Source organism: Peribacillus sp. P4_B1, assembly GCF_056402395.1.
In genome coordinates this window covers 115343-160735 of record NZ_JBFUHM010000004.1, presented here as the reverse complement: position 1 = coordinate 160735, position 45393 = coordinate 115343, and the positions used below count along the sequence as shown (strand labels likewise).

Below are 45393 nucleotides of genomic sequence, written 5' to 3'. Positions count from 1 at the left end.
TCAAAGGATTAGGCGTCCCATTTGGAAAAGCATATGAATGGGGAAATAGCAGAAAGGGTTATTGGCGCATAGCGCATAGTCCTATTCTAGACAAAACCCTTAATAATGTTTATTGGCTCCATCATGGGTTAGTAAATCTATATGAACGATATACAAAACTACGTCAGACTTAAACTGAACCGCCGTATACCGAACGGTACGTACGGTGGTGTGAGAGGTCGGAGGCTAGGCGCCTCCTCCTACTCGATTTCTTCAACTATCGGGGCAGGATAGTTCATTAAGGAACATAAAAATATTCAATCTTTTTTATAAAAGAATAATCCAATTAAATAGTATAAGGGCTTGTTTTGATTAATCTTTTTCAAAACAGGCCCTTTCTATTTATTCATTTATCAAAGTTGCTTGTATTAAAAAATACCCTCGTGTCGTTTTGAAATAAAGTTGCGACGTTTTAAAAAATAAAGAAAAGACACCCTAAGTTGCTTTTTTTTTCTCTAGAAGACTCAACTCGAAAATAACGAACCGACAACCAAAGACAGCGTTTGCTTGTAAACGGCATGTGCGGACTGCACATCACTAAAATGTCCGCACATGTAAAGGTGGATAACACCGTGGAGCGACGCCCAGAAGATACGGACGACGGTTTCCGTGTCATACGGACCGGTAATCAGTCCCTGCTCTTGCGCATCACCAATTACTGTCAATAACTGCTGCATAGCTGTTACTGTACCGTGTATGCTCTCCTCGTCTGGTTTGAAATCCGCGAAGGCTCCTCCGAACATCAGCTTGTAATAACCGGAGTAACGCTGTCCGAATTGCCAGAAGGTTTCGCCTAAATTAAACAGCTGCTGCATCGGATCGTCAGCGCGCGGCGTTCCCTCGAATTCGTTGGCGAGAATCTTGCAGCCATCGAGATAAAGCTGCTGAGCCAGTCCATCTTTATTGACAAACAGGTTGTATATGATTTTGGTAGAGCAATTCATCTTCTGCGCAACTTTACGCACCGTCACAGCTTCAGGACCCTCATCGTACAAAATCGTTGCCGCAGCATCGACGACGAGCTTTCGAAGATTTTCGATATTTTTCAAGCGAGCCTCCTGATACGTTTCCAACTTTTTCGTATTTGCAGCGAAGGAATTATTTTGTTCTGTCATCGCTATCACCCTCAATTAATACATTTTTGATAAGAAACAATGTTTCCAGCTCTTAACAGGAATTTTAATATAATTGTCGGACTGTTGTCAATGTTGCGAGGGATGCTAAAAACCAACGATTCAAAAAACGATGTTGACTTTCTTAAAAAGCTTAGTTACAATGATTTCAATCGGAAACACTGTTACCGGAACGTATCATAATTCTTGACTCTTATGAGAGTCAGGAATTATTTTTAAGGACTAAGTAACACTGTTTCCTAATTATAAAAAAGTAGATAGGAGAGTTGCACAATGAACATAAAAGGAAAGTGGGCGCTTGTCACGGGAGCTTCATCCGGCATCGGAGAGCAATTCGCCCGACAATTGGCCAAAGAGGGTGGCCACCTTGTACTCGTAGCCCGATCGAAAAACAAGCTGGAGAATCTGGCATCGGAGCTTAGAAAGAAGCACGGCGTCAAGGTCGAGGTGATTCCTACCGATCTTGGCAAAGAGGGCGCGCCAGGCGAGTTATATCGGCAATGTCAACTTCTGAATTTAGAGATCGAAATGCTGGTCAACAACGCAGGCTTTGCCACGCATGGTTTGTTTGAACAAATGTCAGGCGTGCGCCAGCATGAGGAAGTCATGCTCAATGTTGCCGCTGTTGTAGATATGACGCACTTGTTTTTGCCGGATATGTTGTGTAGAAACTCCGGGGCCGTTATCAATGTCGCATCGACCGCCGGATTTCAGCCCCTTCCCTATATGGCCGTATACGGAGCAACGAAAGCCTTCGTCTTGTCGTTTACCCAAGCCTTGTGGTGGGAGAACCGCAACAGTGGCGTCCAATTTTTCACGCTTTGTCCCGGAGCGACGGACACCGGCTTCTTCAACGTCGTAGGCGCGGAAGAAGCCGCCGTCGGTAAGAAAGACACACCGGAGCGAGTCGTGGAAGTTGCGCTTCGGGCATTGAAGGACGGGAAGCTGTATGTCGTTCCGGGAACACAGAATTATATAGGCACGCAGATCGGACGATTCATGACGAGGAAACAGGGACTCCGTCTCGTTGGCGGCATGCTTCGTCCACGCGACGGCTCCGCCAACAATAAGAAGCCGGCCGGTCCGTCCGATCTTGCAGAATGGATGATCCAGTAGGCGCACTGATGGCTAATTCGGCAAATATTTCAGCTAATGCTTCTGTCCATAACCCATCCGGGACCGAACACACGCCGGTGAAGCACAGGCTTGTTTCAGAGATCAGCCCGGCCGGGAAAGTCATGGAAAGCTGGCACATTCAATTCGAGAAGGCAGAATAAACTTTAGATACACTGAAATTGATTAAAAATTTTTATAAAAATCAAACTGAAATATTCTGGATAGGAATCTATTTTGATCAAACTTTTTTCAAAATAGATTCTTTTTATTTATCGTAAAATGTGGGTTTGCGAGATATTTTTGATTAAACTTTATTTAAAAGCTACACCTCGAAAGAATGTGGAGCTTGATTGAATTACTAGTAGGATAAAGAGGTGGAAGTATATGGAGTAACCAATTGTACTAACGGGGCAGGTTAGTCGAATTATATGTTATGATGGAAAAAAATAGATTTTCGGGGGGTAAAATGGTTACATGCTATTTGAAATATGTTATTGACCCTTATAAATTAAATGAGTTCGAGGAATACGGTAAGATGTGGATTCGATTAGTTAATAAATTAGGCGGTACACATCAGGGTTATTTCCTTCCACATGAGGGTGCTAATAATATTGCTTATGCATTATTCACTTTCCCAAGTTTAGCAGCATATGAAGAGTACCGAGTAAAAATGGCATTGGATGCAGAATGTCAAGAAGCATATAAATTTGCAGAAGAGACTAAATGTATTTTAAGTTATGAGAGAAGCTTTATGCGTCCTTTATTCGAATGAACATATATTAAAGTTGAAAAGTAATCTATACATATCTTGTTAAGCTAACAGGTGCTTTACTTCAATAAGGAAGGTTGCTTCGGCAGCCTTTTTCTTATGGCATTGACGGTGCAGGATTGTTGAACAAGAAGATTTACGTAATTATAGACTTTGGAAGGGGATTACTGGGATGTAATGTTAAACTTTTTAAAAAGATATTGAAAGGACTGGACTCAGAATTACAATATAAATATCCAGATGAAGACGGTGTAAATAAAATTTCATTTAAAGAGTCGCAACAAAACTGAATGAAAATAGCATTACTCTTATGTCTCATAGGTGTAATCTCATATTTTCTATAAGTAATACGTTGTTCTTCAACTAAAATGTCACTGAAGATCGGAACTGTCTTTAAGGCAACTTTTTCTTTATACAACTAAAGGGATAGGATAGTTGCATAAGATTTTTTTTACTTTATAATTAGTACCAGGTAATAATATCAAGTGGTGAAATTGATATAATTCATACAACGAGGTGGTTACTCTGTGATTAAATCTAAAGCACGTATTACTGCGATAGGTTCTTATGTTCCAGAAAAAAGGTTAACAAATAAAGACTTAGAAAAATTGATTGAAACCAATGATGAATGGATTGTTAAACGTACTGGAATTAAAGAACGAAGAATATCACATGAAGAAGAGTTTACTAGTGATATAAGTTATAAAGCTGTAAAGGATTTAATGGAACGGTATGATAAATCGGTCGAAGATGTTGATATGATTATTGTCTGTACCTTTTCACCTGATTTCAACACACCAAGTGTAGCTTCTTTAGTCCAAGCAAAGCTAGGTATTAAGAATACTGGAGCTATTGATTTAAACGCTGCTTGTGCAGGATTTACTTATGGGTTGCATGTAGCTAATGGATTAGTAACATCTGGTTTAAACAAGAAAGTCCTTGTTATTGGAGCTGATACTCTATCTAAAATTATGGACTATGAAGACCGAGCCACTTGTATTTTATTTGGAGATGGTGGAGGAGCAGTTCTTGTAGAATATGATGAACAACAACCAAGTTTTATTTCTTCACATTTATATTCGGAAGGAGCAGGCGGAAAACATTTATATAGTACAAACCTATCGACACGTATAAATGGTGAAGACTTAAATAATAGTGGTAACCTTGTACAAAATGGACGTGAGGTTTATAAATGGGCTGTTACTACTGTTCCAAAAGGAATGCAAACTGTGATGAAAAATACTGAATTCCATTTGAATGATGTTGATTGGTTTGTTCCGCATAGTGCAAATTTAAGAATGATTGAGTCAATATGTGATAGAAGTGGTTTTCCAATTGAGCGTACATTATATAGCTTAGTCGAGTATGGAAATACTTCCTCAGCATCAATACCATTAGCTTTAGATAAAGGAGTAAGTGAAGGAAAGCTCAGTAATGGTGAGAAGATTTTATTATATGGTTTCGGTGGTGGATTAGCACAAGCAGGATTGCTTATCAATTGGACCCTATAACGCCTTTTTCTTAAACCAACAGGTGCCTTAGCTAGATCGGAGCTGTCTTAGGAACTAAGGGGGCAGATTTCAGAAAGAATTTTAGATATTATTCCAATTCAATAATTGTAAAAGATCCATATGTTATAAATCCCCTCAGAATAACTTCTGAAGGGATTTTTCGGTTTTCCATTGTTATAGTTGTTTCAATTTGGCATTATTATAATTTGGTGATTTACTAGATTGTGATAATATCCGGTCTAATACTTTTTCAGTAAGTGGCATAAAGTAATTAAGTATTAGCCCCCCTAAACAAACGGTTAATAAGGTTCCAACGCCAATTGGTCCATTTAAAATCATTGCCATTATCAAGAATACGAGGTAAATGAATGTTCTCGAAAAAAGCTGATTTCAAAACAAACAACTTTGCTGTACCATAGTTCAGGTCTTATCAAATTGTGCAATAAAAAAAGCCACATATCAATACCTATACCCGTTATAAATGCTGTTAACAACCCCAAAACTTCTGGTCTTTGTCTTTTTAAAAATGAATTACAACCTATCAATATTAAAGCTATTATTATTTCCCAGCTTCCSACAGTAAGCCCCACATTTATCGACAGTCCTACTAAAAGTGCATCAAAAGGTGAAGTTCCAAGGTCTGATTGTATAGTGAAAGAAATACCAAGGGTTAATATTAAAATTCCTAATACATAAAAAACATATTTCACTYTACTCGACCCCTTTATCATTATTTTTTGTTGCAAATGCAACGAATTTAAGTTAAATTTAATAYATATCSWTTTTATTGCATTTGCAACKAAAATACGTACTAAGGAGTTAATTATGAAGGAAATTCTTCGTGAAATTGGAATGATAGCAAGGGCATTAGATTCTATAAGTAATATAGAATTTAAAGAATATGACCTTACAAAAGGGCAGTATTTGTACMTTGTACGGATATGTGAAAATCCAGGARTCATTCAAGAAAAGTTAGCTGAGATGATAAAAGTAGATCGAACAACAGCATCTCGTKCAATAAAAAAACTTGAAATTAATGGATTTATTGAAAAGAAAGAAGATATACATAACAAAAAAATTAAAAAACTCTTTCCAACAAAGAAAGGGGAAAATGTCTATCCTTTTATAAAAAGAGAAAATGATTATTCCAATATCATTGCATTAGATGGATTTTCCGAAAGAGAAGTAGAAACCATCTTCAATCTTCTTCAAAGGGTAAGAAAAAATGTAGAAAAAGACTGGGGATTTGTAAAAAAGGGAAACAAGAGAAATTACTAATTATATAAAGGAGCGATATATTTAAATGACTATTAATACAAAAAAGTGTACCCTTGAAGATTCACGCAAACTTCAAGAAATTAGTTATGAAACGTTTAATGAGACATTTAAGCATCAGAACACACCCGAAAATATGAATGCCTATTTGGAAAAGTCATTTAACCTAAAACAATTAGAAGAAGAATTATCCAATATTTCTTCGCAATTCTTTTTTGTTTATTTTGATAATGAAGTCGCTGGATATTTAAAGATCAATACCAATGACGCTCAGTCTGAAGATATGGGTGCTGAATCACTTGAAATCGAGAGGATTTATATAAAGAACAGTTTTCAAAAACATGGGCTTGGTAAATATCTGCTAAATAAAGCTATGGAAATTGCGATGGAACATAACAAAAAGAAAGTCTGGCTTGGTGTATGGGAAAAAAATGAAAATGCTATTGCTTTTTACAAGAAACTGGGGTTTGTTCAAACTGGAGCCCACTCTTTTTATATGGGTGATGAAGAACAAATTGACTTTATAATGACCAAAACACTACTATAACTTTTTTTGAAAGGTCATAATTACGGGGTATTTTTTTTAATGAAGTAGAGTGAGGATGGATAATTATAGATGAGGTTCTCGAGGATAGACATTTAGTAAAAGTTGCTATGATTGTGTTTAATAATTTTTACGAATCAATTGTCTTTTTAAAAGTTTATATCAGGTGGAAAGGAGATTTTTTATGTATATCCCTAAGCAATTTGAAATAAAAGAATTAGCAGTAGCCTACGATGTAATACAGGAGAATGGTTTTGCGACATTGTGTTCAATGCATGAAGGCTTGCCTTTTGCTACACATTTACCACTGCTGTTGAATAAGGAGAAAAACTATTTGTATGGTCATTTTGCTCGTCCGAACCATCAATGGAAAGATATTAAAAATCAAACAGTCTTAGCAGTTTTTCATGGTCCTCACTGTTATATCTCCTCCTCTTGGTATGAGACCAATCAAGCAGTACCAACATGGAATTATGTGACTGTTCATGTATACGGCGAAGCCGAACTTATTGAGGATGAACAGGAGTTAACGGATTCCTTGCAGGACATGGTATTGAAGTATGAAGCCCCTGATAGTTCATACAGATTGCAAGATTTAGACGCTGACTTTCTCGCTGGGATGAACAAAGGAATTCAAGGCTTTAAAATAAAAATCAACAAGATAGAGGGGAAAGCGAAATTAAGTCAAAACCATTCCTTACATCGACAAGAGCTGATTATTAATCAGCTGGAAGAAATCCAAAATACAGATGAGCAAAAAATTTCCTCTTTAATGAAGGCAAACCTAAAAAAATAACGTTGAATGTTGCTGCACTAACGGGAGTGTTGATCCAAAAAGGATTAACACTCCTTTTGTTGGACTTCTTTAACAACGGAGCAGATTTCAATACTAACTGTAATTAGCAGCTGCATTTTTTTACTATCGGGTTAATGGAAGATAAATTGGATCCTTTTTTAAATAATCTAGTCAAAATCTTAACAGATTTCTAAATGTTAAGCAGTATGAATATTTTTAAAAGGATATGCATGTGCTGGGTTAATTTAATAATTATTATCTAAAATATAACAAAAAATCACGGTCCCTTTATACGGATATAAAATTCCAGAGTTATTCTTAATTTACATCTAGAGGGAGGGATCGGAAGTTGTCAAAATTTCAGGCCATAACTTCTTTGTTCATCTTGGTATTTATCATCATTCTCGTAACTTATAAAATCACAGCATTATCATCCAAACATTCCACAACGAATCATTCCACATCCAACCGCCACATTCAAGTTCAATTGTTAGGCGTTAATGATTTTCACGGCCAACTAAACAAATATCAAATGGTTTCAGGAACCATGGCAGGGGGTGCTGAATACCTGGCTGCGTATTTAAAAAAATATATAAAAGAAAACCCAAATACACTACTTGTTCATTCTGGTGATATGGTAGGAGGAAGTCCTCCAATCTCTTCTCGATTTAAAGACGAACCCACGATTGAATTTTTAAATCTCCTGCACTTTGATGTCGGGACACCTGGAAATCATGAATTAGACCAAGGCGTAAATGAAATGAAACGTCTTATTTATGGAGGATTCAATAAAAAAACAGGTTATTTTCAAGGTGCCAATACTTCTTACAGTTCTGCAAATATCATCGATACAAAATCGGGTACTCCCTTGTTACCACCGTATGTTATTAAACAAATTGACGGAATAAATATTGGCTTTATCGGTGTCGTCACAAAAGAGACTAACCTGTATGTGGCGCCTGAAAATCGAAAGGAAGTAGAAATTACGGATGAAGTTACAGCTATTAACCGAACTGTTAAGCTTTTAAAGGAAAAAGGGATCAAAGTAATTGTTGTACTGGCACATGATTCAGCTAAATCAGATCAGTCAGGAGCAAATTCCAGTGGAGCTATAGTGGAGATGGCTCCCAAAATCGATGATGAGGTCGATGTCATTTTTACCGGTCACAGCCATGAATATGCCAATACCGTTGTAGCCGGTAAACTGATCGTTCAAGCTTATTCTAATGGGAAAGCCTTTTCTCAAGTAAATCTTGAAATGGACCCACATACTAAAAATATTGTTAAGAAACAAGCAAAGATTATTATCACTTCACATCATAAAATTAACCCAGATAAAGAAACGGTTGCTCTTCTAAATAAATATAGAAAAAGATTGGGGAGCTATTTTAATCAGATAATAGGAGAAATGCCTGAAGAAATCTCACGAAATAAAGATGAAAACGGTGAATCCCCATTAGCAAAAATGATTGCAGAATCTGAGCGGGAAGCCATGGGGGTAGATATAGCTTTTGTCCATCAAGGAGAAATGCGGAAAAATTTTAAAAAAGGGGATATCACTGTAGAAGACCTTTATACAAACCTGCCTATGGATCATAATGTCAGTAAGTTAATCTTAACAGGAGACCAAATAAAACTTGCTTTAGAACAGCAGTGGGCGAAAGAATATGAAAATAGGTTACAAACGGTTGGTTTAACGTTTAATTGGGACCCCAATGCTCCAATTGGTAACCGCATTATTGAGCTGAAAGACATGAAGGGTCAAGAGATTCAGCCAAACAACGAATATGAAGTAGCGGTTAGTAATTATTTAGCTTCAGGCGGTGATAACTTCACTGCATTTGAACAAGGTAGACTCGTTGAATCCGGTCCACAAGTTGTCACTGCACTTATACACTATATCCAACAGAAGTATCCACATGAAATTTCTCTCCATTCATTGAAAAAATGAAGGGGAACCACAAGGACCTGCATAAGTGGCTTTTGAGGAAGATGAAGCTGGAGGATTTTATGAATTTGATGAAATAGGTTTGGAATAGCACGAGATATTGAATATCAATGGTTTTTGGTAAATACTTACTTATTAAAAAAGTTGTAGAACTTAGACCGCTAAAAAGTGAAGTCCTCAAGATTGGTTTATAGAGTGGGTAGAGCAATTAAACGAGAAATAAAAGGTAACTACTTATTCAGATAACAAGTGCTTTACTTCAAATAAGGGAGCTGCCTTGGCAGCTCGTTTTCTTATGGATAAACGGGCAGTTTAGTTGCATAAGAATAGACTCCAGAATATTAGAGCCGATCTTCCTCTTTTCACTGTTTCAGATAAAAAAGTTACTATTTGAAAGCACGCAACCAAATTTATAGTAATAATATTTAATAAATTAGAAAAAAATAGAGGAAAGGAGGGATTGCGAATGTCTATGAAAAAGTGGGTAACAGGATTGGGCGTTGTGCTTGCAATGGTTGTAGTTGTGGCAACACTAGGCTCACTCGGCGTATTTGCCGAATCCGGTGTTATAAATCAGCCTATGGAGACGGGGAAATCGATTGAGGTCGAGTTGAACGATGATTTCTTTAATCCGAAAGTCATCACTATTCCGAATGGAACAGCCACAACGTTGATATTAAAGAACAAAGGCAGTAAAGAGCACACCTTCACACTGGAAAAGCTCGGAATTGACGTTGAGCTCCAGCCAGGTGAAGAAAAAAACATTACCGTGAATCCGAAACAGCCCGGTACATATGAACTGATATGTCGGTACCATTTCGAGAAAGGAATGGTTGGGAAAGTAATAGTCGAATAAAATGCAGGGCCAATAAGGCCTTGTTTTTTTATAGGCAAGGCTTGTATTATCGATTAAGTTTTAGAGAGATTTTTATTAAGCTTGTTTTTCAATACAGAGGATATTGATGCTTGAATAATAATTGTCCACCTCTAATAAATGGTTCATTAGTAAGCTTTGGCGATCAGCTCTTTTCTTATGGAGCTAACAGGAGCAGTATAGTTTGAACAAGATATAAAATAGTTTTCATTTCAAAATAGATTCATATCCGTTTCGGATCTATTCATTGATTCATATCCTATTAATATTAGGGAGGGGATGAATAGATGGCATCTAATGATGAATTAATTTGTCAAAAGTTTGCTAGAATTATCGGTGGACAAGAAGGTTTTGCGGGTGGAAAATGTGTAACAACCATAAACCGAAATGATATAAAAGCAAAAATTTTAGGAAAACGTTTTAGAGTAACCTCTTCTTTCTCATTTGAATCAAGAGATAATCAGACTGGACGAGCATTGTGCCTAGGTAGGGTTGCACTCTTGCAAAAAGAAGTCAAGAATTTTGTTGCTTTGATTCTTAAACAAGGAATAATAGTTTCATCCATACACAATGAGTGGCTATTTGATAATCCGAATTTGATTTACGTTAATATCGAAGCTGTTGATGATCCATTAGTTTTTGCAAAGAAAGTTAGAAAAGCGCTAAGGAACTAACGGACGGCGAATACGACCATTGGCAATGTCAGAAATACTTGCAATGTGATAGTTGGGATGGAACCGACAGGGCATTATTGGTTGAACCTAGCTCATATGTTAAAAGAAAATGAAAAGTTTGGCTGTAAACCCTTTGCACGTCAAGAAAAGCAAGGAGCTTGATGATAATTCTCCTATTAAAAATGATGTGAAAGATGCTAAAGTCATTGCACAGTTGGTCAAAGACGGAAGGTACGCCGAACCTACGATACCACAAGGAGTTTATGCCGAACTACGGGTGGCGAAGAAAATTCGTGATCTTTTAACAGAGGATTTTCAGACGGTCCAAGGCCAGGTCCATAACTGGATTGATCGGTACTTTCCAGAATTTCTAACGGTATTTAAGAAGTGGGAGGGAAAAGCAGCATTACAATTCCTAAAGCCCTATGCTTTACCACATGAAATAGTAAATTTAACTGAACACGAACTGTTAGCCCACTTAAGAAAAACCGTGACCCGAAGTGTAGGTCTAAGCAAAATTCGTAAGTTAAAGCAAGCAGCCAGTTAGTCCATCGGACTTCGACAAGGCTCCGAAATGGCAAAACTGGAGCTGAAAACGCTTCTGGCTAAATATGAATTAATCCACTTAAAATTCGAAGAATTGGATACAAAAATAGATTGTTTACTTGATGAAATACCAGGTGTGCCACAAATGTTAGCGATAAAAGGTGTTGGTAGATACACTATTGCCGGCTTCTTTGCAGAAGTTGGTGACCTTAAGGAATATACTCATCCCCGACAAATTATTAAGCTGGCCGGCTTAAGCTTAAAAGAAAATATCTCTGGTAAGCATAAGGGGAAAACAACCATCACTAAGAGGGGACGGAAAAAGCTGCGAGCCATGTTGTTCAGGTTTTGTATGATTCTGGTCGCCAGAAATTCAGCATTTAAGGCATTACATGCCTACTATACTCAACATCCAGATAATCCATTAAAGAAGATGCAGTCCCTTATTGCTTTATGTAATAAACTGATCCGTATTTTCTTTAGCATGGGTAAAAAGCAATTTGAATTTAATGAAGAAAAGATGTTAAAGGATATTCCTCATATGCGAGTATCAAAGAAGGTGGAACTAGCAGCTTGATTCAGTTTTAGATTAGATAAAATAGTAGAGGCGAGTTTTCTTGGTTATGTATATTTGGGTATCATTTGAAGCACGGATTAGTCGGCAAAGCAACTAAATTACGGGCAAGGACCCTGTGGGGCAGCATGGCTGACATCCACCTCAAGGAAAGGTTGGACGAAGGAATTTGAGAGCGAAGACTCTGGGAGGCATGGGAGGGTTGACCTCCATGAGAAATGTGGACATCCACCAGTGTGATCATAATTTAACTCATTCACCAATTTTGTAAGTTGTTGGTTAGTGGGCTATAATTCTTTTTTTAAAAGGTCTAATTTTATCCATTCAAGTGATTTTCACCCAACATTAAGTAGTTACCGGCAGGTAAACTACTATGAAAATCTAAGAAAAACAGAGATATCGAGAGGTTTTGCTTTCTTTATTGAGGGAGTTTAGTTGAATAGTTAAAAGAGGACAAGATGATACCTGAAGGCGTCAAAATCAGTCAAATACGGTATATTAACATATAGTTGAACTTTGAACTAGATCATCGTTTCATTAAGAAGCGTGTGCGTTAATGTTAGGATTCAAGTCGTATGGAACACCCACTTCTATATTGAGTGGTATTAAAGCGATGCATACGATGAAAAAAGGACAACTTCACCAGCATGTGAAATCTGTCAAAAAAGATGTAAAATTCATACATAAGATGTTTGAAATTGCTTCATAATCAGTTTTTGCACCAGAATCCTTAATCGGATAGACGCTGTAGTGATGAAAATAAGCTTGGTTTAGAGATAATTAATCAGAAAAAATCTATCATAAGGGAGTACCTGTATGGTTAAATTGTTAATTGCTGATCGCGATCAAAATGAACGAACAGGGATTGGCTGGCTAGTTTCTTCGTTTTCGATTCCATTTGATCACATTCTATTAGCAGGCTCAGTATCTGAGGTATTTCATCTAATAGAGACCGAAGTACCAGATGTTGTTTGCATTGAACTCGATATGATTCCAAAGGATACGTGGGACAGCTTTAAGGAGCTGACAAAACGGTACATACAAAAAGTCATCGTCATGACGGCTGAAGCCACATTTGAACGTGCGCTTCAAGGCATCGAGCTTCATGCCTATGACCTATGGGTAAAACCTCAGTCGCCTGACCATATCAAACGAGTATTAACCCAGTGCTGCAAGGCCGTTTCAAAAACTGAGGAGAAACAAGAGCCATCGGCTCAAATTGAGGTTCCTTCCGTATCTTACAGTTCTCTATTCGTGCATCAAGAAACGTTAGGCGCCAATTTCCGATTAATGCTGATGCAGTTGGAAAATTCGAAGAAACAACCTATACTGCTATCTTTTTTACAAGAATATCCATTTAAAAATCGACCGGTTGTATTGCCGCTAAGCGACATGATCGTTTCTGTTTTTTCATTCGATAACCAGCAGCCGCAGCCACTCAAACAATTAAAGCACATAGGCAATCGGATTCTAACCGAATGGGAAGAGCAGTTTTCGGAGCCCATGTCACTAGTTTTATATGATACTAATGACCCGTTGCTTTCGTTAAATGAAAAATATCTTCATGCGAAGCAAGCGCTAGAAATTCGTTTTTTCAAAGGATATCGACAGCTTTCGGTCATTGAGGATAAGGTGAACTGGGTTATGATCGATCCGTTTTTAACCCCGTCTGAACAGCGCGAATGGATTGACATGCTGAACGAAGGTGACAGGGACAAAATTAAGCAGTGGATGTATAAAGAATTTTTGAATAAGGCAGATCCCTATCCCGAGCCAGGTTTATTGCGAACCCGGTTAACAAGCTTATTAGCCCAAGTCCGACGCTTCATGAAGTCATTTTATCTTGACGAAGGGATGCTTGAGAGACGTTATCATCAAGTATTTGAATCCATCCTATACAATCCGATTCTATATCGGATCGTCCAGGAGTTATTGCTGTTCTTATATGAAGTTCTTGATCGGGCAAATAACAATCAAGAAAACGCTCGTACAAATGTGATTGAGCAGGCCATCCGGTACATTGAGGAGAATTTTACTAACCCTACGCTAAGGCTTGAGGACGTTGCGAACCAAGTAAACAGAAGCCCAGCGTATTTTAGCTCGCTCTTAACAAAAAAACAAGGAAGCTCGTTCCGACAGCTATTAACAAAGACACGGATAAACGAAGCGCAGCGTCTATTGATAGATACAAAACTCTCGATTCAAGATGTAGCAGATAAAACAGGATTTATAAATGCAAATTACTTTAGCAAAATTTTCAAGGAAAAAACCGGTACAACCCCTCGTTCATTTAGAAATCGTAAAAAAGTATAGAAATCTAAAATAATTATAGTTTTCAAATGTAAGCGTTTTACATTACACTTTAAATTCGAAAAAAATTAGAAAAATTCAAAAAATAGACGTCTGTTTTCAATCGCTTTCCTTCTCTAAACTAGAGAAGTAGGAAGTGTCCCAAAAATCAAATATTGAAAAGGGGAAAGACGCTTATGACCGAACAAAAATTTAAGATGGATGACGCTCCACTTAACAAGTTCCATATGAAAATTACAGCGCTTACTTTTGGCTCTAATTTCTCTGATGGGTATGCTCTTGGGATTATTGGAGTGGCTCTTACTCTCCTTAGCCCCCAAATGGAACTCAATTCGATGTGGGTAGGACTAATTGGAAGTTCTGCTTTGGTCGGGCTCTTTTTCGGTAGTCTAGTACTTGGAGGGTTATCTGACCGCATAGGCAGACAGAAAATATACCTGCTTAACTTCTTATTGGTCACTATAGCTTCGTTGCTGCAACTATTTGTGGATGGGCCCGTAGAGTTGTTAATTTTGCGTTTACTGATAGGTTTTGCTCTCGGAGGCGATTATGCAGTCGGATCGACTTTACTTGCCGAGTTCGCGCCTAGAAAGTATAGGGGATTCTTACTGGCTTCTCTAAATGTGCTCTGGACGGTAGGTTACGTCTCTGCAACCATTGTCGGATATTATTTAGGTCAAGCTGGTCCGGAATCATGGCGTTGGATGCTTGCTAGTGCTGCAATCCCTGCATTCATTGTGCTGATACTGCGAATAGGAACACCTGAATCCCCACAATGGCTCATCAGCATGGGACGTATTGATGAAGCACGCCATATCGTAAAGAAGTATATCGGGCCTAATGCGGAAATCGACGAAACTGTTATTGAGACTCAAAATAAAAATGGCTTTCGTGCTCTTTTTAACAAAAAATTCCGGAAGCGAACAGCTTTTGGAAGTCTATTTTATGTCTGTATTGTCATTCCGTACTTTGCCATCTACACATTCCTACCGTCTATCTTAAATAGTATGGGTTTAGCAGAAAACTTCACTGTAGACTTGTGGTTAAACATATTCCTAATCTTGGGTTCGATTGCTGGTCTTTGGCTTATGGAGAAATTTTCTCGCAGAGGTTTCACGATTAGTACGTTTGCAATCCTGACAGTCTGCTTGCTTATGCTTAGCATTTTTCACGAACCTAAACTTTTAGTAATCCCGATTTTTCTGGCTTTTACTTTTATATTATCAGCAAATTCAAACCTTACGCTAACATATCCGGCCGAACTTTTCCCAACCGAAATTCGCGCATCTGGGGTTGGTTTTGTGACAGCGTTCAGCCGAATTGGTTCTGCTATCGGGACATTCCTCCTGCCCCTTAGTATGAACACTATAGGGTTGGATGCCTCGATGATTGGAATGACGGCTATTCTGTTAATTGGTACTATCATTTCGATTGCCTGGGCACCGGAGACAAAGTCACTCTCTTTAAGCGAGGCAAGTAATCCTTTTAATGAAGCAAGTAATTCAAACTTAAACCCCTTGAACCATAAGAAGATTAATTGACATGAAAAAAGGAATACCTCTCCAATTCTCGAAAGAGAGGTCTCGTTGCGAAATTTTACTAATCCAAAGGCTTAAACATTATAAAAGCTAATGTTTTGTCAAGCTGCACAATATAGGAGATGAGCTTATTATGAAAACACAAGAAAAAGTAATGATAACTGAAGATGATTTTAGTATCGGGGATTTGATTTCAGTAGCAAGGCATCATGCACCTTTGGAGCTGTCTATGAGTGTAAAGAAAAGGATTAGCCAAGGAAGGGATATAGTCGAGCGTTTTGTCGAGGAAGAGCGAGTCATATACGGAATTACGACCGGAGTAGGAGAGAATTCAAAAATAAAAATTTCAGCCTCTGATTCGAGAGAATTGCAAAAAAATATAATTATGAGTCATGCTTGCGGTATGGGGGATCCGTTGGAGAAGGAAATAGTAAGGGCAATTATGGTGATGATGATCAAAAATTTATCCCTTGGTTATTCTGGAATAAGACTTGAAACGGTAGAGAGATTAGCAGAGATGGTGAATAAAGATGTCATACCATTCGTCCCTCGAGAAGGTTCCTTAGGATACTTAAATCATCAAGCACAAATCAGTTTGGTACTTTTGGGGATGGGTGAGGCCTATTATCAGGGCGTACTAACAGATGGCGAGACAGCTTTGAAGAAGGCAGGAATCACCCCAATCGAACTGCACGAAAAGGAAGGGCTTTCTTTGATTAATGGCACGGTAGATATGACTGCAATTGGCGCTCTGGCCGTTTATGATGCCATTAATGTTCTTAAGGCTGCAGACATTGTTTCGATAATCAGTTTTGAGGCGCTGAAAGGAACATACTATGCCTTTGATCCCAAAATTAGTAAAGTAAAACGTCATCCTGGACAAAAAAAGACAACTGATAATATTCATAAGCTGATAAAAAACAGTGAGATCACGGAAAAATTTAAAGATTACCGCACACAAGATGCTCTTAGTATTAGGTCAATTCCACAAGTGCATGGAGCTTGTAAAGACGCTGTTGATTACGTTCGGACGATTGTGGAGAGAGAAATGAATTCAGCCTCAGATAATCCGTTGGTGTTTGATGATCCAGAGGGTGCAAGAGCGATATCCTCTTCCAATTGTCATGGAGAAGCGATAGCCTTAGCCATGGACTTTCTGGCAATCTCTCTATCTGAATTGGCCAATATTTCTGAACGAAGGATTTTTAGACTCGTGTCGCCTCAGTATAGCGAGCTGCCCCCGTATTTGATCGAGCAAAGTGGGCTTAACTCGGGCTATATGATTCCGCAATATGTCGCGGCGTCATTGGTTTCTAACAATAAGGTTTATTCACATCCGTCGTCTGTGGATTCCATTCCGACAACAGGGGGACAGGAAGATCATGTAAGCATGGGGACATCTGCAGCTTTAAAGGCACTGAAAGTAATCGCCAATACTGAAAAAGTGATTGGGATCGAATGGATGTGCAGCTGCCAGGGGATCGAATTCCTTCAGCCGTTACAGCCTGGAACAGGAACGACTGCAGCCTGCGATTTGTTTAGAAAATATGTGCCTCGCCTTGAGCAGGACAGAATTTTATACAAAGACATGCGTACAGCTGCGGAACTGGTTCATACAGCAGAAATTGTAAAGCATGTAGAAGCAAAAATCGGTCCTTTGCAATTTTAAAGATATGATTCATAGCTAAAGTTGCAGTTTGAATCAATAAAAGAATATGAAGGACAGATATTCGTTTGGAAATAAAAAAATTTAACAATATATGATGACCACGAGACTCGTAAAGTAAAAAAAATATGGCCACTCGGTTTAGCTTGATCAAACGGCAATCCTAGAAAGAGAAACAGTAAAAATAAATAAGGAATTCAATTTAGAAAATAAAACATACTAGATTAAAAGGGTAGAGTTTTCACCATTAGAAACAAGAATTGTTGTTACTGGATCTGACACGAAACTCCTAACAAATGAGAGTGGGATGAAATACAAAGTATTAAGCAAACTGGAACATAAACTCCTTAATGCAAGGAAACATGATAAAGAGCATGGTTATAGTGTTGAGTATGAAAAATCTGGTGTATTTTTAAAATCAGCTGGTGAAAAAGTTGAACCCATTTTTAGTAAGGCTGAAGGAGCAGGTGAAGATGACGAATATGTAATGATTTTTGCTCTGGTTAAAGACCGTCAAGACTGCTTGCTTGAAGTTGGTAATGATATAAAGATTAATTTAACAAAGTAAGTTATATTTACTTAATACTTATATATATATATATATATATTAATCTTTAGTAATAGGGCGCGATTCTTTAATAAGAATCGCTTTTCGAACTAACGGGTGCTTTACTTCAATTAGAAAGGTTGCTGAGGCAGCCTTTTTCTTATGGCACTATTGGGGCAGGATAGTTGAATAAGGAAATACAAAATGAAATATAATGAATGATTAATTAATGTTGAAAATTGTAAATTAAGATTCTGAAGAAAAATTCTTTCTTATAAAATGTAGTAATGAATATAGCCGTATATTGTTATTTGTATTGAAATAATTAAAGGATTTTTTATACAACGGAAGTTAGGGAGACAATTAGCGCCAGGCGAACAATATTTTTTGAGGAGAATTTAGATTGAAAAAATACAGTATAGCAATTCTTTATCTAGCAGGAAGAGACTATTTTTAGCAATTGGTTATATCTTTCTGATTGTTGGCATTATTCATTTCTTAATTAACAGCTTTAAAAGGAAATAGCTAGTTAACTTTCTGATATTACAAGCACATAATTAAACGAAAAGGGTGCATTACTTCTATTTGGGGCTGGAAACAGCTCCTTTTCTTATAGAACTAAAGGGGAAGGTTCGTTCAACAAGATTAGTGTATTCGTATTGTGCGATAATGGTCTGGAGATGACTCAGCAGTCTTTTTTACATGAAAACTGACTGTTTTATATGCCCATTTATATGGTTTAGTGCCATACTAAGTACAAAAGGGGAACTTTTAACAAATGGTTGGAGTTAAGGAATTGTTTTACAATTCTTATAGTTTTGATTAATATTCAAGTATACAATAAAACACTTGAATAGATAGATGGTGATTTTACATGTTTGATGATCGATATTTAAAAGATTTATTGTATCAAGAGTTCGCAAGAATAGGTAAAAGTCTTTCTAGTCCAAAACGGTTGGAAATTCTTGATATTTTATCTCATGGTCCAAAGTCGGTGGAGGCATTATCTAAAGCTAACTAATATGTCTGTGGCGAATGTAGCTCAACATTTACAAACACTTGCTAATTCTAGATTGGTTAAGTTTCAGAAGAAAGGGAACTACGTCATTTACGAACTAGCAGATGCAGCCATATCGGATTTTTTAACTTCCTTGCATACATTAGGAGAAAAATAGTTTGTACAGGTTCAACAAATTAAGCAAGAGTTCTTAAATGTCAATCCTGGCACGGATGGGGTTTCACTTTCAGAACTTAAAGATCGGATGGATAAAGGTGAAGCTATTTTGTTGGATGTAAGACCTTTGGAGGAGTATGAAGAAGCTCATATTCCTGGTGCAGTTTCTATGCCAATTGAAGAGTTAAGCGAGAAACTCTCAACTTTACCAACCAATTGTGATGTGATTGCTTATTGCCGTGGTTGTTACTGTTTAATGTCAGTGGAAGCTGTTGAACTTTTAAGATCCAAAGGTTTTAATGCATTTCGTCTAGAGGAAGGTGTACATGATTGGAAATTACAGAATGATAAATGAGGTATTAACAAATGTCTAATAAAGCATATCAATTGAACCAGAGTTATGTAGATTCTCAAGAAAAACAAAAAATGTTATACAAACGCACATTAATTATTATAAGTATTTCACAAATTTTTGGTGGTGCTGGGTTAGCGGCTGGAATTACGGTGGGGGCACTTCTTGCACAACAAATGCTTGGCACTGATGCATTTGCTGGACTTCCTTCGGGTTTATTTACTCTAGGGTCTGCAGGGGCTGCTTTAATCGTAGGGAGACTTTCTCAACGTTACGGTCGTCGTACAGGTCTAACAGCAGGTTTTATGATAGGTGGACTTGGAGCAATAGGAGTCATAACTGCAGCTATAATAAATAGTATTTTCCTTTTATTTGCTTCCCTGCTTATTTATGGTGCAGGAACAGCGACAAATTTACAAGCTCGTTACGCTGGTACGGACTTAGCGAACAATAAACAACGAGCTACTGCTATTAGTATTACAATGGTGTTTACAACATTTGGTGCAGTTGCAGGTCCGAATTTAGTGAATGTAATGGGGGATTTTGCTACATCTATTGGCATTCCATCACTTGCTGGTCCTTTCATTTTATCAGCAGCAGCATTTATCCTGGCAGGTCTTGTACTTTTCGTCATGCTTCGCCCAGACCCATTAGTTATCGCAAGAACGATAGAAGCTTCCAACCAAGATAGTGATCGAATAGAACATTCGGCTGATACTGAACAAATAGCAAACAAAAGAGGTATTATTGTTGGTGCGACAATTATGGTTCTTACTCAAATCGTAATGGTGGCTATTATGACAATGACACCAGTTCATATGAGACATCATGGACATAACTTGGGTGAAATAGGTCTTGTTATTGGTTTTCATATAGGGGCAATGTATCTCCCTTCACTGGTTACAGGTGTCCTTGTTGATAAGTTTGGTCGTACTGCTATGGCTATTGCCTCTGGAGCTACGTTGCTTCTGGCAGGTTTAATATCAGCGATTGCACCAGGTGATTCTATGATTCTCCTAGTAATTGCTCTTTCTTTACTTGGATTAGGATGGAATTTTGGTTTAATAAGTGGGACTGCTCTTATTGTTGATTCAACTGAAACTTCAACTCGGGCTAAAACTCAAGGTACAGTGGATGTTTTAATTGCATTATCAGGAGCTTCTGGTGGAGCCTTATCTGGAATGATTGTGGCTGGTTCAAGTTATACAACATTATCATTTATTGGAGGGTTATTATCTATATTATTGATTCCAGTGGTTATCTGGTCTCGAGGAAGTAAAAAATAAAAAAAACCAATTTCACTACGAAATCAGTTTTTTTTCTTGAAACTAACAGGTGCGCTAGCTTAAAATCGGAGCTGTCTTTATGGCAGCTTTTTGTGCGACAGGCAGTCGTATGGGGGTGCTGACACAGTCAGTGTCCCTCATTTACTTTATTCGACAGAGACGTCATTTCGATGAAACGACGGGCAAAAAAATGAAGCAATTGAATCCCAGATGGTGAAATTCCATTCCCAAGGTTAAGCTGCTTTCTTTTGTTTTTGGTCTAAGCGATAACTTAGGAAAGTGAGAAGACTTGCACAGATAGCAACCAGCCCACCGACCAATGACACACTCATCAAATTTCCCTGATGGTAAACAATTCCGCCTAATGCGGAACCAAAGGCGATACCGACATTGCTTGCCACTGGCATCAGTGAAGCAGCCAGTCCTGTAGCTTTTGGTTGATAAATACCGGCAAGGTCTATCAAATAAAGCTGAGTAGATGTTGTTAAAAGGATGGCCATTAATGACATCAAGCCAATGTTAAACAATCCAAAGATAAAATTGTTTGTCGTCCAATATAAACTGATCAGAACAATTGCTTGCACGAGGAAAACAAACCGGAGGCGCCCGATAGCATTGTAGCTGGCAATTTTACCAGCGAGTATGTTGCTGAAAATGGAAATGAATCCATAGCAAAACAAAATCAAACTGATTGAACTACTTGGTGCTTCCATTACTTTCAGGATCGGAACAAGATACGTATAAACGGCATACGTAGCCCCAAATCCAAGAGATGGAATGAAAAAAGCCATTAAGATTCGTGGGTGTGTTAACAAAGAAAATTGCTCGCGCATCGAACTGCGAAATGGGCTGTGCATAGTAGGCAAAATGAAGAAAGATGCCAAAAATGCAATTCCACCGAGAAAAGTCGTTAACAGGAAGGTTGCATTCCAGTCGTACATTTCGGCGATGACCGTGCCTATTGGTACTCCAATCACGTTTGCAAGAGTAAAACCACCGAAAACGAATGATATAGCAAGTCCACGTTTTGCGATCGGCATGGCTTCACTTGCAACAATCATGGCAAGAGAAATTAAAACTCCTGTTACAATCGCAGTCATCATCCGAAGTGCAAGGAGCATGATGTAGCTTGTCGAAATCACGCACAAAGCATTCAGGATGATGAACGAACCTATCAAAAACAACATCCATTTACGCTTTGGAAAATGACTTGTTGCCGACATTACGAGTGGTGTGGCAATGGCAAACGTAATCGCAAACGCAGAAACGAGCGTGCCTGCTTTTGCATTTGTAATATGGAGACTCGAGGAAATATCGGTTAAGATCCCGATGATAACAAATTCGCTTGTCCCGAGAACAAATGTTAATAAAGTAAGTGTTAAGATGAGTAACCAATGTCGCTTGGATAATTCTGTGTCGTGCATAAATACCTCTTTTCTTAGATGAATGTAAATGTGTCACAGGGTAGATAAACAATCTAATTATCATACCATAAAACATTTTCGCGAGGAAAACCCTTGCTTAGTTATCGTTGACTATTTCTTTAAAAATTAAATAACGTTATGAGATAAATTACGGAGAGCCGTACCAAAAGTAAATGAGGTTTTGGATATTTTAGAGATTCAGTTTATAAGTAAGCATGTGTACAGTATAATACAGGGAGAGTTGGTGTTTTTAGGAAGGTCTGGTTTTTGAAAGAACAGAAAGCCTTTATCTTAAGTGGTGTATCTGAACGGTCATTGTGTGGAGAATTAAGAAGCATTTTACAATAGAAATAAGTAAAAAAAACTAGTTTTCTGCCTATCATGTTAAAGATATTCAGGCTTCTTGGGAGCACCTTTTTCTGTCTGGGGGAGTTCAACAAGGATATCGATGCTTAGACGTATAATAAGAAGTAAGAGTTATTTGTGGATTTTGAACCAATAGATTTAAAAAGCATCGGAATTATGTGATTCCTTTTCGAACAGATTCTTTCATAATTAGTTTTGGCAGAAAAAGACTTCGGAAACGGAAATGAATATCTTGGTTGGCTTGAAAAAACAAATTGATTTATTCCCTGAAGAATTTGTACTAGTGATGGAACACAGAACACCCATTGGTCAACTTGAACTTACTAAGCGTGATAAGTAAAAAAATTGGATATGTAAATTTTTTTTACTTAATACAAAAAAACGTGGAGAGGGTCTAGGAAAAAATTGCACGAATATGCCTTTTGATTTCTTAAGAAACAATGGAGTTGATGATCATCACCTTCGAGTGTCACAAGCAAGAAATTGCCTTGAAAATTTCAAAAATATTAGTACTCATTGGGTAAAATATCGCGTAAGTAAATTTTAACTTGGAGAGAATACAATGAAAAAAAGTTATTTAGTTTTCTTTATACCGCTATTAGTAATTTTGTTAGGTATTTATTGGTATAACTCCACTGGATCTATTTCTGGGAAATCGGATAACGATATGTGGAAAGTGAGTTATAAAGAAAATAGAGATCCAAGTGAACCAACTGGCTGGGATGCCTCGATTAAACAACTTAATGATGACAAAGTTGTTGTCAAAGAAATCGCGCTATTAGAGAATGATAAAACTCTAACAACTCTTACAAGTTTTAAAGAAGGAAGAGCGGAAGATGGAACAGAGACTAAATTACACCCTTTTTTTTATGAGTCATTTTATTTAGGGGATGCACCAAAAAAAGAAAATACCTATAAAGCTTCTGTTACTTGGGAAAAAGATAAAAAAGTACACACAGATAGATTTGTTATAGAATAATAGCTTAAGAAGAGAGCAAGAAGAATTTGAGCTTGCTCTATTTCTTATTAATATAATTGGTAGAGTTTCATCTTCTTTATAAACCGTGTTCCTAAATCGCTTCCCTTATTTCGCTAACAGGTGCATTACAACAGGGGGGGGGCAGCGCCAGTCTTTTTCTAATTGAACTAATCAGCTAATTCAATGAATCGAAAATTAAGTTCATTTGAAAACCTTATCTAAACAATGGCTACAAGGCAATTGACGATGCGTTAGGGAATTCGAATTAGTAAGGTTTCCCGATGGTTACTTAAAAGGTAGCGGTCTTTGGAAGTAATGCCTCATGCTCCATTCTCAAAAGTCAAATTTGTTACAACCTGGGAAGGACTTTTCTCGCGCCTAGGAAAAGCCAGGTACTAAGAACGAAAGGCATTGTCAGGGCTGGGAGTCCATATGGTAAAAGCCAGGTAGCAACACTTGCCGATAAGGGTACTGTCACACAAGCTGCTATAATCCCTGATAAAGGCGCAAATCGATTATGGTCCTCTTTAAAAACTATAGATACGGCAATGCAGGTTAAAATCGCATTGTAGCCATAAAGCCCCATGATAATTAGCGAGTGTTCCCCTCCAAGTACGAATGATATGAGTAATGCGAAAGCATTACCTAAAATGGAAAAAAGACCATATTTCCATCCGGCCCAAAATACGCCAATAAATAACAGAATGCCAGCTAAGGTACTATCTAGAAAAAAAATTTGCCCTATCCCATTAAAACTCCCTTCCAGCCAATTAACCTTTCCAGAGATGTTTAAGGTCCAGTGTGATAAGTCTTGAGGAACTAGTCCCGGACTTAACTGGAAAGCCTTTAACTTGTAAGATACAAGCAACATAAACCAGGTCAGAATGATAAAAGGGAATGTAAGGATGGGAATCCCTGTGTTTCTCATGAAATGTACCATTGCTGCGGAAAAGATTGCGGCTAAAGCAGCTCCAACTAAAGCGATAAACCACTGAGAGGGCCCAGTTAAAAACAATGTTAGTGCAATGCCTGTTAGCACGGAGTTATATCCGTATAAACCTGAATTCACACTGTTTTCATTAGCTCCTCCCAGTTTTCCGATTAGCGTTCCTATGATAGCGGAAGATAGAGTAATAATCCCTAAATGATAAGAGTAAATCGTGATCGCCATTAGAATAATGAAACCAGTAACAGCATTCTCAATCAATATGACTTGAGAGATTCCTTTCAGTGATGACTTCATTAAAGAAAGAAACATTCCATCGGTCAATGAAGTACGTTTGTCTTTTTGCATAATACTAACCCCTCAATTAAGATATTAAAAAAATAGATTCAGATACAATCATTTCATTTTCTACAGTTTTAAAAAATATCCTCTGACACATAACTTGCTAATCATGCATCATGAGTTTAAGTTCAGCAGAAGGGCAATGTAATAACCGAAACGAAAAATGTAAGATAATCATTTTTCCAAGTTTACTTTTTTTATAGGGGATTTTTGCAAGTCCTATGTTTCCGGAAAGAGTTCTCCCTCCTTTAATAGCTTTTCTTAAATTTCCTCCTTACAAAGTCCATTCACTTAACTATTAAATACATAAAATCATATATAATTTGATATATATGTATATTATGATATATTAATATTTCAGGGGAATCAATCCTTCATTTTATTGAAAAATCTGAATTTTTTATCAATGAAATAAAAAATAAGGTTAATACCTACATCGTTGTTTTTCTAAAATAGTGATGTACCGCATGGGGGTTAATGGTATTTTTTATCATTTGATTTCAGATAATTCAGGTAACGTTTTTGATGAATATTTGATTCTCCATTAGTAAAAAAGCAGGCCATATTAAAGAGGGATTTTCCGTTTATCTCAGATAACAGGGTGTAATGTCTACCTTATATCTTTGAGGAGTCAGGCGAGCATTTGAAGGGGGATAAAAAGTTCATACATCCCAATTGGTTTGGAAGAAAGGTCTCGAAAATTGATGGAATTTTCGCTATACTTAGTCATTTTTAAAAATGGGGAGGCTTTACGATGCAATTATTACCGCGTGAGATAGATAAGCTCATGATTGTAGTGGCAGCTGATCTTGCTAAGCGACGAAAAGAAAGAGGATTAAAATTAAATCATCCAGAAGCCGTAGCACTTATCACCTATGAAGTGTTAGAAGGGGCAAGGGATGGAAGAACAGTTGCACAATTGATGGAATATGGTGCAATGATTTTATCGCGCGAAGATGTTATGGAAGGTATTCCAGAGATGATCCACGATATTCAAGTAGAAGCTACTTTTCCTGATGGAACGAAACTAGTAACGGTTCATAATCCAATCAGATAAGAATCGACAAGGAGGCATGCTAAATGATACCAGGGCAACTATTTTTAAAAGAAGAAGAAATTATTTGTAATGCTGGGAAAATAGTCACAAAGCTGTCCGTAATTAATACAGGAGATCGGCCTGTTCAAATTGGCTCCCATTTCCATTTTTATGAAGTCAATGAAGCTCTTCAATTCAATCGCGAAGAAGCGTTTGGGAAACGGTTAAACGTTCCTGCGGGTGCTGCCGTTCGTTTTGAGCCTGGAGATGAAAAAGAAATAGAATTGATTGATTTTGGTGGAGAACGTCGTGTGTATGGATTAAATAATAAAACAGATGGATCCGTGGAAAGAGGGGGAAATCAATGAGTTTCAAAATGTCACGAAAGCAATATGCCGAGATGTATGGTCCAACGACAGGAGATTCCATTCGTTTAGCGGATACAGATTTAGTGATCCAAATTGAGAAAGATTATACTACATATGGTGAAGAAGTCATTTTTGGCGGCGGAAAAGTAATCCGTGACGGGATGGGGCAACATCCTCTTGCAACTCGCGAAGATGGAGTTCCGGATGTAGTCATTACAAATGCTGTTATTCTAGACTATACCGGAATTTATAAAGCGGATATTGCAATCCGTGACGGAAAAATTGCTGGAATCGGAAAAGCCGGAAATCCTTTAGTAATGGATAATGTGGATATTGTAATTGGGGCTTCTACAGAAATTATTGCTGGGGAAGGGATGATCGTCACAGCTGGTGGAATCGACTCCCATGTACATTTTATTAATCCAGCACAGGTTGAGACTGCATTAGCTTCCGGTCTTACAACTTTAATTGGAGGAGGCACGGGTCCTGCTGCAGGATCAAAAGCCACAACTGTTACGCCAGGTGAATGGAATATTCATAGAATGCTGCAAGCAGCGGAAGGATTTCCAATTAACGTAGGCTTCACTGGAAAAGGACAAGCTGCGAACGATGAGGCGTTAGCTGAGCAAGTCCGTGCAGGCGCAATTGGATTAAAAGTGCATGAAGACTGGGGAGCTACAGCCTCTGCTATCGACCACGCTCTCCGAGTAGCGGACCAATATGACGTACAAGTTGCCCTTCATGCAGACACGTTGAATGAAGGCGGATTTTTGGAAAACACGCTAGCGGCGATTAAAGACCGAGTTATTCATATGTACCATACGGAAGGGGCAGGGGGCGGACATGCTCCTGATTTAATTAAATCAGCGAGCTTTATGAATGTTCTTCCATCATCTACAAACCCGACATTGCCATATACAATTAATACGATTGACGAGCATTTGGATATGTTAATGGTGTGTCACCATTTAAACCCATCTATTCCTGAAGATCTTGCCTTTGCTGATTCAAGGATTAGACGCGAAACGATTGCGGCTGAAGATATTCTTCAAGACATGGGTGTATTCAGTATGGTTAGCTCAGATGCACAAGCAATGGGACGAATTGGCGAGGTTATTTTACGTACATGGCAAACAGCAGATAAAATGAAAAAACAGCGAGGAGCGTTGGAAGGTGACAGCGAGCTTTCTGATAATAATCGCGCAAAGCGTTATGTAGCTAAATATACGATTAACCCTGCTATCACTCATGGTATTTCTGAATATGTCGGTTCGATTGAAGTGGGAAAAATGGCGGACCTTGTCATTTGGTCACCGGCATTTTTCGGCGTGAAGCCTGAAATGATTCTTAAAAATGGCTTTATCGTAGAAAGCTTAATGGGTGATGCCAATGCGTCCATTCCGACACCACAGCCAGTTATTTATCGGCCAATGTATGGATCTTATGGAAAAGCCTTGTCTAAGAGCTCAATTACCTTTGTTTCTCAAGTCGCTTTTGATGATAAAGTGCATGAAAAATTAGGCTTGGAAAAAACGGTTCTTCCAGTTCATGGTATTCGAAACTTAACGAAAAAGGATATGAAGCTTAATTCCGAAACGCCTGAGATTACGGTTGATCCACAAACGTATGAGGTAAAAGTAAACGGGGAACTCATTACTTGTGAACCTGTGGATATAGTACCGATGGGACAACGCTATTTCTTATTTTAAGTCTTATTTTGAGGTGAAAATATTGATCATTGAAAAAATTGTTACAAATATCGACGCAATGGACAGAGAAGAAATTGCGAAACGCCATATGGAAAAGGTGTACCTGGAAAGTGCTAATTTAGTGAAACGGATTCAAAGAGTGACCACCGACCACGGCCACGAAATTGGCATTCGCTTAAAAGAACTGCGTGACCTTAAGGCGGGCGATGTTTTATATATGGATGATAAAAATATGATTGTCGTAGATGTCCTTTCCGATGATCTATTAGTCATTAGCCCGCGAAGTTTAAATGAAATGGGAACGATTGCCCACCAATTGGGGAATCGTCACCTTCCAGCTCAATTTGAAGAGAATAATATGCTCGTTCAGTATGATTATCTTGTTGAAGAATTGCTTCAAGAGCTTCAAATTCCTTTTACACGTGAAGATCGGAAAGTAAAACAGGCTTTTCGCCATATTGGACATAGCCATGAATCCTAATATTCTTTCTTTATTCCAACTATGTGATTCGAATTTTCCAACTGGTGCTTTTAGTCATTCATATGGTCTAGAGACGTATATTCAAGAAGATCAAGTGTATGATCAAGCATCGTTTTCCAAGTGGCTTCACGTATATTTAAATGAACAGCTTGTCTATTCAGATGGGTTGGCAACCCGTCTTGTCTATGATGCTTTGGAAAATGAGGATGTACAAACGGTGTGGAAGGTCGATCGAATGCTGACGGTTCAAAATTTGCCGCGTGAAACGAGAGAAGGCACCAAACGAATGGGAGAACGCATGGTAAACCTTGTGGGATCTTTATATGAGTTTCCTGTTCACTCGCAATATCAAAAACGGATTAAGGAGAAGCACTCCTTTGGACATCCAGCTATTGCTTTTACGATGATAGGGCACCATCTTGGTGTTCCGAAATCAACTACCACCCTCTATTATTTGTATTCTACTATTTCAAGTCTTGTTCAAAATGCCGTTCGTGCGATTCCGTTAGGACAAACCGCGGGACAGAAGACGATTCATGAGTTTCAAAGTGCTTTAATAGAGGCGACAGAAAAAATTCAAACTTTGGATAAAGAGGATTTTGGAATCATTTCACCAGGTTTAGAGTTATCTCAAATGAAACATGAGCGTGTGAACATTCGTATTTTCATGTCTTAATATAGAAGGAGTGTTTTTATATGGAACCGATTAAAATTGGAGTAGGCGGACCTGTTGGAGCCGGAAAAACGATGTTGGTTGAAAGGCTAACCCGTCATTTAGAAGGTGAAATCAGCATGGCCGTTGTGACGAATGATATTTATACAAAAGAAGATGCCAAATTTTTAATGCAAAATGGAGTCCTACCGGCGGACCGTATTATTGGGGTTGAAACAGGCGGATGTCCACATACAGCTATTCGTGAAGACGCCTCCATGAATTTTGCGGCTATAGATGAATTAAAAGAGAAGCATCCGGACGTAGAGCTCATTTTTGTGGAAAGTGGAGGCGATAATCTTGCGGCGACATTCAGCCCAGAGCTTGTGGATTTCTCCATCTATATTATTGATGTAGCTCAAGGCGAAAAAATTCCGCGTAAAGGTGGCCAAGGGATGATTAAATCAGATTTATTCATCATTAATAAAACGGATTTAGCTCCTTTCGTTGGCGCAAGCCTCGAAGTGATGGAGTCTGATACGAAGGTTTTTCGCGGAAATAAACCGTTTGTTTTCACCAATTTAAAAGATAACACGGGGCTTGATCAGGTCATTAACTGGCTTATGAAGAATGCATTATTAAAAGGATTGGAATAATGGAAGACTGGACTGGAGTTTTATGTCTAGATGTCGAAGATAGGAATGGAAAGACTGTAGCGAAAAATGTATATTTTCAGGGCGCATTGAAAGTGATGCGTCCGGTTTATCATGACGACTCTGGACAAGCTTGTTATTATATATTGAACCCCGGTGGAGGCTATTTAGACGGAGATCGCTATAAAATACAAATTACGCTAGAGAAGCAAGCGAGACTAACCTTAACGACACAATCCGCAACAAAGGTTTATAAGACACCTAACACTCATGCCTACCAGGAAACAGAGATCATTCTACAGTCTGGATGTTATCTCGAATATATTCCGGATCCGCTTATTATGTATCAGGACGCGCGCTATAAACAAAAAAATGTCATTCGGATGGAGAAAGGGGCGACTTTCCTTTATTCCGACATTTTAACCCCAGGGTGGTCTCCGGATGGAGATCGTTTCAGTTATAATCGGCTTCAATTCATCAATGAAATTTATATGGACGAAGAGCTTGTGGCCTATGATCATATTCAATTGAATCCTGCTGCCCAAAATATAGAGAAGATTGGATTCATGGAAGGGTTTTCGCATTTAGGTTCCATGATTGTGGTTGGCGAACAAACAAGCCCTGACCTCCTTGATCGGCTATATCAGGCTATTAATGGGAATACAGATCGATATAAAGTTGGACTATCTTTATTATCTGTACCAGGATTTACGGTTCGTGTATTAGCTAACTCGACACAAGAAATAGAGAAAATCTTTACTGAGTGTCACCGAATTATTAGTCAAGAGTGGTTTAATGCAAAACCGTGTTTTCTAAGAAAGTATTAATACTTAGAACCCGGCAATCAAAAGGTTGCCGGGCTTTTATCCGGGTTAATCAGGCTGTAAAAAACCGCCACTTATGGAAGTTTCACTTTATAAGGGACAAAAAGTTTGAAGGAGAAATATTTATGGATGTTACATTGTTTTCAGTTTTAACGATAGGTTTTGTTTTGGGGATCAGGCATGCAATTGAGCCTGATCATGTGATTGCAGTATCAACAATTGCAAGTCAAAGTAAAAAGTTATGGCACGCTTCTCTAGCAGGGGTATTTTGGGGGATAGGTCATACGATAACATTATTTATAGTTGGTATTATTCTAATTCTTATGAAGGGTGAAATACCAGGGAAATGGTCTATGTCCCTAGAATTTTTAGTAGGAATCATGCTTGTTTATCTTGGTGTTACAACGATTCTTTCTTTCAAAAGTATCCATGTACATACGCATGGACATGATGGAGATGAACATACACATGTCCATACCCATGAACATGGTGGTAAACATGAGCATAAACACAAACATAAACATGTTTCATATTTGAAATCGATGTCTATTGGTCTAGTCCATGGTCTTGCAGGAAGTGGCACTATGGTTATATTGACGATGAGTACAGTAAAGAGTGTTTGGGAAGCGGCTATTTATATCCTTTTATTTGGAGTAGGAACGGTCATTGGTATGCTTTTTTTCACTACGATTATTGGTATCCCTTTTGTGTTAAGTATGAAACGTGTTAAAATTAGTAGAACACTTGTATTCACAATGGGCACAATTAGCATGATTTTTGGAATATATTATATGTATAATTTAGGGGTTAATGAAGGATTATTTAACCTTTGGTTTTAAGTCAGTAAGGAATGTTGAATCGAAGCGTGCTAACATACACACTATTATTGAATGCTATATATGGATGAAGGGGGATTAGATGAATACTCTTGGATATGCGATACTTAGTTCGCTTGGTAGAAATCCATGTTCCGGCTATCAATTAGTTGGATATTTAGAGGTATTATGGCCTGCGAAGCATAGTCAAATATATCCTCTGTTAACTAAAATGGAGAAGAATGGGCTTTTGGAATTTGAACATATTGAACAAACGGGTAAACCTGATAAGAAGATATATTCACTCACAGAGAAGGGAAGAGAAACTCTGGGAAAATGGGTCACTGAATCGCCTTCTGATCCGATCATTCGAGATGAATTTCTTATTAAGATGTATTCGATTTGGTTATCGAATGAAGAAAATGCGAAAAAATTAATTCAGGACCGAATTGCTAAATTAGAACAAACCGTGGCTTTGCGAGATGAAAATATAGCCAGAATTGAACAAACACATGGGAAGAATGGGTTAGAAATGACATCTAAACATTTTGGTGGTTATATTCTTTTTAATAGAAGGAGTATGTTAGCTGAAGAAGAAATTTCATGGTGTAAGTGGGTTCTGAATTTGATTGAGAAAGTAAGATTAAACAATTTATTGTTAGGAATCATTGTAGGAAAACTTAATATAATCATTCAAGACAAGATATTGATTTAATGACTATAATCAAAAATTCCAGCTTTGTTTCGGTGCATGTGCATCCCAATCATCCCAAAAGCTTAATTATTGAATCTGATACCAAAAAAAGGAGGGCTGTTTAAAAGCACAGTCCTCCTTTTGATGTTGTTGGGAAATTTCCCTACAATCAAAGCGAAAGGTTCCCTCTAATAAGAGGAGAGTTATTCGTTGAAGATATTAAGTATATATTTGAAGATGCACCTCAAAATTTGGAGTCTTTAATCACCGCTGACAAAACAGCCTCTTTTAATCGTAGGCAGGTAAATCGGAAATCTAGTAAAGCTTCAATTGGGCAAACATCAGAAAAAAGAAACCTATGCAGTCAAAACTTGCATAGGTTTCTTCCCTATTTACTGGGCACCATAACTAATCAGGTTCGTCATGATTCGATAACCGCCTGGAACCTGACCTTGAATTTGCCTGTATAGGACAAGGTTCGTGTAAAGGTAGGTGCCTTTACCGTATTTCGCCATAAGGATTCCGCCATCAAATGGTGCTTCATTCGGATCAGCCATGGAAATGAACGTTTCAAATCGATCATCCCATTTCATTGGGAAGTACAATCCTCTTTCTTGAACCCAATTATTCCAGTCGTCCGATGTTATTTTATTTGGATAGTTAAAAAGCGCTGATTCTGGTTTCAACACGTTTACCGCGGCATTTTCATCTGTTACCCTCCAGCGAATGGAAGGATTCCCGAGGGTAAGTGGATATGGGGCAGTCTTCAGGGCATCCCATCCATCACCGGGTTTATGGTATTGAACGACGAGATGACCGCCATTTTCCACATATTCAAGTAAGCGAGCGTTATTTGCCTTCAAATCTTCCCTGGATAGATAGGCACGTATGCCTGTAACGATCGTGTCGTATTGGCTCAAATCACCTTCTGCTAAATCAGCTGCGGTTAACTTTGTAATGTTAAGGCCTGCATTGCTTAAGTAATCTGCTACTTTATCAAATCCACTTTCAATGTAACCCACTTTTAATGAAGCTGGCATTAAAAGCTCAAATGCAACGGTGTTGATGGCTGCTGGGTATTGGTAATAGAATGTTCCGATATGGTCATAGGAAATTTCCTGGATGGTTGAATCAAAGGTTTTTCCATTGACAGTGGCAACTGCCTTAACCTGATATTCCCCATTTTGTATTGCCTTCGGTGGTGTGAGGGTGAACTTCACTTGTTTTTCTTCTGATTTTTCATTAAATGATACGGTGGCTTTTTTAGGGCTAATTCCCCAATTTTCAGGGATTTTCAAAGCGAACTTTGCTGATGTCTTTCCCTCTGTATAATTTTTCAAGGTTACGGTCACTGGTATTTCTTCTTTTACATCTACTGTATTTACCACGATATCTTCAGGAGATAGGGTAAGGCCAACGTCAGGAAGGACAGCTATCGTTCCATCCAATTCTTCCTTTATGGCAGTTTTGGTGCTGCCGTATTTATAAGAAATATTGGTTGTAATTGTTGATTCATCATAAGCATGGTAATAAGCTGCATCTTCTGGGACTTTAACCTGGTAGGTTATTTTTGCTGATTCATTTGGTTTTAGATTGATTTCTTTAGATTTTGTTTTAGCCGTCCATCCTTTAGGCACGTTCAATGCAGCTGCGACTTTTTTCAATGCTTGTTTCCCGTTATTCTTCAAGGTTACGGTTACGTTCGTATTTTGGCCTTTCGTAAGAATCCTTGAAGCAGCTTTAGCTTGAACATCCAGTCCTGAGGAGACATAACTGACGTTTTGCAATTGCTCATCTTTTAATGAGAGCTTATGAATCAAGTCGTTCTTCGTGGCAGGGCTTAGCTTAGCTTTTTTGATTTGCGCAATAATTGAACGAACATTGGAGAGCGCTGTTTGGGATGTTGAAAAAACACGTTTATCATTTGGATAAGCCGTAATAACGGCATCCAAATTTCGTTGTAAGTATTTAAATTCACCCTTTAATTTTGAAGCTGAGTGAGGGAGTTTTTCAGCCCATTCCGTAAAATTATAAGGTACACCTGCAAAAAGGTCCGACTGTTTTTTTGTATCAACGGCACTTTGTTTCAAATCCAGATGGATCTGTCGAGGTGCTGCAGGAATATCAGAACCCATGCCTTGGCTTTTATGAAGATAGCGGGATTGTTCCCCAAGCTGCGGGTAAGTCATACCATATATTGGATCAAGTTTTCCGATTTCAATCGAAGTGGTTGCTTGATCTGCGGAGGGAACAGGTAAATATAACTTTTTCACTTGCCATACAGATAGACCCTGTTTCAATTGTTGTGGAAAAACAGTTGGATCAGCGGCATCCTTAAAGGCACGTTCACTTAAGATTGTCATTGTTCGATGATGTCCATGCTGGGTATCATCATTTTGGAAGGAAGGCATCAATATATCAGGCTGATATGTTCGAATAAAGCGGATAAGCCGTTCATACGTGAGTTCCTCACCCCACTTTTCTAATGTTTCTCCTGGTGTTTTAGAGAAGCCGAAATCATAAATGGGATCAGAGGTTGTTTCACTTAGATGATACGCCTTCACCCCAGTGATTTTTGCAGCTTCTATCATTTCTCTTGAACGGATGATTCCAAGAGCATTGTCCAGTTCATCCCCAATTTCATTTTGTCCCCCTTCACCCCGATTTGCAATCAGGCTGGATGTCTTCACACCTAATCCTCTCGATAGATAAGCGAGAAAGTCACTTCGCTCATCATCTGGATGGGCTCCGCTGTTTAAGAATGTCACGGTCGTCTCGAGTGGCTTGACTGCATTCCATAACTCAACGTTGGCTTTCTCCGTTTTTGCAGCGCTGCCCCCGAGCGGCAATGATGCAAGAACGAACCAAAGAGAAAGCAAAGATACCAGAGCTTTTTTCATTTTTCATTTAACCTCCTTCAACTAAAATACCTAAACTTTTGTGAAGAAATTAATGTAGGTTAGTAATATTTTCTAACCAACCAGGCGGAAAAAACATATCTAATAAATATCATTGATGGTTATAAATGTAAATAATGCGAAGTAACTATTAAAATAAGAATATTTAAAATAATCAAAAATAACTTGTGTGCTAAATTCCTTTGAGTTATATTTTTACTTAATTAGGAAGAATTACTAACTAAATGATGTAAGGCCGTGATGTGATGAGTTTTAAAAAAACACCCAGTCATCAAAAATATGCAAATAAAAAAAGGATCATTCAATGCATTCAACAATGTTCACCCATTTCAAGAGCGGAAATCGCCGTTAAGCTTCAGTTGAGTAAACCGACTGTTTCTCTGGCTGTGGATGAACTTATACAGGAGAAATGGGTATTTGAGAAAGGGATTGGGGAGTCCTCTTCTCAAGGTGGGAGAAGGCCTATCCAGCTCTTTTTCAATGAGAAGGCTGCCTATATCATTGGGACTGATATTGGCGGGACGAAAGTGAAAATCGTTTTATGTGATTTAAGTGGAAAAATCCTTGCTGAAACTAGTTTTTCAACAAAAAATTATTTGCAATCAGGTCTTCTTAAACAAATGGCGATTGAAACGGAACGGTTAATTGCAAAGAATCAGATTGTGAAAAACAGGATATTAGGGATGGGGGTTGGGATTCCTGGTATAACGCAAACGGCAAGCGGATTAGTCATAGAGGCACCGAGTTTAGGATGGATTCAATATCCGTTTATAGCGGAAGCGAAACGGTATTTTGATTTCCCTATTTTTCTCGACAATGATGTAAACGCGGCGGCACTCGGTGAACAGTGGCTGGGTAATGCACAAAATAAGCGGAATTTGTTGTTCATTGCGGTTGGAACCGGTATAGGAAGCGGCATTATCTTGAATAACCAGTTATACAGAGGGGCTTCCAGTGCAGCTGGGGAGATGGGTTATATGGTGACGGACAAAGAGGATATGAAGCGTGAATTCAAGCCGATTTTCCATAGGTACGGTTATTTGGAAAGTGTCGCAGGAGGAAAATCGATTGGCGGTCATTTTACCAGAGCTGTTCTCAAAGATCCTCAGCATTCTTTATTTGAACGGGCCAAGTCTTCCGAACTGACAGGGGAAGATGCCTTTTTGTCCGCGAAAAAAGGGGACACGACAGCCATGGCCGTCATTAATGAAGCAATCGAACATTTAGCCTGCGGAATTGTCAATGCGGCTAGTTTGCTAAATCCAGATGTGATCATATTAGGAGGTGGTGTATTAAATTCATCTGAATACATTTTACCTAGAATTCGTGAGATCGTTGATCGATATCTTCCAAGTTTAGTAGAAATGAAAATTTCACAACTGGGAGAAAACGCAGGAGTATTAGGAGCGGTTTCCCTATTCTTAAGGGAACATGATAGCATTTTGAATTTTCATGATGAGGGGGATTAATAATGAAAAAGAGGAAAAAGTCGCTTGTTTCAGTACTGACTTTATCGGCAGCAATATTGATTTCAGGATGTAACGGTACTGATACGAAAACGAATTCGGATGCTGGCGGTGCCAAGGGAGAAAAAGGTGAGTTGGAAGATAAAATCGTCGTTTATTCACCGCATGGCAAAGATATTTTATCAACATTCGAAAAGCAGTTCGAAGGTAAATATGGCATTGATGTTGAGTGGCTTGACATGGGGTCTCAGGAAGTCCTTGACCGTGTTCGCTCAGAAAAAAATAATCCGCAGGCAGACGTTTGGTGGGGAGCACCTTCCACTAACTTCAATCAAGCAAAAGATGAGGGGCTGCTAGCTGCTTATAAGCCTACCTATTCCGATAGTCTTGATGCAGGATTCCGCGATCCGGAATGGTATTGGACGGGAACGAGCCAGACACCGGAAGTCATCATGTACAACAGCAAAGAACTATCCAAAGCCGAAGTGCCGAAAGATTGGGATGAGCTGCTTGATCCGAAGTGGAAAGATGAAATCATCCTCCGCTATCCGCTAGCCTCCGGGACGATGAGRACAATTTTTTCTGCGATGATCTATCGTACGTATAAGAAAACAAATGATCCACAAGAAGGATATGACTGGTTAAAGAAGCTCGACCAAAATACAAAGGAATATTCAGCCAACCCGGAAATGATGTATAACAAGGTGGCAAAAGGAGAGGGCTCGCTTTCCGTTTGGGCAATGCCGGATGTTGTCATGCTGAAAGAAAATAAAAATTATCCGTTTGAGTTCGTCATTCCTGAAAGCGGAACGCCAGTATTGACAGAAGGAATTGCCATCGTTGAAGGTGCCAAACATCCCAAAGCGGCTGAAGCGTTTTATGAGTTTGTGAATTCACCAGAAGCCGCGAAGATTTTGGCGGAAGACTTTTACAGGATTCCGACCAGAAGTGATGTGAAGGATTTACCTGAATGGATCACGGATACAGAAATTAAAGCGATGGATATTGATTGGAATGCATTCCAAGAAAAAGGTGACGAGTGGATGAAATATTGGGACGAAAATATAAAAAGTGGGGATAAAGAAATTAAAGAATAAGGAAGTGTCGTTGGATGGCGTCAATAAAAATAGAGAATGTCCAAAAAGCCTTCGGGAAAACGATAGCTGTTGATCATTTAAATCTGGAAATCAAAGAAGGCGAGTTTTTTACCTTTCTTGGCCCAAGTGGCTGCGGTAAAACGACAACGCTTCGGATGATTGCCGGTTTTTATTATCCTACACAAGGCGTCGTCCGATTCGGCAACAAAGATATGACGCGTGTACCTCCGGAGAAAAGGAATACAGGCATGGTATTTCAAAACTATGCCCTCTTTCCCCACATGACTGTATTTGAAAATGTTGCATTTGGTTTGCGCGTGAGAAAAGTTTCTTCAAGCGATTTAAAGGGGAAAGTGCTGGATGCACTTCGCAAAGTCAGACTGGAGAGCTACTCGAGTCGTCAAGTGAGCCAGTTAAGCGGAGGACAGCAGCAGCGTGTTGCCCTTGCCAGGGCCCTGGTTATTGAACCAGAAATATTGCTGCTGGATGAACCATTAAGTAATCTGGATGCCAAGCTTCGTGATGAAATGAGGGTAGAAATCTTAAGGCTGCAGCGTGATTATAAGATTACCACCATTTATGTCACACATGATCAAGCTGAGGCATTGTCCATGAGTGATCGGATTGCTGTGTTCAATTTTGGTGTATGCCACCAGGTCGGGACGCCGGCAGAAATTTATAATCGGCCGGCCAATGATTTCGTGGCGAGTTTCATAGGTGAGATTAATCTATTGCCCGTTCAAGTCGAAAAAGTTCAACAAGATAATATAGTGGTAACCCTAAAAAACAGTGAACAACCGATTAAATTCAATGTACAAAATCAAGTTAGTGAAGGAATTTCTATTCTGCAGACTGATTATGACCTTGCTGTTTCGATTCGTCCTGAAGCAATCAGGATTCTGGATGTGGCCGAAGAGGGAATGAATATCTTTAAAGGCAAAATCAATTCCGTCCAATTCTTTGGATCTGTAGTAAATGTCATGGTGGATGTTCAAAACGTGTTATTAAGGGTGGATGTATTTAATACTCATGAATTTGGATACTTTTATCAAGGGAAGGAAGTATATGTCCAACTTCCTGGGAAACAGCTCCGCCTTATCCCTGTCATAAGCGGTGAAGTTCCATGATTAAAAATCGTGATACTAGACTAACGATTTGGCTCCTAATACCAGTTGTATTAGTGCTCGTGGCTTATGTTCTCTACCCATCGTCGAGAACATTTATAGAAAGTTTGCAAAAAGACGGATCGATATCCCTGGGGAATTATCAGGACTTCTTCGTACAGGAATCAAAAACGAACCTAGAGGCTCTATGGAATTCCGTTTATATATCCATATTGAGTGTATTGGTCAGTGCCTTGATTGGCATTCCACTCGCATTCATTTTTAACCGTTACGATTTTCCAGGCAGAAGCTTCTTTTCATCAGCAGCGATTTTGCCGATTGTTCTTCCATCATTGGTGGGGGTTATGGCCTTTATGTTTTTATATGGAGAATCGGGATTAATTCCAAATGCTATCAAGGATATGTTCGGTCTCGATAAAGTTCCATTTAAAATTGGCGGGGTATCAGGAATCCTGATCGTTCATGCCTATACGATGTATGTCTATTTTTATATGACCGTATCCGCTGCAATCAATAAAATTGATCCGTCCCTGGAAGAAGCTGCATATAACTTAGGCGCAAATAAATTCAAGGTTTTTTGGAAGGTGACATTTCCGTTATTGACACCTGCCATCGTTGCCGCTTCTTTACTTGTTTTCATGATATCAATGGCTTCTTTCAGTGCCCCGTTTCTATTGGCTGGCGGGTACAGGGTGTTGAGCCTGCAAATTTATTTTTCGAAAATCAATGGTGATATGGAAATTGCTGCCACTCAATCCGTCATTCTATCCATTGTTTCAATTTCATTTCTATTATTCATGCGTTGGTATCAGAATAGGAAAGATTACCGCATGGCTTCGAAAGGGATTGGGGCACACAGGAGTGAAGTGAAAAATCCATTTATGAAGTGGATGATGGTCGTAACGGGTATCATCGGCGTACTTATTCTGCTTTTACCGCACTTTACGATTCTATTGCTTTCGCTTGTGCCGGATGGAACCTGGACGTTTCAAACGTACCCGACAGTATTTAATGCGGAAAATTACCGACTTTTGTTTGAAGACCCCAATATCTTTAAACCGTTACGAAATAGTTTACTGATGGCTGTTATTGCCACACTGGCAAATTTGGTGTTTGGGGTCATCGCGTCCTATGTTCTTGTTAAACGGAAATTCGTCGGGAAAAGCTTTATTGATATCCTAGTCATGATTCCGTGGGCCTTGCCTGCAACGGTTATTGGGATGAACTTGATATTCGCATTTAATGAACCTAGCGTTTTTTCTTTCGGTCAAATATTAGTAGGAACATTTTGGATTTTGCCCCTTGCCTATTTCATCAGACATATTCCCCTTGTAGTTCGCTCAACTAACGCCGTTCTGGAACAGCTTGATGACTCAATTGAGGAAGCGGCAAGAAACTTGGGGGCAAAGTGGTTTTATACCTTCAGAAAGGTCATATTACCGATTATTTTGCCTGGTGTTTTATCAGGGACATTATTAGCCTTTATAGAGTCTGTAGGAGAATTCCCAACCTCGGTCCTGTTGTACACGATTTCAAACAGACCCATATCCATTGAAATCATGAATCAGCTTCGGATGTTCAATATGGGGCAGGCAGCTGCCTATGGGATGATTCAAATCACGCTGATAGTTATCGTTCTTTTTATTTCGAACAAGTTTTTTGGAATAAAAGCGGAAAAAGCTTTATAAATCGGAGGTTCAAAGATGAGTAAGCTTGAAGAATTTATCAAAAATGAAGGCAGTGTTTTTCCCGGAAAAACATATGCGGAAGAGCTTCTAATGCCTGTTTTTAATGATCAAAGAGATTACTTATTTCATGTTATGTTCGATATTCATCGGGCACATGTCATCATGCTTTCGGAACAAAAGATCATTAAAGAAGAAGAAGCGAAAACCATGCTGGAGGGGATTCGGAAAGTGGCTCAAACAGATCTCACTCTCCTGACCTATCAACCTCAATTCGAAGACTTATTTTTCATGATGGAGGCAAAGATTGGCGAGGAAATCGGTCACGAGCTCGCAGGAAAGATTCATATCGGCCGCAGCCGTAATGATATGGGAGTTGCGATGTATCGGCTTGTTATAAGAGGTCATCTTTTGCAATTGATCGGCTATGCAAACCAATTGAGCGAGGCATTCTTGGTGCAGGCAGAAAAACATATAGAAACCTATATTACTGGTTACACGCATACCCAACCGGCTCAGCCGACTACATTAGGCCATTACTTTTTAGCCATTTATGACGTTCTTCAAAGGGATATTGGACGGTTATGGGCAGCCTTTGAAACGGTGAACCAATCCCCCCTGGGCGCGGCTGCGTTAACAACTACTGGTTTTCCAATCAGCCGTAACCGTACCGCTGAACTGCTTGGGTTTGAGGCGGTTGTTGAAAATTCCTATGACTCGATAGGCGGGGCAGATTATTTATTGGAAACCGCAACTGCCATCATGACGTGCATGGTCAATACTGGGAGGTGGATCCAAGATTTCCTGCAGCATGTGACAAGGGAGTTTGGTACATTTCATGTGGCAGATCCTTATGTTCAAGTTAGCAGCATCATGCCGCAAAAAAGAAACCCAGTATCAATTGAACATTCCCGTTCGATTGCAAGCAGTGCGTATGGTGATGCACTTGCTGCAATGAATATGATCCACAACACACCATTTGGAGATATCGTCGATACGGAAGATGATTTACAGCCGCATTTATATCGGGCTTTTTCGAATGCAGGCCGTGTCATGAAACTAATGTATGCAGTCATATCAACATTGAAAGTAAATGAAGAACATACAAAAAAATTGGCCGCAAAATCCAGTATAACAATTACTGAATTAGCTGATACCCTATCAAGAGATTACGAGATATCATTTAGAAAAGCCCATTCCATAGCAAGTACAATTGCAAAACGGTCGATAAGTGAAGGGAAAGAGCTATATGATTGGGACACACAAGAAATCAACAAGATCATCAATGAATTCGTTGCAGTGAATTTAACTGAAGACGAATGGAAAAAAATCATCTCTCCTGAATACTTTGTGGAAATTAGAAGCATTCAAGGCGGGCCCAGCCCGAAAGAGGTTTCGAGGATGATTGTAAATAGAAAACAAAAACTGGAACAAGCGTTGCAGGAGTATAAGGAAATGGTTAAAACATTGAATGATGGAAGGAAGGCTTTAGTGGATTACTAAGTTATGAGTTTTAACGGGCATTAAATTCACGAGTATTTGCTCCAAACTCACGAGTAAAAGCATGAAACTCACGAGTATTTGCTCCAAATTCACGAGTATTTGCACCAAAATCACGAGTAAAAGCGTGAAATTCACGAGTATTTGCTCCAATCGCGAGTAAAAGCAATGCGGGATGTATTTTAAAGTTCATATTTCATAATATATAGTCATTCTTTATTAGGGTGGCTATTTATTTTGATTTTTATTGCAACTGAGATTTCCCTAATGATAGTAAATGAAGATTATTTCCAAAACGATGCTATTATTTGTAAAATACATAATATAAGGCGGAACGTTAATGTCAAATAGATCTCAGTTCGGTTTATCCTGATTTTAATAGCTTTTGTAATATCGATTACTTTTTGCTTTAATCCGGAAGCCTTATTAAAAGGTGGATATGATTTAGCTATGGATGGTCTGGTAGTAGCCAGAACCTTGATGAATTTATTAGTTAAAATAGGGGATTTGATGATAAACAAAAAAGATTGGTAGTTTATTATGAGACATTGTTTTTTGACGGCTATTTAACTTTCTATAATCACTCTTAAGAAAAAGGACATTATTACTGTATTATTCGAAGGAAGGCTCAGTCTTTTGACTGAGCCTTCCGATGTTCATTCACAGGATTTCCAAAATAATCAGCATCAATGAGTGCTTCAAATATCGTTAACGGATTTTGGTTCCAACTGAACCGCATGATTCCTGAGGGCAAGACTTACCGTTATCATCACAATGAAATTGAATGCCAAGGCGATGATTCCCACATTCAAATCTTTCGCTGCTTGTGGCAAGGATGGAAACAGGGTCCCTATTGTTGAATGACTGAGTGTAATGCAGATCACGATGGCCAATCCGGTGATGATGCCGGCGATTGCGCCATATTTATTGATTGGATTCTTTTTCTTCTTCAGACTAAATAGAAGGGACGGGAATAGCTGTGTGATGAGACTGTATCCCATGAGAATTAATGCTGACATCGTTTCGCCGCCGTTTAAGGTGAAGTAGACGGCTATAAGAGCAATGATTGGTACAAGGATTTTTGCCAATCTTACAACGTGGCGATCTGATACTGCAGGTGCAAATTCCTTATAGACGTTTTTAGCGAGCAGTGTAGCGACGCTCATCAAAAGCATGGATCCCGGCACCAATGCGGTCAGCAACCCAGCCCCGCCGATTATACCTATAAACCATGGGTCAAAGGTCTGAATCGAAAGGCGCAGCAATGAGAGGTCTGCATCTGCCCCTACGAGTCCAGGCACTTTCAATATAGCTGTAAACCCTACAAAAAATACGAATAACAGCATGAGCGTATATAAAGGGCTGATGATGGCATTTTTTCGAAATACCTTCCCGCTGCGAGCTGAATAAACCGCGCTGAAAACTTGGGGCCACATATAGAAACCAAATACAAGCAATATTACCGTGGAGATGAACCATGATATGCTAAGTCCCTGCTCGGGGAACTTTAGAAAACCAGGCTTGGCCGCATCAATTGCTTCGAACATCGGCTGAAATCCACCAAAGTAATGAATGGGCAGATAAATTCCTAAGAATCCTATAATGGCGATCATCATGATATCTTTAATGACTGCTGTCCAGACTGAGCCGTGTATACCGGAAATCATTACATAAATGGTAAGGCCGATTGCCCCCATCCATACCGCCGCAGACATTGAGATTGCACCATAAGATGCCTCTGAGACAATGATCCCCAATCCTTTCAGCTGCACGACGATCACTGGAATCATCGAGACCACACCGACAAGCGCAGCCAAAATTCCTAAACTGGGACTCTTATATTTGCTTACAAAAAAATCGGATTGGGACATCAGCTTATTTTCTTTGGCATATTTCCATATTTCAGGAAGGAGCCAATAGGATAATACGTAAGACAAAGTAATGTAAATAAGAACATATAGAGCGGGTGCGCCCTTGCCATAGGCCCAGCCGCTGCCGCCAAGGAAGGAGAAGGTCGTATAGATTTCCCCAGCCATCAGCAGGAAGACGAATATTGCACCAAAACCGCGTCCGCCCACCGTCCATTGTTCCAAGTTCATATCTTTTCCTTTTGAAGAACGAATGCCTAAAAATATCGATAGTAGTAAAAAAGCTAAAATGATTATGAGGGCAATATTCATTCCTGGTCACCTTCCCGATTCCGGGGATCCAGCTTATACATGATGCCCAAGATGGCAGAGGTAAGGACCACCCACATAGCCATCCAGAACATATTGAAAGGCATCCCTAATACATAAGGTTTTATTCTATTAACAAAAGGCAGAAATCCTAGTATGCCTATAAAAGGAACTAGAGTAAGGATATATAGAATCTTCATTAAACAAACCCCTCCGTTTTAAATAAAGTGAAACGTCCAACAATGGGGGTTTTACTTCAGTGCCACTGATGGATGGGTGAACCAAACTGGATGGAAAATTCATACATGACGGATATTCCTTCTTTGATAAGGAACCGATGATAAATATAAGCTTACACTATTTTGATATGAAATTTAATGCAGTTGCTTGATATATTTTTTAGCAACAGAGCCGCTGATAAAAGATAAAGCCTTGAATTCTTATAGAGTTCAAGGCTTTATCCTTTTACTATCTTTTTTTCTGATAGTTATATAGTATCACCAAGACCATGAACCAGATTGGCGTCATAAGCAGTGATAGCCGTGTGGCTTCAGCGAATAGCATAACGATAAGGATGAACAGGAATAATCCTAAAATGGCGTAATTGATAAAGGGTGTAAAAGGAGCCCTGAAAGTTGATTCGGCTCTTAGGTCCGGCCGTGTTTTCGAATATTTGATATGTGAGATCAAGATGATGCTCCATACCCATATGAAACAGATGGCACTGATGGTTGTCACAACGGTAAATGCCTGTTCCGGTATCAGTTTGCTTAACAATGCTCCTAGTGATACAACGATTGTTGATGTTAATAAGGCATTGCTAGGAACAGCCTGTTGATTTAATTTTTCCAGTTTAGCAGGGGCTTCTCCATTCCTGCTTAACGTATAGAGTATTCGGCTTGTTGAAAATAAACCGCTGTTGCATGCAGAAGCAGCTGATGTCAAAACGACGAAATTGATGATCCCCGCAGCGACAGGAATGCCGATTAGCGCAAAGACTTCTACAAATGGGCTGCTCGTGGCATTCAGTTGTGTCCAAGGGTTGACACAGAGAATGACGAATATGGCACCTACATAGAAAAGTAAAATCCGGACTGGGATTTTATTGATGGCAGACGGAATGTTCTTTCTCGGGTTCGCCGTTTCTGCTGCTGAAACCCCGACCAATTCGACACCTACAAAGGAGAAGACGACCAGCTGTAAAGACAACAGGAATCCGGAAATTCCATTTGGGAACATGCCTCCATGAGTCCATAGGTTCGTTAGGGAAACCGTTCCCGTATTGGTATTGAAGCCGATGGCCAAGAGAATGATTCCTACGAATATCAAGGTGATGATCGTGATTACTTTTATGATGGCAAACCAGAATTCCAATTCGCCAAATAACTTAACGGTCAATAGGTTCAATCCTAACAGAATGACAAGGCATATTAGAGCCGGTATCCATTGAGGGATATCGAACCAG

Annotated in this window: 39 protein-coding genes and 5 pseudogenes (1 of these 44 running past the window's edge); 35 read left to right on the top strand and 9 right to left on the bottom strand. The window is 38.9% G+C overall.

Annotation, left to right across the window (positions count from 1 at the left end):
• Positions 1-173 (top strand): annotated as a pseudogene (locus AC1DVK_RS03890) (group II intron reverse transcriptase/maturase); the annotation flags it as partial.
• A 330-nt stretch (positions 174-503) separates the two neighbouring features.
• On the opposite strand, the gene AC1DVK_RS03885 reads toward AC1DVK_RS03890, so the two are convergent.
• A complete protein-coding gene (locus tag AC1DVK_RS03885; protein ID WP_089364551.1) occupies positions 504-1154 on the bottom strand; it encodes a TetR/AcrR family transcriptional regulator in 651 nt (216 codons plus the stop codon).
• A 291-nt stretch (positions 1155-1445) separates the two neighbouring features.
• Between AC1DVK_RS03885 and AC1DVK_RS03880 the strand changes: the two genes are divergently transcribed.
• The 5 genes from AC1DVK_RS03880 to AC1DVK_RS03860 all read left to right on the top strand — a co-directional run bounded on the left by AC1DVK_RS03880 (position 1446) and on the right by AC1DVK_RS03860 (position 4568).
• Entirely contained in the window at positions 1446-2288 is an 843-nt protein-coding gene (locus AC1DVK_RS03880; protein ID WP_089364550.1) for an SDR family NAD(P)-dependent oxidoreductase, read from the top strand.
• Positions 2273-2449: a hypothetical protein gene (locus tag AC1DVK_RS03875; protein ID WP_477625877.1), complete on the top strand. Its 177-nt coding sequence runs from the start codon at positions 2273-2275 to the stop codon at positions 2447-2449. The genes AC1DVK_RS03880 and AC1DVK_RS03875 overlap by 16 nt, the downstream gene beginning before the upstream one ends.
• 305 nt (positions 2450-2754) lie before the next feature.
• Positions 2755-3060, top strand: a complete 306-nt coding sequence (locus tag AC1DVK_RS03870; RefSeq protein WP_089364548.1) for an NIPSNAP family protein — start codon at positions 2755-2757, stop codon at positions 3058-3060.
• A 119-nt stretch (positions 3061-3179) separates the two neighbouring features.
• Positions 3180-3347: a hypothetical protein gene (locus AC1DVK_RS03865; RefSeq protein ID WP_477625876.1), complete on the top strand. Its 168-nt coding sequence runs from the start codon at positions 3180-3182 to the stop codon at positions 3345-3347.
• A gap of 237 nt (positions 3348-3584) precedes the next feature.
• The gene (locus tag AC1DVK_RS03860) at positions 3585-4568 is read left to right on the top strand and encodes a ketoacyl-ACP synthase III (protein WP_061461621.1); all 984 of its coding nucleotides are present in this window, start codon (positions 3585-3587) and stop codon (positions 4566-4568) included.
• A gap of 174 nt (positions 4569-4742) precedes the next feature.
• Here AC1DVK_RS03860 and AC1DVK_RS03855 read toward each other — a convergent pair.
• Positions 4743-5278 (bottom strand): annotated as a pseudogene (locus AC1DVK_RS03855) (YczE/YyaS/YitT family protein).
• 115 nt (positions 5279-5393) lie between these two features.
• On the opposite strand from AC1DVK_RS03855, the gene AC1DVK_RS03850 reads away from it, so the two are divergent.
• The 14 genes and pseudogenes from AC1DVK_RS03850 to AC1DVK_RS03785 all read left to right on the top strand — a co-directional run bounded on the left by AC1DVK_RS03850 (position 5394) and on the right by AC1DVK_RS03785 (position 20672).
• Positions 5394-5846: a MarR family winged helix-turn-helix transcriptional regulator gene (locus tag AC1DVK_RS03850; protein ID WP_477625875.1), complete on the top strand. Its 453-nt coding sequence runs from the start codon at positions 5394-5396 to the stop codon at positions 5844-5846.
• A gap of 25 nt (positions 5847-5871) precedes the next feature.
• Positions 5872-6390: a spermidine/spermine N(1)-acetyltransferase gene (paiA, locus tag AC1DVK_RS03845; protein WP_477625874.1), complete on the top strand. Its 519-nt coding sequence runs from the start codon at positions 5872-5874 to the stop codon at positions 6388-6390.
• A gap of 181 nt (positions 6391-6571) precedes the next feature.
• The gene (locus AC1DVK_RS03840) at positions 6572-7183 is read left to right on the top strand and encodes an FMN-binding negative transcriptional regulator (RefSeq protein ID WP_477625873.1); all 612 of its coding nucleotides are present in this window, start codon (positions 6572-6574) and stop codon (positions 7181-7183) included.
• Between the two features lie 418 nt (positions 7184-7601).
• Positions 7602-9134 carry a bifunctional metallophosphatase/5'-nucleotidase gene (locus AC1DVK_RS03835; RefSeq protein ID WP_477625880.1) on the top strand — a complete coding sequence of 511 codons (1533 nt, stop codon included), beginning with the start codon at positions 7602-7604 and terminating at the stop codon, positions 9132-9134.
• Between the two features lie 463 nt (positions 9135-9597).
• Positions 9598-9987: a cupredoxin domain-containing protein gene (locus AC1DVK_RS03830; protein ID WP_317777746.1), complete on the top strand. Its 390-nt coding sequence runs from the start codon at positions 9598-9600 to the stop codon at positions 9985-9987.
• Between the two features lie 305 nt (positions 9988-10292).
• On the top strand, positions 10293-10679 hold the full coding sequence (locus AC1DVK_RS03825) for a DUF1259 domain-containing protein (RefSeq protein WP_477625872.1): 387 nt from the start codon (positions 10293-10295) through the stop codon (positions 10677-10679).
• 45 nt (positions 10680-10724) lie between these two features.
• Positions 10725-11802, top strand: a pseudogene (locus AC1DVK_RS03820) (IS110 family RNA-guided transposase); the annotation flags it as partial.
• 440 nt (positions 11803-12242) lie between these two features.
• A pseudogene (locus AC1DVK_RS03815) lies at positions 12243-12508 on the top strand (IS6 family transposase); the annotation flags it as partial.
• A gap of 107 nt (positions 12509-12615) precedes the next feature.
• A complete protein-coding gene (locus AC1DVK_RS03810) occupies positions 12616-14112 on the top strand; it encodes a helix-turn-helix domain-containing protein (RefSeq protein ID WP_410861659.1) in 1497 nt (498 codons plus the stop codon).
• A gap of 173 nt (positions 14113-14285) precedes the next feature.
• A complete protein-coding gene (locus tag AC1DVK_RS03805) occupies positions 14286-15650 on the top strand; it encodes an MFS transporter (protein WP_252434178.1) in 1365 nt (454 codons plus the stop codon).
• 130 nt (positions 15651-15780) lie between these two features.
• Entirely contained in the window at positions 15781-17316 is a 1536-nt protein-coding gene (hutH, locus tag AC1DVK_RS03800) for a histidine ammonia-lyase (protein ID WP_410861660.1), read from the top strand.
• A 304-nt stretch (positions 17317-17620) separates the two neighbouring features.
• Complete coding sequence (locus AC1DVK_RS03795; RefSeq protein ID WP_061461634.1) at positions 17621-17881, top strand: hypothetical protein; 261 nt, start codon at positions 17621-17623, stop codon at positions 17879-17881.
• 853 nt (positions 17882-18734) lie between these two features.
• Positions 18735-19389 (top strand): annotated as a pseudogene (locus AC1DVK_RS03790) (ArsR/SmtB family transcription factor).
• 11 nt (positions 19390-19400) lie between these two features.
• Positions 19401-20672: an MFS transporter gene (locus AC1DVK_RS03785; RefSeq protein ID WP_289321058.1), complete on the top strand. Its 1272-nt coding sequence runs from the start codon at positions 19401-19403 to the stop codon at positions 20670-20672.
• 233 nt (positions 20673-20905) lie between these two features.
• Here AC1DVK_RS03785 and AC1DVK_RS03780 read toward each other — a convergent pair whose 3' ends face one another.
• Complete coding sequence (locus tag AC1DVK_RS03780) at positions 20906-22096, bottom strand: MFS transporter (RefSeq protein ID WP_061461641.1); 1191 nt, start codon at positions 22094-22096, stop codon at positions 20906-20908.
• A gap of 928 nt (positions 22097-23024) precedes the next feature.
• On the opposite strand from AC1DVK_RS03780, the gene AC1DVK_RS03775 reads away from it, so the two are divergent.
• On the top strand, positions 23025-23441 hold the full coding sequence (locus AC1DVK_RS03775; protein ID WP_289321056.1) for a hypothetical protein: 417 nt from the start codon (positions 23025-23027) through the stop codon (positions 23439-23441).
• A gap of 349 nt (positions 23442-23790) precedes the next feature.
• On the opposite strand, the gene AC1DVK_RS03770 is transcribed toward AC1DVK_RS03775, so the two are convergent.
• Entirely contained in the window at positions 23791-24735 is a 945-nt protein-coding gene (locus AC1DVK_RS03770; RefSeq protein WP_477625871.1) for an urea transporter, read from the bottom strand.
• A 748-nt stretch (positions 24736-25483) separates the two neighbouring features.
• Between AC1DVK_RS03770 and AC1DVK_RS03765 the strand changes: the two genes are divergently transcribed.
• From AC1DVK_RS03765 to AC1DVK_RS03725, 9 genes are all read left to right on the top strand, one after another.
• On the top strand, positions 25484-25786 hold the full coding sequence (locus tag AC1DVK_RS03765; protein ID WP_061465959.1) for an urease subunit gamma: 303 nt from the start codon (positions 25484-25486) through the stop codon (positions 25784-25786).
• Between the two features lie 23 nt (positions 25787-25809).
• Entirely contained in the window at positions 25810-26133 is a 324-nt protein-coding gene (locus tag AC1DVK_RS03760; protein WP_089362802.1) for an urease subunit beta, read from the top strand.
• Positions 26130-27842 (top strand): urease subunit alpha, encoded by a 1713-nt coding sequence (gene ureC, locus AC1DVK_RS03755; RefSeq protein ID WP_477625870.1) that lies wholly within the window; start codon positions 26130-26132, stop codon positions 27840-27842. Before AC1DVK_RS03760 ends, ureC begins: the two co-directional genes overlap by 4 nt.
• 22 nt (positions 27843-27864) lie before the next feature.
• Positions 27865-28323 (top strand): urease accessory protein UreE, encoded by a 459-nt coding sequence (gene ureE / locus AC1DVK_RS03750; protein ID WP_089362804.1) that lies wholly within the window; start codon positions 27865-27867, stop codon positions 28321-28323.
• Positions 28313-28999 carry an urease accessory protein UreF gene (locus AC1DVK_RS03745; RefSeq protein ID WP_144529933.1) on the top strand — a complete coding sequence of 229 codons (687 nt, stop codon included), beginning with the start codon at positions 28313-28315 and terminating at the stop codon, positions 28997-28999. Before ureE ends, AC1DVK_RS03745 begins: the two co-directional genes overlap by 11 nt.
• A gap of 20 nt (positions 29000-29019) precedes the next feature.
• The gene (gene ureG, locus AC1DVK_RS03740) at positions 29020-29631 is read left to right on the top strand and encodes an urease accessory protein UreG (protein ID WP_061461647.1); all 612 of its coding nucleotides are present in this window, start codon (positions 29020-29022) and stop codon (positions 29629-29631) included.
• Positions 29631-30455 (top strand): urease accessory protein UreD, encoded by an 825-nt coding sequence (locus tag AC1DVK_RS03735; RefSeq protein ID WP_477625869.1) that lies wholly within the window; start codon positions 29631-29633, stop codon positions 30453-30455. The genes ureG and AC1DVK_RS03735 overlap by 1 nt, the downstream gene beginning before the upstream one ends.
• A gap of 122 nt (positions 30456-30577) precedes the next feature.
• Positions 30578-31291, top strand: a complete 714-nt coding sequence (locus AC1DVK_RS03730; protein WP_318683460.1) for an urease accessory protein UreH domain-containing protein — start codon at positions 30578-30580, stop codon at positions 31289-31291.
• A 79-nt stretch (positions 31292-31370) separates the two neighbouring features.
• Positions 31371-31982 carry a PadR family transcriptional regulator gene (locus AC1DVK_RS03725; RefSeq protein ID WP_477625868.1) on the top strand — a complete coding sequence of 204 codons (612 nt, stop codon included), beginning with the start codon at positions 31371-31373 and terminating at the stop codon, positions 31980-31982.
• 371 nt (positions 31983-32353) lie between these two features.
• On the opposite strand, the gene AC1DVK_RS03720 is transcribed toward AC1DVK_RS03725, so the two are convergent.
• The gene (locus tag AC1DVK_RS03720; protein ID WP_477625867.1) at positions 32354-34861 is read right to left on the bottom strand and encodes an NEW3 domain-containing protein; all 2508 of its coding nucleotides are present in this window, start codon (positions 34859-34861) and stop codon (positions 32354-32356) included.
• A gap of 263 nt (positions 34862-35124) precedes the next feature.
• Between AC1DVK_RS03720 and AC1DVK_RS03715 the strand changes: the two genes are divergently transcribed.
• From AC1DVK_RS03715 to argH, 5 genes are read left to right on the top strand one after another with little or no spacing between them, the layout of a single operon-like run.
• Positions 35125-36348, top strand: coding sequence for an ROK family transcriptional regulator (locus AC1DVK_RS03715; RefSeq protein ID WP_317777755.1), 1224 nt, complete (start codon positions 35125-35127; stop codon positions 36346-36348).
• Positions 36349-36350: 2 nt separating this feature from the next.
• The gene (locus AC1DVK_RS03710; protein WP_410861669.1) at positions 36351-37442 is read left to right on the top strand and encodes an extracellular solute-binding protein; all 1092 of its coding nucleotides are present in this window, start codon (positions 36351-36353) and stop codon (positions 37440-37442) included.
• Between the two features lie 14 nt (positions 37443-37456).
• The gene (locus tag AC1DVK_RS03705) at positions 37457-38569 is read left to right on the top strand and encodes an ABC transporter ATP-binding protein (RefSeq protein WP_477625866.1); all 1113 of its coding nucleotides are present in this window, start codon (positions 37457-37459) and stop codon (positions 38567-38569) included.
• Positions 38566-40254: an ABC transporter permease gene (locus AC1DVK_RS03700; RefSeq protein WP_477625865.1), complete on the top strand. Its 1689-nt coding sequence runs from the start codon at positions 38566-38568 to the stop codon at positions 40252-40254. Before AC1DVK_RS03705 ends, AC1DVK_RS03700 begins: the two co-directional genes overlap by 4 nt.
• Positions 40255-40269: 15 nt before the next feature.
• On the top strand, positions 40270-41754 hold the full coding sequence (gene argH / locus AC1DVK_RS03695) for an argininosuccinate lyase (protein ID WP_477625864.1): 1485 nt from the start codon (positions 40270-40272) through the stop codon (positions 41752-41754).
• A gap of 10 nt (positions 41755-41764) precedes the next feature.
• Here argH and AC1DVK_RS03690 read toward each other — a convergent pair whose 3' ends face one another.
• The 4 genes from AC1DVK_RS03690 to AC1DVK_RS03675 form a co-directional block, all read right to left on the bottom strand.
• A complete protein-coding gene (locus tag AC1DVK_RS03690; RefSeq protein WP_477625863.1) occupies positions 41765-41944 on the bottom strand; it encodes a hypothetical protein in 180 nt (59 codons plus the stop codon).
• Positions 41945-42449: 505 nt separating this feature from the next.
• Positions 42450-43931, bottom strand: coding sequence for a sodium:solute symporter family protein (locus tag AC1DVK_RS03685; RefSeq protein WP_089362815.1), 1482 nt, complete (start codon positions 43929-43931; stop codon positions 42450-42452).
• Positions 43928-44128 carry a DUF3311 domain-containing protein gene (locus AC1DVK_RS03680; RefSeq protein WP_477625862.1) on the bottom strand — a complete coding sequence of 67 codons (201 nt, stop codon included), beginning with the start codon at positions 44126-44128 and terminating at the stop codon, positions 43928-43930. Before AC1DVK_RS03680 ends, AC1DVK_RS03685 begins: the two co-directional genes overlap by 4 nt.
• Positions 44129-44396: 268 nt before the next feature.
• Positions 44397-45393, bottom strand: the 3' portion of a protein-coding gene (locus tag AC1DVK_RS03675) for an amino acid permease (RefSeq protein WP_089362816.1). Its footprint extends 344 nt past the window's final position; only the last 997 of its 1341 coding nucleotides appear in the window; the start codon falls outside the window, past its right edge — the gene reads right to left on this strand; it ends in the stop codon at positions 44397-44399.

What these genes read in the sequence shown, in the direction of transcription:
- AC1DVK_RS03745 (WP_144529933.1), top strand. Translation starts at nt 28,313, where the DNA reads ATGAATCCTAATATTCTTTCTTTATTCCAACTATGTGATTCGAATTTT.
- AC1DVK_RS03705 (WP_477625866.1), top strand. Translation starts at nt 37,457, where the DNA reads ATGGCGTCAATAAAAATAGAGAATGTCCAAAAAGCCTTCGGGAAAACG.
- AC1DVK_RS03870 (WP_089364548.1), top strand. Translation starts at nt 2,755, where the DNA reads ATGGTTACATGCTATTTGAAATATGTTATTGACCCTTATAAATTAAAT.
- AC1DVK_RS03730 (WP_318683460.1), top strand. Translation starts at nt 30,578, where the DNA reads ATGGATGTTACATTGTTTTCAGTTTTAACGATAGGTTTTGTTTTGGGG.
- AC1DVK_RS03875 (WP_477625877.1), top strand. Translation starts at nt 2,273, where the DNA reads ATGGATGATCCAGTAGGCGCACTGATGGCTAATTCGGCAAATATTTCA.
- AC1DVK_RS03795 (WP_061461634.1), top strand. Translation starts at nt 17,621, where the DNA reads ATGAAATACAAAGTATTAAGCAAACTGGAACATAAACTCCTTAATGCA.
- AC1DVK_RS03880 (WP_089364550.1), top strand. Translation starts at nt 1,446, where the DNA reads ATGAACATAAAAGGAAAGTGGGCGCTTGTCACGGGAGCTTCATCCGGC.
- ureC (WP_477625870.1), top strand. Translation starts at nt 26,130, where the DNA reads ATGAGTTTCAAAATGTCACGAAAGCAATATGCCGAGATGTATGGTCCA.
- AC1DVK_RS03760 (WP_089362802.1), top strand. Translation starts at nt 25,810, where the DNA reads ATGATACCAGGGCAACTATTTTTAAAAGAAGAAGAAATTATTTGTAAT.
- AC1DVK_RS03885 (WP_089364551.1), bottom strand. Translation starts at nt 1,154, where the DNA reads ATGACAGAACAAAATAATTCCTTCGCTGCAAATACGAAAAAGTTGGAA.
- AC1DVK_RS03780 (WP_061461641.1), bottom strand. Translation starts at nt 22,096, where the DNA reads ATGCACGACACAGAATTATCCAAGCGACATTGGTTACTCATCTTAACA.
- AC1DVK_RS03785 (WP_289321058.1), top strand. Translation starts at nt 19,401, where the DNA reads ATGTCTAATAAAGCATATCAATTGAACCAGAGTTATGTAGATTCTCAA.
- AC1DVK_RS03805 (WP_252434178.1), top strand. Translation starts at nt 14,286, where the DNA reads ATGACCGAACAAAAATTTAAGATGGATGACGCTCCACTTAACAAGTTC.
- AC1DVK_RS03735 (WP_477625869.1), top strand. Translation starts at nt 29,631, where the DNA reads ATGGAAGACTGGACTGGAGTTTTATGTCTAGATGTCGAAGATAGGAAT.
- AC1DVK_RS03810 (WP_410861659.1), top strand. Translation starts at nt 12,616, where the DNA reads ATGGTTAAATTGTTAATTGCTGATCGCGATCAAAATGAACGAACAGGG.
- AC1DVK_RS03765 (WP_061465959.1), top strand. Translation starts at nt 25,484, where the DNA reads ATGCAATTATTACCGCGTGAGATAGATAAGCTCATGATTGTAGTGGCA.
- AC1DVK_RS03830 (WP_317777746.1), top strand. Translation starts at nt 9,598, where the DNA reads ATGTCTATGAAAAAGTGGGTAACAGGATTGGGCGTTGTGCTTGCAATG.
- AC1DVK_RS03685 (WP_089362815.1), bottom strand. Translation starts at nt 43,931, where the DNA reads ATGAATATTGCCCTCATAATCATTTTAGCTTTTTTACTACTATCGATA.
- AC1DVK_RS03825 (WP_477625872.1), top strand. Translation starts at nt 10,293, where the DNA reads ATGGCATCTAATGATGAATTAATTTGTCAAAAGTTTGCTAGAATTATC.
- paiA (WP_477625874.1), top strand. Translation starts at nt 5,872, where the DNA reads ATGACTATTAATACAAAAAAGTGTACCCTTGAAGATTCACGCAAACTT.
- AC1DVK_RS03770 (WP_477625871.1), bottom strand. Translation starts at nt 24,735, where the DNA reads ATGCAAAAAGACAAACGTACTTCATTGACCGATGGAATGTTTCTTTCT.
- ureG (WP_061461647.1), top strand. Translation starts at nt 29,020, where the DNA reads ATGGAACCGATTAAAATTGGAGTAGGCGGACCTGTTGGAGCCGGAAAA.
- AC1DVK_RS03715 (WP_317777755.1), top strand. Translation starts at nt 35,125, where the DNA reads ATGAGTTTTAAAAAAACACCCAGTCATCAAAAATATGCAAATAAAAAA.
- AC1DVK_RS03690 (WP_477625863.1), bottom strand. Translation starts at nt 41,944, where the DNA reads ATGAACTTTAAAATACATCCCGCATTGCTTTTACTCGCGATTGGAGCA.
- AC1DVK_RS03720 (WP_477625867.1), bottom strand. Translation starts at nt 34,861, where the DNA reads ATGAAAAAAGCTCTGGTATCTTTGCTTTCTCTTTGGTTCGTTCTTGCA.
- AC1DVK_RS03725 (WP_477625868.1), top strand. Translation starts at nt 31,371, where the DNA reads ATGAATACTCTTGGATATGCGATACTTAGTTCGCTTGGTAGAAATCCA.
- argH (WP_477625864.1), top strand. Translation starts at nt 40,270, where the DNA reads ATGAGTAAGCTTGAAGAATTTATCAAAAATGAAGGCAGTGTTTTTCCC.
- hutH (WP_410861660.1), top strand. Translation starts at nt 15,781, where the DNA reads ATGAAAACACAAGAAAAAGTAATGATAACTGAAGATGATTTTAGTATC.
- AC1DVK_RS03840 (WP_477625873.1), top strand. Translation starts at nt 6,572, where the DNA reads ATGTATATCCCTAAGCAATTTGAAATAAAAGAATTAGCAGTAGCCTAC.
- AC1DVK_RS03775 (WP_289321056.1), top strand. Translation starts at nt 23,025, where the DNA reads ATGAAAAAAAGTTATTTAGTTTTCTTTATACCGCTATTAGTAATTTTG.
- AC1DVK_RS03700 (WP_477625865.1), top strand. Translation starts at nt 38,566, where the DNA reads ATGATTAAAAATCGTGATACTAGACTAACGATTTGGCTCCTAATACCA.
- AC1DVK_RS03680 (WP_477625862.1), bottom strand. Translation starts at nt 44,128, where the DNA reads ATGAAGATTCTATATATCCTTACTCTAGTTCCTTTTATAGGCATACTA.